This is a genomic window from Caballeronia mineralivorans PML1(12) (genome assembly GCF_001028175.1).
GTDB lineage: Bacteria > Pseudomonadota > Gammaproteobacteria > Burkholderiales > Burkholderiaceae > Caballeronia > Caballeronia mineralivorans.
Genome location: NZ_AEJF01000093.1, coordinates 57672 through 113809 on the forward strand (window position 1 = coordinate 57672; position 56138 = coordinate 113809).

The 56138-nt window shown below is 59.6% G+C and carries 51 protein-coding genes, 1 tRNA gene and 2 pseudogenes (1 of these 54 only partly in view); 31 read left to right on the top strand and 23 right to left on the bottom strand.

Annotated elements, in window-relative coordinates; all coding sequences use genetic code 11:
* From EOS_RS15225 to EOS_RS15235, 3 genes are all read left to right on the top strand, one after another.
* Positions 1-139 carry the 3' portion of a GMC family oxidoreductase gene (locus tag EOS_RS15225; protein ID WP_047847493.1) on the top strand. It extends 1463 nt beyond the left edge of the window, so the window shows 139 of its 1602 coding nt (coding positions 1464-1602); the start codon falls outside the window, past its left edge; the stop codon is at positions 137-139.
* 23 nt (positions 140-162) lie between these two features.
* Positions 163-1527 carry a cytochrome c gene (locus EOS_RS15230; protein ID WP_053063886.1) on the top strand — a complete coding sequence of 455 codons (1365 nt, stop codon included), beginning with the start codon at positions 163-165 and terminating at the stop codon, positions 1525-1527.
* Positions 1528-1682: 155 nt separating this feature from the next.
* Positions 1683-2420: a metallophosphoesterase gene (locus EOS_RS15235; RefSeq protein ID WP_053063887.1), complete on the top strand. Its 738-nt coding sequence runs from the start codon at positions 1683-1685 to the stop codon at positions 2418-2420.
* A gap of 35 nt (positions 2421-2455) precedes the next feature.
* Here EOS_RS15235 and EOS_RS15240 read toward each other — a convergent pair whose 3' ends face one another.
* The 3 genes from EOS_RS15240 to EOS_RS15250 form a co-directional block, all read right to left on the bottom strand.
* Entirely contained in the window at positions 2456-3175 is a 720-nt protein-coding gene (locus EOS_RS15240; RefSeq protein ID WP_047847544.1) for an RES family NAD+ phosphorylase, read from the bottom strand.
* A gap of 14 nt (positions 3176-3189) precedes the next feature.
* Positions 3190-3612, bottom strand: coding sequence for an MbcA/ParS/Xre antitoxin family protein (locus tag EOS_RS15245; RefSeq protein ID WP_047847494.1), 423 nt, complete (start codon positions 3610-3612; stop codon positions 3190-3192).
* 150 nt (positions 3613-3762) lie between these two features.
* Entirely contained in the window at positions 3763-4029 is a 267-nt protein-coding gene (locus EOS_RS15250) for a DUF2866 domain-containing protein (protein ID WP_047847495.1), read from the bottom strand.
* 210 nt (positions 4030-4239) lie between these two features.
* On the opposite strand from EOS_RS15250, the gene EOS_RS15255 reads away from it, so the two are divergent.
* Entirely contained in the window at positions 4240-4461 is a 222-nt protein-coding gene (locus EOS_RS15255; RefSeq protein ID WP_047847496.1) for a hypothetical protein, read from the top strand.
* Between the two features lie 19 nt (positions 4462-4480).
* Positions 4481-4843 (top strand): hypothetical protein, encoded by a 363-nt coding sequence (locus EOS_RS45945; protein WP_235442825.1) that lies wholly within the window; start codon positions 4481-4483, stop codon positions 4841-4843.
* Positions 4844-4877: 34 nt separating this feature from the next.
* On the opposite strand, the pseudogene EOS_RS48100 reads toward EOS_RS45945, so the two are convergent.
* Both EOS_RS48100 and EOS_RS15265 read right to left on the bottom strand, forming a co-directional pair.
* Positions 4878-5018: pseudogene (locus EOS_RS48100) on the bottom strand (SDR family oxidoreductase); the annotation flags it as partial.
* 237 nt (positions 5019-5255) lie between these two features.
* Positions 5256-6851 carry an inorganic phosphate transporter gene (locus EOS_RS15265; protein WP_047847498.1) on the bottom strand — a complete coding sequence of 532 codons (1596 nt, stop codon included), beginning with the start codon at positions 6849-6851 and terminating at the stop codon, positions 5256-5258.
* 200 nt (positions 6852-7051) lie between these two features.
* Between EOS_RS15265 and EOS_RS15270 the strand changes: the two genes are divergently transcribed.
* Both EOS_RS15270 and EOS_RS15275 read left to right on the top strand, forming a co-directional pair.
* A complete protein-coding gene (locus tag EOS_RS15270) occupies positions 7052-8485 on the top strand; it encodes a CHAD domain-containing protein (RefSeq protein WP_047847499.1) in 1434 nt (477 codons plus the stop codon).
* An 87-nt stretch (positions 8486-8572) separates the two neighbouring features.
* Positions 8573-9415: a TOBE domain-containing protein gene (locus tag EOS_RS15275; RefSeq protein ID WP_047847500.1), complete on the top strand. Its 843-nt coding sequence runs from the start codon at positions 8573-8575 to the stop codon at positions 9413-9415.
* On the opposite strand, the gene EOS_RS15280 is transcribed toward EOS_RS15275, so the two are convergent.
* The 4 genes from EOS_RS15280 to EOS_RS15295 all read right to left on the bottom strand — a co-directional run bounded on the left by EOS_RS15280 (position 9378) and on the right by EOS_RS15295 (position 12379).
* Positions 9378-10100 carry an ABC transporter ATP-binding protein gene (locus EOS_RS15280; protein WP_047847501.1) on the bottom strand — a complete coding sequence of 241 codons (723 nt, stop codon included), beginning with the start codon at positions 10098-10100 and terminating at the stop codon, positions 9378-9380. The two genes, EOS_RS15275 and EOS_RS15280, sit on opposite strands and share 38 nt — an antisense overlap.
* A 13-nt stretch (positions 10101-10113) precedes the next feature.
* Positions 10114-10788 carry a molybdate ABC transporter permease subunit gene (modB, locus tag EOS_RS15285; protein WP_047847502.1) on the bottom strand — a complete coding sequence of 225 codons (675 nt, stop codon included), beginning with the start codon at positions 10786-10788 and terminating at the stop codon, positions 10114-10116.
* Between the two features lie 33 nt (positions 10789-10821).
* The gene (gene modA / locus EOS_RS15290) at positions 10822-11583 is read right to left on the bottom strand and encodes a molybdate ABC transporter substrate-binding protein (RefSeq protein ID WP_235442826.1); all 762 of its coding nucleotides are present in this window, start codon (positions 11581-11583) and stop codon (positions 10822-10824) included.
* Positions 11584-11683: 100 nt separating this feature from the next.
* On the bottom strand, positions 11684-12379 hold the full coding sequence (locus EOS_RS15295) for a phosphatase PAP2 family protein (protein WP_047847504.1): 696 nt from the start codon (positions 12377-12379) through the stop codon (positions 11684-11686).
* A 270-nt stretch (positions 12380-12649) separates the two neighbouring features.
* Between EOS_RS15295 and EOS_RS15300 the strand changes: the two genes are divergently transcribed.
* Positions 12650-13786: an extracellular catalytic domain type 1 short-chain-length polyhydroxyalkanoate depolymerase gene (locus EOS_RS15300; RefSeq protein WP_047847505.1), complete on the top strand. Its 1137-nt coding sequence runs from the start codon at positions 12650-12652 to the stop codon at positions 13784-13786.
* Positions 13787-13915: 129 nt separating this feature from the next.
* The gene (locus EOS_RS44455; protein ID WP_075645337.1) at positions 13916-14089 is read left to right on the top strand and encodes a DUF3563 family protein; all 174 of its coding nucleotides are present in this window, start codon (positions 13916-13918) and stop codon (positions 14087-14089) included.
* Positions 14090-14238: 149 nt separating this feature from the next.
* Here the strand turns inward: EOS_RS44455 and EOS_RS15305 are convergent, their stop codons facing one another.
* The 5 genes from EOS_RS15305 to EOS_RS15325 form a co-directional block, all read right to left on the bottom strand.
* Positions 14239-14658: an organic hydroperoxide resistance protein gene (locus tag EOS_RS15305; RefSeq protein WP_047847506.1), complete on the bottom strand. Its 420-nt coding sequence runs from the start codon at positions 14656-14658 to the stop codon at positions 14239-14241.
* Between the two features lie 156 nt (positions 14659-14814).
* Positions 14815-15267: a MarR family winged helix-turn-helix transcriptional regulator gene (locus tag EOS_RS15310; RefSeq protein WP_047847507.1), complete on the bottom strand. Its 453-nt coding sequence runs from the start codon at positions 15265-15267 to the stop codon at positions 14815-14817.
* Between the two features lie 175 nt (positions 15268-15442).
* Complete coding sequence (locus EOS_RS15315) at positions 15443-16261, bottom strand: BPSS1780 family membrane protein (protein WP_047847508.1); 819 nt, start codon at positions 16259-16261, stop codon at positions 15443-15445.
* A 3-nt stretch (positions 16262-16264) separates the two neighbouring features.
* Positions 16265-17242 (bottom strand): homoserine kinase, encoded by a 978-nt coding sequence (locus EOS_RS15320; protein WP_047847509.1) that lies wholly within the window; start codon positions 17240-17242, stop codon positions 16265-16267.
* 129 nt (positions 17243-17371) lie between these two features.
* Positions 17372-17770 carry a hypothetical protein gene (locus tag EOS_RS15325; protein ID WP_047847510.1) on the bottom strand — a complete coding sequence of 133 codons (399 nt, stop codon included), beginning with the start codon at positions 17768-17770 and terminating at the stop codon, positions 17372-17374.
* 678 nt (positions 17771-18448) lie between these two features.
* On the opposite strand from EOS_RS15325, the gene zwf reads away from it, so the two are divergent.
* Positions 18449-19912 (top strand): glucose-6-phosphate dehydrogenase, encoded by a 1464-nt coding sequence (gene zwf / locus EOS_RS15330; RefSeq protein ID WP_047847511.1) that lies wholly within the window; start codon positions 18449-18451, stop codon positions 19910-19912.
* Positions 19913-20285: 373 nt separating this feature from the next.
* Here the strand turns inward: zwf and EOS_RS15335 are convergent, their stop codons facing one another.
* The 3 genes from EOS_RS15335 to EOS_RS15345 all read right to left on the bottom strand — a co-directional run bounded on the left by EOS_RS15335 (position 20286) and on the right by EOS_RS15345 (position 22537).
* A complete protein-coding gene (locus EOS_RS15335; RefSeq protein ID WP_047847512.1) occupies positions 20286-21032 on the bottom strand; it encodes an alpha/beta fold hydrolase in 747 nt (248 codons plus the stop codon).
* A 46-nt stretch (positions 21033-21078) separates the two neighbouring features.
* Complete coding sequence (locus EOS_RS15340) at positions 21079-21933, bottom strand: DMT family transporter (protein WP_047847513.1); 855 nt, start codon at positions 21931-21933, stop codon at positions 21079-21081.
* A gap of 67 nt (positions 21934-22000) precedes the next feature.
* The gene (locus EOS_RS15345) at positions 22001-22537 is read right to left on the bottom strand and encodes a TetR/AcrR family transcriptional regulator (RefSeq protein WP_235442827.1); all 537 of its coding nucleotides are present in this window, start codon (positions 22535-22537) and stop codon (positions 22001-22003) included.
* A 225-nt stretch (positions 22538-22762) separates the two neighbouring features.
* Between EOS_RS15345 and EOS_RS15350 the strand changes: the two are divergent.
* The 3 genes and pseudogenes from EOS_RS15350 to EOS_RS15360 all read left to right on the top strand — a co-directional run.
* Positions 22763-23686, top strand: a pseudogene (locus tag EOS_RS15350) (IS5 family transposase); the annotation flags it as partial.
* An 825-nt stretch (positions 23687-24511) separates the two neighbouring features.
* A complete protein-coding gene (locus tag EOS_RS15355) occupies positions 24512-24847 on the top strand; it encodes a helix-turn-helix domain-containing protein (protein ID WP_075645338.1) in 336 nt (111 codons plus the stop codon).
* Complete coding sequence (locus EOS_RS15360; RefSeq protein ID WP_047847516.1) at positions 24840-26087, top strand: type II toxin-antitoxin system HipA family toxin; 1248 nt, start codon at positions 24840-24842, stop codon at positions 26085-26087. Before EOS_RS15355 ends, EOS_RS15360 begins: the two co-directional genes overlap by 8 nt.
* A 580-nt stretch (positions 26088-26667) precedes the next feature.
* Here the strand turns inward: EOS_RS15360 and EOS_RS15365 are convergent.
* Complete coding sequence (locus tag EOS_RS15365) at positions 26668-27903, bottom strand: tyrosine-type recombinase/integrase (RefSeq protein ID WP_047847517.1); 1236 nt, start codon at positions 27901-27903, stop codon at positions 26668-26670.
* Between the two features lie 198 nt (positions 27904-28101).
* Between EOS_RS15365 and EOS_RS15370 the strand changes: the two genes are divergently transcribed.
* Positions 28102-29634: an AMP nucleosidase gene (locus EOS_RS15370; RefSeq protein ID WP_047847518.1), complete on the top strand. Its 1533-nt coding sequence runs from the start codon at positions 28102-28104 to the stop codon at positions 29632-29634.
* A gap of 55 nt (positions 29635-29689) precedes the next feature.
* On the opposite strand, the gene EOS_RS15375 is transcribed toward EOS_RS15370, so the two are convergent.
* Complete coding sequence (locus EOS_RS15375; protein WP_047847519.1) at positions 29690-30439, bottom strand: LOG family protein; 750 nt, start codon at positions 30437-30439, stop codon at positions 29690-29692.
* A gap of 1 nt (position 30440) precedes the next feature.
* On the opposite strand from EOS_RS15375, the gene polA reads away from it, so the two are divergent.
* The 3 genes from polA to EOS_RS15390 all read left to right on the top strand — a co-directional run bounded on the left by polA (position 30441) and on the right by EOS_RS15390 (position 35682).
* Positions 30441-33179, top strand: a complete 2739-nt coding sequence (polA, locus tag EOS_RS15380; protein WP_047847520.1) for a DNA polymerase I — start codon at positions 30441-30443, stop codon at positions 33177-33179.
* Between the two features lie 64 nt (positions 33180-33243).
* Positions 33244-34614, top strand: coding sequence for an NAD(P)/FAD-dependent oxidoreductase (locus tag EOS_RS15385; RefSeq protein ID WP_047847521.1), 1371 nt, complete (start codon positions 33244-33246; stop codon positions 34612-34614).
* Between the two features lie 192 nt (positions 34615-34806).
* A complete protein-coding gene (locus tag EOS_RS15390) occupies positions 34807-35682 on the top strand; it encodes a dienelactone hydrolase family protein (RefSeq protein WP_047847522.1) in 876 nt (291 codons plus the stop codon).
* A 101-nt stretch (positions 35683-35783) separates the two neighbouring features.
* On the opposite strand, the gene EOS_RS15395 is transcribed toward EOS_RS15390, so the two are convergent.
* Positions 35784-36653 (bottom strand): sulfurtransferase, encoded by an 870-nt coding sequence (locus EOS_RS15395; RefSeq protein ID WP_047847523.1) that lies wholly within the window; start codon positions 36651-36653, stop codon positions 35784-35786.
* Positions 36654-37036: 383 nt separating this feature from the next.
* On the opposite strand from EOS_RS15395, the gene EOS_RS15400 reads away from it, so the two are divergent.
* Entirely contained in the window at positions 37037-37981 is a 945-nt protein-coding gene (locus EOS_RS15400; protein ID WP_047847524.1) for a hypothetical protein, read from the top strand.
* A gap of 75 nt (positions 37982-38056) precedes the next feature.
* On the opposite strand, the gene EOS_RS15405 is transcribed toward EOS_RS15400, so the two are convergent.
* Positions 38057-39163, bottom strand: a complete 1107-nt coding sequence (locus EOS_RS15405; protein WP_047847525.1) for an aromatic ring-hydroxylating oxygenase subunit alpha — start codon at positions 39161-39163, stop codon at positions 38057-38059.
* Positions 39164-39460: 297 nt separating this feature from the next.
* On the opposite strand from EOS_RS15405, the gene EOS_RS15410 reads away from it, so the two are divergent.
* The 4 genes from EOS_RS15410 (at position 39461) to folE2 (ending at position 43587) form a co-directional block, all read left to right on the top strand.
* The gene (locus EOS_RS15410) at positions 39461-39772 is read left to right on the top strand and encodes an exodeoxyribonuclease VII small subunit (RefSeq protein WP_047847526.1); all 312 of its coding nucleotides are present in this window, start codon (positions 39461-39463) and stop codon (positions 39770-39772) included.
* Positions 39769-40653 (top strand): polyprenyl synthetase family protein, encoded by an 885-nt coding sequence (locus EOS_RS15415; protein ID WP_047847527.1) that lies wholly within the window; start codon positions 39769-39771, stop codon positions 40651-40653. Before EOS_RS15410 ends, EOS_RS15415 begins: the two co-directional genes overlap by 4 nt.
* 119 nt (positions 40654-40772) lie before the next feature.
* The gene (gene dxs, locus EOS_RS15420) at positions 40773-42689 is read left to right on the top strand and encodes a 1-deoxy-D-xylulose-5-phosphate synthase (RefSeq protein WP_047847528.1); all 1917 of its coding nucleotides are present in this window, start codon (positions 40773-40775) and stop codon (positions 42687-42689) included.
* Between the two features lie 91 nt (positions 42690-42780).
* Entirely contained in the window at positions 42781-43587 is an 807-nt protein-coding gene (folE2, locus tag EOS_RS15425) for a GTP cyclohydrolase FolE2 (protein WP_047847529.1), read from the top strand.
* A 36-nt stretch (positions 43588-43623) separates the two neighbouring features.
* Here folE2 and tsaD read toward each other — a convergent pair whose 3' ends face one another.
* Entirely contained in the window at positions 43624-44652 is a 1029-nt protein-coding gene (gene tsaD, locus EOS_RS15430; RefSeq protein WP_047847530.1) for a tRNA (adenosine(37)-N6)-threonylcarbamoyltransferase complex transferase subunit TsaD, read from the bottom strand.
* 216 nt (positions 44653-44868) lie between these two features.
* On the opposite strand from tsaD, the gene EOS_RS15435 reads away from it, so the two are divergent.
* The 8 genes from EOS_RS15435 (at position 44869) to EOS_RS15465 (ending at position 54705) form a co-directional block, all read left to right on the top strand.
* On the top strand, positions 44869-46080 hold the full coding sequence (locus EOS_RS15435) for a BaiN/RdsA family NAD(P)/FAD-dependent oxidoreductase (RefSeq protein ID WP_047847546.1): 1212 nt from the start codon (positions 44869-44871) through the stop codon (positions 46078-46080).
* Between the two features lie 347 nt (positions 46081-46427).
* Positions 46428-46874, top strand: a complete 447-nt coding sequence (locus EOS_RS15440; RefSeq protein WP_047847531.1) for a GatB/YqeY domain-containing protein — start codon at positions 46428-46430, stop codon at positions 46872-46874.
* A gap of 37 nt (positions 46875-46911) precedes the next feature.
* The gene (gene dnaG, locus EOS_RS15445) at positions 46912-48792 is read left to right on the top strand and encodes a DNA primase (protein ID WP_047847532.1); all 1881 of its coding nucleotides are present in this window, start codon (positions 46912-46914) and stop codon (positions 48790-48792) included.
* An 81-nt stretch (positions 48793-48873) separates the two neighbouring features.
* Positions 48874-51486 (top strand): RNA polymerase sigma factor RpoD, encoded by a 2613-nt coding sequence (gene rpoD, locus EOS_RS15450; protein ID WP_087881946.1) that lies wholly within the window; start codon positions 48874-48876, stop codon positions 51484-51486.
* A 184-nt stretch (positions 51487-51670) separates the two neighbouring features.
* Positions 51671-51747 (top strand) — tRNA-Ile (locus EOS_RS15455).
* 174 nt (positions 51748-51921) lie between these two features.
* The gene (locus EOS_RS15460) at positions 51922-53142 is read left to right on the top strand and encodes a tyrosine-type recombinase/integrase (protein ID WP_047847534.1); all 1221 of its coding nucleotides are present in this window, start codon (positions 51922-51924) and stop codon (positions 53140-53142) included.
* Positions 53143-53373: 231 nt separating this feature from the next.
* Entirely contained in the window at positions 53374-53667 is a 294-nt protein-coding gene (locus tag EOS_RS48760) for a helix-turn-helix transcriptional regulator (protein ID WP_268760327.1), read from the top strand.
* A 246-nt stretch (positions 53668-53913) separates the two neighbouring features.
* The gene (locus EOS_RS15465; RefSeq protein WP_152693124.1) at positions 53914-54705 is read left to right on the top strand and encodes a hypothetical protein; all 792 of its coding nucleotides are present in this window, start codon (positions 53914-53916) and stop codon (positions 54703-54705) included.
* Positions 54706-54936: 231 nt separating this feature from the next.
* On the opposite strand, the gene EOS_RS15470 is transcribed toward EOS_RS15465, so the two are convergent.
* Entirely contained in the window at positions 54937-55164 is a 228-nt protein-coding gene (locus EOS_RS15470; RefSeq protein WP_047847536.1) for a hypothetical protein, read from the bottom strand.
* 100 nt (positions 55165-55264) lie between these two features.
* Between EOS_RS15470 and EOS_RS15475 the strand changes: the two genes are divergently transcribed.
* Positions 55265-55864, top strand: coding sequence for a hypothetical protein (locus EOS_RS15475; protein WP_047847537.1), 600 nt, complete (start codon positions 55265-55267; stop codon positions 55862-55864).
* The last annotated feature ends 274 nt before the right edge of the window (positions 55865-56138 follow it).

Consider the following 56138-nt stretch of genomic DNA (forward strand, 5'->3'; position numbering starts at 1 on the left):
CGAATGCCGCGCGCACGACCACTCGAATCTCTTCATTGCCGGAAGTGCGGTGATGCCGACGGCGGCATCGGTGAATTGCACGCTGACGCTGTCCGCGTTGTCGCTGCGTCTCGCCGACAAACTGAAGAAAGAACTTTGATTGTGCGCCGACGGAGATCCACGATGAAGAACCACCAACCTCGCGACGCGAAGACATTCAACAAGCGCCTCGGCGGCGCGCTCGCCGTGCTTGCGCTTGCCGTAGCCGGTGTGAGTTTCCACACGCTGATTCAATCGGCGCAGGCGCAGAACGGCGCAGCTGAACCCGCGGTCGTGCAACGCGATACGCAGGCCGGCGCGGCGCTGATCAAACGAGGTGAGTACCTCGCGCGGGCAGGCGATTGCGTGGCGTGCCATACCGCCGACAAGGGCCGTCCGTTCGCGGGCGGTCTGCCGATCAACACGCCATTCGGGACTATCTATACGCCCAATATCACGAGCGATCCGGATACCGGCATCGGCCGCTGGACCGACGCGGATTTCCTGCGCGCGATGCACGAAGGTATTGGCAAGAGCGGTGAGCGCTTGTATCCGGCGTTCCCGTATGCCGAATACACAAAGGTCACGGACTCGGACGTCCTCGCGATCCGCGCTTATCTGAATACGCTCGCGCCGATCCACTACGCACCGCCACGCAACGAGCTGTCGTTTCCGTTCAACCAGCGCTGGCTGATGGTGTTCTGGAACATGTTCAATTTCAAGGAAGGCCGTTTTGTCCCCGATCCGCAGCAGAGCGCGGAATGGAATCGCGGTGCTTATCTGGTTGGCGGTCTCGCGCATTGCGAGGAATGCCATACGCCGCGCAATTTCACGCAAGGTCTGAAAACGAGTGAACGTTTCAGCGGCGCCGAGTTGTCCGGCTGGCATGCGTTCAACATCACGCCGGACAAAAACGCGGGTGTCGGTGCATGGACCGACGACGAGCTGACGCAATATCTCGCCGCTGGCGTCGCGCATGGCCGGGCGAATGCGGCCGGTCCGATGGCGGATGTGGTCCAGAACAGCACGCAATATATGACGCCTGAGGATCTGCGTTCGATGGTGGTGTACTTGCGCTCGGTGCCGGCGCAAAGCGGCGGCGACACCCGTCCACGCGATTCCTTCGGCAAGCCGACCAACGCGGACGTCACTGCGATGCGCGGCACGTCGATCAGCGGCGTGAGCGGTGCGCAATTGTTCATTGCGAACTGTGCGACGTGTCATAGCTGGACCGGCGAAGGCCGGGGCGGCAACGCGGCGGGCGCGTATCCGTCGCTGATTCATAACAGCGTGGTGGGGGCATCGGCGGCGAATAATCTGACGATGGTCATGCTGCACGGCGTGAACCGCGAGACGAAAAACTCGACGGCTTTCATGCCGGCTTTCGGGAGCGAGCTCAGCGATGAGCAGATTGCCGCCATCAGCAATTACGTGACGAAGACATTTGGCAATCCGCAATCGACGACATCCGCCGATCAGGTCGCCAAACTGCGTTCGACGCCGCAATAGGTACGCTTTGATCGAGATTCCGCGGCAATTATTGCCGTGGAATTTCGATCGCATTGCGCATCGGCGATGGCCATTTCAGAATGTGGAGGGATAAACTCGTTGGTAAGCGAGTTGGCGCGCATAACTGCGCGTTTTGTAAGATTAAAATTACTGCCATGACTGCTTCTACCTATCCTGTCGTTTGCTGGCATCCGGCGAACAAAATTGGCCGCGACCTTGTGGTTGGCGATTTGCACGGCTGCGTCGACGCCCTGCGTTATCTGCTTAGCGAAATCGGTTTCGACGGCTCACGTGATCGGCTGTTTTCCGTGGGCGATCTCGTCGATCGCGGCAGCGATTCGCTCGCGGCCATTGATCTGCTGGATAAACCCTGGTTCTACCCCGTGCTTGGCAATCACGAAGATGCGCTGTGTGCGGTTGCGGCCGGCAGGATGCAGCGCCACATGTGGTATTCGATCGGCGGTGCGTGGGCGGCGAACCTCACGAACGAGCAACTCAAGGTGATTGCCGCGAAGCTGGCGAGTGTTCCGTTGGTGCGGATTGTTGGCGATGGCCCGACGCGTTTCAACGTGCTGCACGCGGAGTTTTTCGGCAGTGACGCCGATCTGGAGGTGGCGTATTTCCCCGACGATGTCCGGCAGCAGATGCTGTGGGGGCGTTCGCTTGCGCTGGGGACGGGTAAGCCTGCGTGGCAGCGGGGGTTATCGCCGACGTATTGCGGGCACACGCCCATGAAGGCGATCAAGCAGATCGGGTCGCAGATTTTTATTGATACCGGGGCGTATACCGACGATGGACGGTTGACTATCGTGGAGGCGGGTACTGAGCAGCGCTGGTCGGTGAAACAGGGCTGGGCGAGTGCTGAGGGGGCGCGGGAGTTGGCCCTACCATAGCGGTTTTTTCACCCCCCGAGTGGGAACGGAACGCTTCATCCGACTTTGCTCATCTCAAAGACGTTGATCACCGTCTCGCCGTTCCACTCGTATTCCAGATACGCGGCGTGATGACAATCGCGCAGCAGGGTGGTGCGGAAAGCGGCGAGGCATTCACCTCCGCGATCCCGCACCGACGGATACGCGATTCCCGGTGCGCCCGCTTCCCGCGCCTCACGTCCCAATGCCTGGCCCGCGACATAACTGGAGGGCGAAAGAATCGCCGGGTCGAGCGCAGCTTGTTCCAGCCGGCCATTGCATAGATCGACAACGTCGCCTTGCGCCGACACCGTATAAAGCCGCATCTGCTGGCGCAACGGCGCTTGCTTCGTGTCCGCGAGAAACAGCGCCGAGTGATAGCGCGTTTCCTCGATAGCCGTTCGCCTTTCTCGCGCGCAATAAAACACACCGTAGGTGCCATCGGAGAAACGGCTGCCGTTCGGATTCAAATGCGTGAAGGCCGCCATGATCGGGCCATAACCCGCGCCGAACTGGCGCTCGGCAACCGGCACCAGATCCAGTTCGCCCACTTCCGTGCGCAAGCGGTCGTTGGTCATGGCCTCGAGCGCGTAAAGGGCGTCGAAATCCTGCGGCGACGCAACCCGATCGAAGAGATTGACAGCGGGGAAACGCGTGGGAATCACACGATAAGCCGGCGCCCAGTTGAGCTCGGTGTGCGGCCAGACAGCGTGCCAGTCGTTTTCAGCTTGCGGCAGATTGGATAAGTCGCTCACGCCCAACCGCCTCGCATCGCATCGAGATATTGACGAACCGCCACCAGATCGCTCACGTTGCCCGCAAGCATGCGGTCGAGCGCGCGCCGCCCGCCGAATGGCGGCGCGGCATTCGCACGCTTGATCCAGCCGTCCGCGGCTTCAGCTTGCGGCAACAGGATCTGCAAGGCCTTATAGATGCCGAGAATCAGCGAAAGGCGCTCGAGCGTGTCGCGGCCGAGACGCGCCGTTTGCGGCGCAGCTTTCCATTTGAAGAAGGTGGAGCGGCCGGGAGAACCGAGCAGGACGATCTGCTCATCGGCTGAGAGAGCCCAGTCGCGCGCGATATTAAAAAACGCCCGCAAGCCGGCCGCGGACATGTCAGCGACCGAAGGCTGTGGCGAAGGAACGGAACGCGGGACGCGTTGGGCGCGTTGCATAAAAAAGTCTCGTTAGGAACTTGATTCGTATATTAGTCCATTTGTGGACTATATCAAGTTTTAACTGAGACTGGGAGTGCGTCCGTGGTTCAGTGGCGCTAAAAAGCGCCGGCTGCGGATATTACGACGGCGCTCGGCAGGCGCCGCGCTTCAGACGCTACCATCGATATCCGTGGGACCGTAGCGCCGGCCCGACACGTGAGCGCGCAACACTTCCGCGATTTCGGACGTGGTGAACTCTGCCGGCACGACGCTCAGTTGGCTGCACGGATCGCTTTTGCGCGCCCATTCAACCATTCGATACGGCTTGCCCCACGGCCGTTCGACTGTTTCGGAAAGCCGGCATTCATGCAGCGGCAGGGCGTGCTCGGTTTTCATCGTGGACTTGATGTTCTGAAATGATGCGCTGGCGGCCATGACGTGTCCTCGCGGTGAAAGCCTTGATTAAGAGCCGCCAACGGTGGCGGCGATAAAAGCTCGCGTTTGTAATGTGCCCTCTGACAATTAAGCCCAACTTAAAACCAGACGGGTTTACGTGCACACTTGGCATTGCCGCACGAATGCTTTTCCCTCGCGTGGCATTACTGTATATTCATACAGGTGAGTGCTTTTGCATGGACACGAAACATGAACAGTCATTCTTCTGCTGAAGCCGCCGCACTCGCGCGATACGTGCAGGCAACCCGCGCGGTATCGGCCGCATTTGAGGCCACGCGCAGCGAACCGGAACTTGACGCGGACGGCCGCGCCGTCGCGCTGGCACTACAACGGCTGGATAGCGCGTTGCTTGAACTCGACACATCGCAGCGCTCGCTGGACGCTATACTTTCGCGCGCTGGCGGACACTGAACAATCTGGAGCACTTGCTGTGAGACTTGTTTTATCCACACTTTCTTCGAACGTCGTGCTTGCGGTTTTGGCGGGATTCATGGGTTTTGGCTCGCTGGCCGCCGTGGCCGCCGAGCATTACGTCGAAGTCTGGAATCCGCCCGAATCGCAACTGCATAAAGCGAAGGTCAAACCGCGCGCCACGCTGTCGGCGCAGGCGAAGAAGAAGCGCAAGAGCGGTCCGGTCGTCAAGCAAGTCGCCGATAAAACCAACGTCGCGCCGCCGGCGTTATCTACAACACCGTCGAATCCCGGTCGCCCGAAAGCTGCGCCGAAAGCCACAGACCCAACGCCGCGCCTGCCGCCGCTGATCGGACCGGACGGACGTGTTTTGCGCGTGTGATTTTGCGTTGATAGTGCGCGGCGCCTGAGCCCAAAAAAGCCGCCCGCACAACCCCACCATCCACACGCAGCGCCGCGCCATTCGTTGCTGCCGCCGCTTCCGAACACACATACACCACCCTATTCGCCACTTCTTCCGTTGTGGCAAAACGCTTGAGCAGCGAACTCGGCCGCGCCATCGGTGGACTGGGTGATTGCGGGGCCGATACCCTCGCGATTGCCGCTTTCATTCAGCAAAATTCAGCAAACGGTGTGCCATCGGCGGGGAAGGGTATGGCGTCAGGAGGGTGGCTGGAGGGCAGACAAAAACAGGTCGGCTATCGGCACGTTCTGCAAGCGCGAGCGGTTTGAAAAAACCGCTCGCGCTTTAAGGGGTAACGGGCTTAAAAGCACGTTTAGAAGGGAAAGCCCGCTTAGAAAAGTCCGCGGAACACCCAGAACAAGCCCGCTGCGAGCGCGATCGAAACGGGCAAGGTCAGGATCCAGGCAAGCGCGAGGCTGCGCACGGTGCGCCATTGCAGCCCTGAACCGTTTGCGGCCATTGTCCCTGCCACACCCGAGGACAGCACGTGGGTCGTGCTGACCGGCAGGCCGTAGACGTCCGCTGCGCCAATGGTCAGCATCGCGACCAGTTCCGCCGATGCCCCTTGTCCATACGTCAAATGGGTCTTGCCGATACGTTCGCCGACCGTCACTACGATCCGCTTCCAGCCGACCATCGTGCCGAGGCCAAGCGCCACCGCCACGGCCACTTTCACCCACGTCGGAATGAACTTGGTCGAATGATCGAGCTGGCCTTTGAAGTTCTTGAGCACGGCGGCGTCGTCGGCGGCGAAGGTGGGCGCGCCCTGCTTGTCCATCAGGCGCAGCGCTTCGGAGGCCACATACATGTTGTTGCGCACGTTATTCACGATGCCTTGCGGTACGGTCGCCATCGACGACGACGGCCCGACTTGCGCATCGATGACTTCGGTGAGCTGCTTGAGCGCGACGATGGTGTCCGGCTCGACCGTCTTGGTCTGCACATAGTGCTGCACCGTAGCGCGCGGGTCGGCAACGGGCGCGGCGCCGTTGGTGTACTTGCCGAGCACTTCGGATGCGTGATGGCCGACCGACAGGAAGGTCTGTGTCTGGGCCGGCGTGACGGCCTTGTTCAGCGCGTAGGCGGTCGGCACGGTGCCGATCAGGATCAGCATGATAAGGCCCATGCCCTTTTGACCGTCGTTGGAACCGTGCGCGAACGACACGCCCGTGCAGGTCAGGATCAGCAGGCAGCGAATCCAGAACGGCGGCGGCGTGTTTTTCTTCGGCTCTTTATACAGTGCAGGAACTCGCACCACGAGCTTCATGACATACAGCAGCAAACCCGCCAGGATGAAGCCGACCAGCGGCGAGAACAGCAGCGATTTTCCTACTGCGAGCGCCTGGCCCCAGTCCACGCCCGATGTTCCCGACGGACCGTGCATCATCTGGTTCATCAGCCCGACGCCGATCACCGAGCCGATCAGCGTATGGGAGCTCGACGAAGGAATCCCAAGTGCCCAGGTGCCGAGGTTCCAGATGATCGCGGCGATCAGCAGCGCGAACACCATCGCGAAGCCCTGCGATGTACCGACGCCCAGAATCAGTTCCACCGGCAGCAGTTGCAGGATGCCGAACGCAACCGCGCCGCTTGACACCAGCACGCCGAGAAAATTCCATGCGCCCGACCAGACGACCGCGAGATTCGGCGCGAGCGAATGCGTGTAGATGACGGTGGCGACGGCATTGGCCGTATCGTGGAAGCCATTTACGAACTCGAATCCAAGCGCGATCATCAATGCAACACCGAGCAGGACGTACGGCAATATCGACGACTGTTGGACCGACTCGAGATCCTGCATCAGATGCGTCACGCAATAAATAATGCCAGCGGCGATGACGACGAGAAACAGCGGCATGCTTAGCCGGCGTCCGAGTGAGCGCGGGCCGTTGCTGTCGTTGCTGTCGGGGAGGGTCAAGTCAGGCATGGAACGTCCTTTGAGCTTGAGGCTGCGCGTGTACGGGGAGGTTTTGAGCGACAAGGCGTTGCTTCTGGCGGTGCGCTGGTCATGGTTGCACAGGCTTTATGGCGTTTTGATGACCATTCACCGCAATGAAATTTGTATGATATGAAAGAGCGGCTTGCGTCTTGCTGTCCGGCAAGGGACCTGCTCATGATGGAGAACTTATGTTGCAACTCGTCGAGTTGAGGATGGTTTCTCTTGATGTGCCGAACGGTCCGCCGGACGAAGCGCTAGCGCAATTGAGCCGGTTCGCCGGCGCGCGCCGCATGGATTTCATGCTGCGATCCCAAAAAGCCGGGGTGGGTTTACCAGAGTGGGAACTCGCAATCGAGACCCACGATGACCACCGCGTTTTCGTGGCTTTGCACCGGGACTGGCCTTTGGTCCGGCGGATTGAAACTGAGGCTGGGCCGTATGACACCCTGCATTCCTGGATCGCGTCGGAAGAAGCGCTTACTGAAGTAAAGAACCTGATCGCCGATGGCAACTTCACATTGAACGAGGCGGTCGAGGTGGCGATCGTCGAATGGGATACGCCCGGCGAGATGGATACCGGCGTTCATGTGCGTGCCACGCTGCGGCTGAACGCAGATCGCCCGGTGACGCTGACACTCACGGCCGCCCCTGACGCACGCGAAGCGTTGTTTGCCAGCGCGCATGAAATCGTGCAGACGCTGCCGTTCCTGATCGTACCGTTCGCCATCGATACCACCCTGCGTGAGCCTGTCAAAGCCGCCAAGCTGAAGTTGCCGGAAGACGCCACTCCGACCGATGCATTCGTCGAGATCGGCAAGTCGGTTGCGGCGCACTGGTTCGGCAACGACGCCGCGTCGCGCGGTGGACTCGAAGCGGAACACGTGCATCAATTGCGCGTGGCGCAGCGCCGCTTGAAGACAGCGCTCAAGCTCTTTCCTGAATGGATTGACGACACCTGGACTACGCGAGTCGCGCCCGACCTGAAATGGTTCGGCGACTTGCTGGCCGACGCGCGCGACTGGGACGTCTTCACTGACACCACGCTCGCCGCTTACGCGGCATCGGATGACGAGAAGCACAAGGGCGCGTGGCAACCGACGCAAAGCGCCGCCGAAGCAAACCGCATCGCAGCCCGGCAACGTCTGCAGGACGCAATGAACTCGCCGCGCCACGCGCAGCTCGCGCTGTTGTTTGTCGAATGGTTCAGCACGCTCGAAGCGCCGCCGGGCCACCCGGACCAGACGCTCGCGGACTACGCGCAGAAGCGCATCACCAAACATTATCGGAAGATCGAACGTGCGCCGGATCTCACCACGCTCGATGCCCAGACGCGACACAAGGTGCGGATCCACGCCAAGCGTTTGCGTTACGCACTCGAATTTTTCAGTACGCTGCTGACCCGGAAAACCCGCAAGCGCGTAGAAGAGGCGCTCGGGAATTTGCAAAGCGTCCTGGGTGAAGGCAACGACGCGGAAGTCGCTGCCCAGCGATTAGCCGATCTGGGTGAAGCCGGCGATTTTCAAAAGGGGTTGGCGAGAGGCTTCGCCGTGAACGCCCAGCGGATGAGCGCGATGGAAGGCGAGCGCATCTTGCGCAAGATAAAACGGCCGCGGGTCAAGTGAACGAATGCATCGACGAATGCATCGATATAATCGTCGCACTCGCTTATAGCTCGCCTTATAGCTTTCCTCCTACTCCGCGCTCACCCCATGACCGACGAATCCCGTAGTACACCGCACGATGCCATCGAGCTGGGCGGTTCCATCTGGCTTCGCAGCGGTGAGGTCACGCTTGGCGGGGCGGCGCGCATCGCGTTGCTCGCGGCCATCCATCAGACCGGCTCGATCACGGGCGCGGCGAAAGCCGTCGGCATGAGTTATAAGGCGGCGTGGGACGCTATCGATACGATGAACAATCTCGCCGGCACCACGCTCGTCGTGCGTGCCACGGGTGGCAAGGGCGGCGGCGGGACCACGCTGACGGCGAAGGCACTGAGACTGATAGATACCTATCGCGCCATCGAACGCGAGCATCAGCTTTTTCTCGACCGCGCGGGTGCGGCTATTGAAGGTTTCGCGCAGGACTGGCGGCTTATCGGACGGATTGGCATGAAAACAAGCGCACGCAATCAACTGTTTGGCACGGTCAGGAAAATCACGCGCGGTTCGGTCAACGATGAAATCGAACTCGCATTGCCGGGCGGTCAGTCGGTTGTCGCCGTCGTCACGCACGAAAGCACCGAGTCGCTTGGCCTGAAGGAGGGTGGCGAGGCGTTCGCGCTCGTGAAGGCGTCGTGGGTCATGCTGATGGTCGACGAGGTCAAGGGACCCCGTGCATCGGTGCGGATTTCGGCGCGCAACCAGCTACGCGGCAAGGTGTCGAGCGTGACACTGGGGGCGGTGAACGCGGAGGTATCGCTTGCCCTTGATGACGCCACGACAGTCACGGCCATCATTACCAACGAGAGCGTCGCGACGCTCGGCCTCGCGGAAGGTCAGACGGCTATTGCGGCGTTCAAGGCGTCGAGCGTGATTCTTGGCGTGACGGACTGAGCTTGTCCGGGGCATCGTGGGTTTGCACGAGACCTTCGTGCAGACTCACGACTTGATCGCCGAACATGGCGACGTCGTCGGGGTCGTGCGTGATGAGCACCATCGCAATATCCAGGCCGCTTTGAAGGTCGGCAAGTTCTTGCCGCATACGCTGGCGCAAGGCCATGTCGAGCGCTGAAAAGGGCTCATCGAGCAACAGCAATTGCGGATGCGGAACCAGCGCTCGCGCCAATGCGACGCGCTGCTTTTGCCCGCCCGACAATTGCGCCGGAAACTGCCGCGCGACTTGGGTCAGATCGAACGCGTTCAGCCAGTAGTCCACATCTGCGTGCGCGACGTGCTTCGACGGATTCCACCAGCCGCGCTTCAAACCGAAGGCAATGTTTTGCCGCACGTTCAGATGCGGGAACAGCGCGTAGTCCTGAAACAGATACGCGACGCGGCGCGCTTGCGGCGTCAGATCGATGCCGTTGGCCGTATCCAGCAGCGTGGTTCCATTCAGAACGATCTCGCCTTCGTCCGGCTCGATCAGCCCGGCGATGGTTTGCAGCGTCAAGCTTTTACCCGCGCCCGATGGCCCGAACAGCACGATGCGCTGACTGGTCGAACGGAACGCGATATCGAGCATGAAATCGCGCTCGGGCGTGATGAAATGCTTGCGCAGGCGCACGGATAGGGCGGTCATGGTCAACGTTCGCTCAGCGTACCGATGCCATCGAGCGCTGCGGCAGCAGCCGTCCGGCTGCGAGCAGAATCACCACGCACGTCACCGAGGTCACGATCACGAGAATGTTCGCGGTGCTGTCGTCGCCCGCCTGGACTGCGGCGTAGACGGCCACTGAGAGCGTCTGCGTCCTGCCTGGCAAGTTCCCCGCGATCATGAGCGTTGCGCCGAATTCGCCCAGCGCTCTTGCAAACGCGAGCAGCGCGCCGGCGAGGATGCCGCGTGCGGCGAGCGGCAGGGTGATGCGGAAGAACACGGCTGCTTCGCTGATGCCGAGCGTGCGCGCGGCACGTTCGAATTGCGGATCGACGGTTTCGAATGCGGTACGCGCCGACTTCAGCACGAGCGGGAACGCGACCACGGCGGATGCGATCACCGCTCCTTGCCACGTGAACACCAACTGGATGTCGAACTTGTCGAGCCATGCACCGATCGGGCCACGCCGGCCGAGCAGCACGAGCAGGTAATACCCGAGCACGGTGGGCGGCATGACCAGCGGCAACGTCAATAGCGAGTCGACGAGCTCACGCGCCGACGAGCGCCATCGCGACAAACCGAACGCCACCGCGACGCCGAGCACGACATCGATTGCCGTCGCCCATCCGGCTACTTTCAGCGACAGCAGCAGTGGAATCCACGCCTGGTCCATGGTCCGATGTTTTGTATGTTCTGTGCAGAAGCGTTATTTCACTGGCGGCTTGAAACCGAATTGCGCGAGCGTTTTCTGGCCATCCGGCGACAATACATACGCGATGAACTGCTGGGCATCGGCGGCGTGTTTGCTCTGCGCTACCTGGGCGATGGGGTAGGTGATCGGGCTTTGCGTCAGCACGTTCAGCGCTACTTTCACGCGATCCGGCATCACGGCGGCGTCGGTGCTGAATACGAAGCCCGCGTCCACTTCGCCGCGCGCCACGTAGTCGAGGCTCTGGCGTACGTTTGCTGCGAGCACGCCTTTTGCGCTGACGGCGTCCCACACGCCGGCTTGCTTGAGCGCGCCTTCGGTGTAGCGGCCGACGGGTACCGATGCCGGATCGCCGTAAGCCACGCGTTTCACGCTGGCCGCCGTCAGGTCTTTTACGCTGGTGGGGACGAACGTGCTGTCTTTCGGGACGATCAACACGAGCGAATTCGCGGCAAAATCGCGGCGCGAGTCTGTGGCGATGACCTTTTCGTCGACGGCTTTGTCCATTGCTTTTTGATCGGCTGAGGCGAAGACATCGGCGGGAGCGCCTTTCACGATCTGCTGCATCAACACGTCGGAGGCGCCGAAGTTCATCAGGACTTTGGTGCCGGGATGCTGTTTCTCGTACGCATCGCCGATGGCTTTGAACGCGTTGGTCAAGCTTGCGGCGGCGGAGACGACGATTTCATCGGCGTGTGCGGTGGTTTGCAGCGTGAGCGTGAGGACAGCGGCGATCAGCGAGTGTTTGAGATTGAACACAATGGACGAGGCGAGTGGAATAGAAAGCGCATCGTAATATATTTGGGGTTATAACGGTAGGGCTGTTTCGACCTGAAACCGTCCACCGGCGCGAGCAAACCTACGATTCCGAGGCCCCTGGAAACCGCACATCGATATGTTGCGACGGCGCCGCGATAGGCTTGTCATACCGTCCGGCTTTCCAGCGTGCACGAATATACGGCTGCTCACGGCCTGACAAATGCAGCGCGATATCCGTAATCCAGCGCTGCGTCGGCACGGAAATCCCGTGGAGCGTGATGGCCACCATCGCAAGGCTGACTGCAACCGGCGCCGGCGACAGCTTTCCAGATTCCGCGCGCCAAGCGAACACCACAAATACCAGCGCGGCGAGCGCGCCGAGCGCACATCCGGTCACCACCTCCGACACCGAATGCGCGTTTAACAAGATCCGCGACACGCCGACTACGATCCCGATCAGCACTCCTGTCGAGACGCCGAACGCACGCATCCATCGGCGCCCGGGCAAACACGCGACGAACAAGGCAACCGGCAACACCGCCGACGACACCATCGCGTGCCCGCTAATTCCCGTGAAATCCAGGTCGCGCACGCCCACGCCCCATCCCATGAACGCAATTTTCGTGAGCACCACCAGTAAGCTGGCGCCCCCGAGCACGGCCAGCCAGCACGCCGCATACCGCCACGGATAACCAAGCGCAAGCCACGCGGCGACCGCGAGCGCGAGCGGAATCATGACGCCGACGCTGCCGAGCGACGTAATCGAAAGCCAAAGCGAAAGCGGCAAGTCGGGCATGAAGATTGATTTTGCAGAGCAGTGGAAAGTGGACAGTATACCTGCCAGGCGTGTTCCAAAATTTTTAGAGGGAGTCTAAAAATATTCACGGATTAGCACGAAGTTCTTGCAACGTACCTGCATTGCGCACCCAGATGACTACAACGTGACGCGATGTGAAATTCTCTGGGTCGCGCACGGCCGCGCGATAAATGCTATTGTGCACTGCACAACATTCGCCATGCCCGAAAGGGTTGGCGATCCATTTTCCCCTGTGCGGACCCTAATTCGATGCCCAAAAGCCTAACCAAACTCTGGCTACGAGGCTTGAAACGCCTTGTAGCCACACAGATCGCACCGCCGAGAGCGCCAAAAGTGCGCGCTCCGGCGCGGCCTGTTCGCGCCAAAGTGGCCAAACCGGCAGTCGTGAAGCCAAAAGCCAGCGCGAAACCGCGCGTCCTTGGCGAGTCGCGGGTCCGGCCGCGCGCTTCGGCATGGGCCGAGGGGAAGTGGAGCCGTTCGTTTCACTCGGCACCTCCAACGGCGGGCCGGTTCGTCAATCATCTGGCATACGCGTTGTATCTGCCGACCGGCGCATCGCTCGCGGGTATGCCGCTGGTCGTGATGCTGCACGGCTGCCAACAATCGGCTGAAGAGTTCGCGCAGGGTACCCGCATCAATCTCCTGGCCGATCGCTTCGGATTCGCCGTGCTGTACCCCGAGCAATCGAAGACCGCGCACGTCCACCGCTGCTGGCATTGGTACGAAGATTCCGCCAATTCCGGCGGGGGCGAAGCAAGGGCGGTCGTCTCCCTGGTGCAGGAGGTTGTCGCACGGCATCGTTTCGACGCCGAACGTATTTATCTGGCAGGTATGTCGGCCGGCGCCGGACTGGCAGCAATGCTCGCCGTCAAATATCCGTCCCTGTTTGCGGCCGTCGGATTGCATTCAGGCGTGGTTTTTGGCGACGCGAATTCAGCAATCGGTGCAATGGACGCCATGCGCCGAGGCAGCCGCAGCGATCCGGTCGAGTTGATCGACGCAGCGGTCGACGTCGCGGATTATCCCGGCATGCCGGCCATGATCGTGCACGGAGAGCTGGATTCGGTCGTGTCGAAGATCAATGCCGAGCAACTGACGACGGAATTCCTGCGCCTGAATCGTTTCACCGATGCAAGCGGCGCTTGGCGTAACGGCGAACGCCGCGAGGAAACGCAAGCCGACGGCACCGTCACGGACTACGTGAAAGGCGGCCGGCGCGTGATCAGGACCTGCATCGTGCGCGGTCTGGGCCATGCCTGGAGCGGCGGCGACGACACCGTGCAGTTCCATTCGTCCAAAGGACCGGACGCATCGGCCATGCTGTGGGAGTTCTTCAAATACCAGCGCCGCGTGCAATCGGCAGTGCGCGACGAGACGCTGGTTTAGCCCTGAGTGTTGTAAAAAAGCCTTTTGTATCAACGTGATTCTTTTTGAGCGCTAGCATTTGCTTAGGGATTACCCTATACTTCGATCAAAGCACTAGGTACTTACCCTAATCATTAAGCGAGGTTCACCATGTATCTGCTCAGCCGCCTCTTCCTGTTTCTGACGAAATCCGCCGACCAGCGTGACAAGGAGCGTAACGACGCTTATCTGGCCGAAGCCACTGACATTTACGACCTCGAATACCGCATGCAGAAGCTGGATCGTCGCGCATCGTCGCGTCATCCCTCGTGGCTCGCGCAGTAATTCGTTAGTCAGTAGAAGGACAAGCAGGATTCGTCACGCCGAAATCGGCGCTGGCGAGGCAAAAAAATGCCGGCCACGAAGGCCGGCATTTTTGCGTCTGGCGGTTGGTGAGCCAAGAGGCTGGGGCGAGTTTCCCCCAGCGCTCTGGTTCAGACCAGCTTGACGCGTACGTCGACGTTGTTACGCGTCGCGTTCGAATACGGGCACACCTGATGGGCCGTATCAACCAGCTTTTGCGCTTCAGCCGCGTCCAGTCCCGGCAGCGAAACACGCAATTCGACGTCTAGCGCGAAGCCGCCCTTGTCGTTCGGGCCAACGCCTACGTCGGCGGTGACCGTGGTGTCGGCGGGAATGGCCTTCTTTTGCTGACCGGCGACAAATTTCATCGCACTCAGGAAACACGCCGAATAACCGGCGGCGAATAGTTGTTCCGGGTTCGTGCCGGCGGCTCCCGAGCCGCCCAATTCCTTCGGCGCGCTCAACTTCACATCCAGATTCTCATCCGACGATACTGCCCGGCCGTCGCGGCCACCCGTGCTCGTTGCGGTTGCTGTGTAAAGGATGCTCATGATGTTCTCCTGTTCGATGGTTGCCGCCCGGCGGCAGAAAGTGGACGTGAAGCGGTGTTCGGTAACGCTGTGCCAACGGGAATAAATATATCGCGCTAATCATTTGTGTACAAATTAAATCGACGAAAGGACGATTGTTTATTGCTATCGGGGGAATCAGGTTTGATTGTGTTCCATCAGCGACGCGCGCAATTGCACCAGATCGTCGCGCAGCTTGATCAGCCGGTCAGCGTCCGATCCGGCCGCGCAATAGATCTCGCCGGGGATATCGCGGATAGCGTGTTTCAGCGCACGGCCGGCGTCGGTGAGACGGATATGGACTTGCCGTTCGTCTTCAATACCCCGAACGCGCTTGACGTAACCTTGCGCTTCGAGACGTTTTAGCAGAGGCGTCATGGTCGCCGAATCGAGACTTAGCCGTTCAGCCATCTGCTTGACGGTCAGATCGTCGCTTTCCCACAGGACCAGCATCGTCAGATATTGCGGATAAGTCAGCCCGACTTTGTCCAGCAGCGGTTTGTACGTCTTAGTCATTGCGAGCGAGGTCGAGTACAGCGCGAAGCAAAGCTGGGCGTCGAGTTCGAGCGGGAATTGCGGTGAGGAGGTCATGGCGGTCGCGCCTTGCGTACGCTATAAAACGGGAGATAGCGATAGTGTACGCAAATATTTAGTGCACTAAGGAAGCGATGCGCGGTTCGTTTCACGGCGAGCCCCAAAAACAAAGCGCCGATGACTAAACAGTCATCGGCGCCTGATCATCGCAATCAAAAAGCGGGGAAACGACTCACGCCGGCGGTCCAGACAGGTCGGGAATATCGGGTGAATCCTCCGATTGCACACCGAAACAGCCGCGATATGTCGCGTAAAACGAGCAATACAACGCGGTCGTGACGAGGATGGACGCCGGCATCAACACCGCGAGCGCCATTTCCTGCGCGACGCCGAGCACCTGCATCAACGCGCTCAGTCCGAACGACACGGCGAGCGCGATCCCGATCCACAACACGCCGTAAATGACGAACGCGCCGCGATTGCGCCAGCAACTGACAAAGCTGAAAAACAGCGCTTTCACCGGCGGCACGTCGTGCCAGGCGACGAGAATCGGCGCGAACCAGAACAGCATAGCGACGGGAAGGTAGCAGATCATGGCTACCAGCACAGCGAGCGGATTGAAGCTCGCCGCCACGGTCTCCGGATCGCCGGACGGGCCGTTGCCGAGCATCATGTTGAGCAGCAGGCCATCATCGACCAGCGCGGACGCGGCGAAGATCAGACCCATCGCAACAACGTAGATCACGCCGAGCACGAGCAGGCGGCGCGCGACGATCTGCCCGTAAGCACGAAAGCCGTCGATGAGAACCGTCGGCCAGACCGGTTTCTTGGCGATGGTATTGCGGCAAGCCGCCATGAACCCCACTGCCACACCTGGAATCAGCAGCAGCGGCAGCACGGGGCCGATCAGCGGCAGCCGCGAAATCAGTGTCATGGCGAACAAATAGGCGAAGAACACCGTAAGAAACGCGAGCGGATTCCGGCGAAACAGCCAGATACCCTGGCGGAACCACACATAACCTGTTTTGGCGGGGACTTCGATCAATTGCATTGATTAATTACCGTGAGCGGGAGGAGGCGCAACTTTGATGCGCTCGCGCAGAATGCGTTCGAAATGGCCGGGATCGTGCGGTTTTAGCATCTCGGCTTCGCGTGGCCGGTAAAAATCATAGAGACGCGACACCCAGAAGCGCAACGCGCCCGCGCGCAACATGTCGTTCCAGTGATGCTCTTCGGCCGGCGTGAACGGCCGCACCGTCTGATAGGCGCGCAGCAACGCGTCGACCCGCGCCCTATCAAGCGCGCCGCTGGCCAGGTCGATGCACCAGTCGTTCACGCAGACGGCGACATCGAAGAGCCATTTATCGTTGCCGGCGAAGTAAAAGTCGAAGAAACCGCCAAGCCGCGTTTCATCCGCCGTTGGATGCGCGAACAGCACGTTGTCGCGGAACAGGTCGCAATGGCACGGGCCTTCGGGCAGCAAGCGGTACTCGTCCGATGCGAAAAACGCCGCCTGATGGGCGAGTTCATTCGTGATCAACCCGCGCTGGTCGTCGCTCAAATGCGACAGCACGGCCGGCACGCTCTCTTGCCACCACGCGAGGCTGCGCAAATTCGGCTGATACGCGGGAAAATTCCGGCCCGCCAGATGAAGCCGCGCCAGCATCTGTCCCACTTCAATGCAGTGCGCCGGTCCCGGCGCCAGTTCCGGCGCGCCGTCCAGCTTCGTCACGATGGCCGCGGGCTTGCCGTTCAGTTCGCCGAAAAGCGCGCCGTCGCGACGCGGCATGGGATCGGGAACAGGCACGGCGTGATGTGCCAGATGACGCATCAGATCGAGATAAAACGGCAGTTGCGGGGCCGTGAGGTTCTCGAAGATCGTCAGGACATACGCGCCGCGCGTGGTCGTCAGAAAGAAGTTGCTGTTCTCGATGCCGGACGCAATGCCACGAAAGTCGACAACTTCGCCGAGTTCGTAATGTTGCAGCCAGTCGGTGAGCTGGGAATCGGTGACAGCGGTGAAGACGGCCATGCGGGAGAGCGTCGATGAAGGTTGGAATGCGGGCGGACCGACGGGTGCGTCAGTCAGGCGCCGCGTTGCCGTGAGACGGCGACGCGGCGCTGGGATCGGTGTATGAAACTGGCAGCGGGTGGTAAGCGCTCAGTAGGTCAGATTCCACGACGGCAGGCGCGTGTTGGGCTTGCCGTTATCGCGGACGGTCGGTGACGTGTCCGCCGGCGCGCTCATTTGATAACGCGTGCCGAAGTTCGAACGCACGTCGATTTCAACCGGTTTGCCTTTGTCGCGGTATTCGGTGATTTCGGTGCCGTTCGTACTTTGTTCGTGGTAACTCGGCAGACGCGGGGGCGAAATCTCGACCTTCGAGCTGACTTGCGCAGCGGGCCGGTTGATGGCCTTCAGGTCCGGCAGCCCGGCTTTTTCTTCAGGCGACATGACGTGCGCCGGAGGTTCATCCGTCGCGGGGGCCGATTGCGCGAATGCGCCCATGCTGGCTGCGGCGAGAATGGCCGCGATGGCGACAGATTGAAGCGGCTTCATGATGTTTCTCCAGATGAGTGCCCGAATTTTAGCAAAACGCACTCGCTAAAGGGACGTTGAACCCGTCGCAAAAGTCTTATTTTGCGCTGGTTTCATCGAAAGGGTGCTGGAGCGGCGGGGCGTGTTGAAGAAACGCATCGGCGGGAGGGGTGTTCATGGGCTTGTGGTTCTTCCGTGTTAATGTCGATTTCACAAGAGGTAAACGCGTCTCTGTCACCGTTGTCTGTCAAGCCGCTGGCGCAGAAGTTTTTGGTTCGTGTACTAACGCGTGTACTTTCGCATTCCCGTGCCCTCAGACATCTTCCTTTGTCGGTTCTGGAATAAGGAAATCGCAGGGCACACTGCGTACTGTCGGAGGTGAACGCTGCGACGCGATCCCATAGTTGGCACGCTGAGTCCGCGCGTTGCCCGCGACTCCAACATCAGCCGTAGGATTGAGAGTTGACTCGCTCAGCGCCTCCCATCCACATCGGGCAAGCGCCTTTCTCATGTACTTGTTCCCCAGTTTCCCCTAGAAGATAGCCGTCGTCGTGTGCATTGACATTGGCACAAGTGTGTTCTCGGAGATTACCCCAAGGTTTGTAACGATCCCTTGAGGTACTTGCGCGAGGCAAGGTGCCGGATGCACTCTTTCGCATTCTCTTCGCCAGACTTTGACAACCCAGAAAGGATTTGCCGATGGTCAAGGTCTCTGCAGGGGTGGGTCCACAATTCCCGCAAGTCGTTGTTCTGTTCGGCGCCACCGGCGATCTGGCGCGACGCAAGCTCTTACCAGGCTTGTTTCATCTCTCGAGTGCAGGATTCATTCCGGGCTGCAGAATCATTGCCGTCGCACTCGACGACATTCACATTGACGAATTTCGCCGCACGGCGCGAGAAGCGCTCGACGAGTTTTCTTCTCGCAAGGTCGCCCAGCCGGAGTGGGACACTTTCGCCGCCAATCTCGACTATCTGCCACTGACAGCAGGCGCGGAGGCGCTCAAAGCGGCGGTGCTGAACGCCGAACTGAGCTTCGATGGCGAGTGCCGGCGGCTGCACTACCTGAGCGTTCCGCCTAACGCCGCGCTCTCAGCCGTCGGCATGCTCAAGGAAGCGGGTCTCGTGGAACGCTCACGGATCATCATGGAAAAGCCGTTCGGAACGGATCTGGCGAGTTCTGTTTCGTTGAATGCCCGGTTGCACGAAGTCTTCGAGGAAGAGCAGATTTTCCGGATCGATCATTTCCTGGGGAAGGAGCCCGCCCAGAACATTCTCGCTTTCCGCTTCGCGAACGGTCTGTTCGAGCCGATCTGGAACCGCAACTTCATCGACCACGTGCAGATCGACGTGCCTGAAACGCTGGGCCTCGGCAAGCGCGCGGGTTTCTATGAACAGACAGGTGCATTTCGCGACATGGTCGTCACGCACCTGTTTCAGATTCTCGCGTTCATGGCGATGGAGCCACCGACGTCGCTGGAACCGTCGCCCATTAGCGAGGAAAAGAATAAGGTCTTTCGCAGCATGCTGCCGATACAGCCAACGGACGTTGTCCGGGGGCAGTACACCGGTTATCGATCCGAGGACGGAGTCAGTCCGGAATCGGAAACGGAAACATTCATCGCGTTGAAATGTTCGATCGACAATTGGCGCTGGGCCGGCGTTCCATTTTATCTGCGCACAGGAAAGCGGCTTGCCGAGGGGCAACGGATCATTTCCATTGCATTTCGCGAGCCGCCGAAGAGCATGTTTCCGGCTGGATCAGGTGTCGGTTCACAAGGACCGGACCATTTGACGTTTGACTTGGCGGACGCCTCGAAAATGTCGCTTTCGTTTTATGGCAAACGCCCGGGTCCCGGGATGCGGCTGGACAAACTGAGCCTGCAGTTCGCCATGCGCGATACCGGCCTGATTGGTGAAGTACTGGAAGCCTACGAGCGATTGATCCTCGATGCCATGCGGGGCGATCGTACGCTTTTCACCACCGCTGAGGGTATCGAACGGCTGTGGGAAGTATCGACGGCCTTGCTCGAATCGCCTCCACCCGTTCGCTTCTACGCGCCGGGCTCGTGGGGGCCAAACGCCATCCATCAACTCGTTGCGCCCCGGGCGTGGCGGCTTCCATTTGAGAGGGCGTGGCGGGATCCGAACGCGTTGGGTAGTTGACTCGATCCGATGGAGATCCCTCGTACGGTTATAACTCTCCGGTGCGAGCCCTTCCGGCTGTACGCCTCGGTTGAGCGGACCGCTCCGCGAAATCCTTGTTTTGTGTGTGTGTCGGTACCTGCGTTACAAGCTCAGCCTTCCGGACCTCGTAGAAAGATGACTGAACGCGGCCTGTCGCCGTCGCACGGGTTCAGTTGTGATAAGGCCGTCTCGATGAGTTGATCTGAAATGATAAGGATTACTAAATATAATCATTGAAATGAAACTACTTGGCGACGGATGTCTTCTCACCGGTAGCACAGCGGGCCGCTTTATTGCGGCAAACCCACCGAACATCCGCGACTGCCCGCGGTCACGCCGGTATCACATCGAATCATGTGGCGGCCCTCAAACCGGCAACCGCCCCTTCTCCTTCCCCAGGTACTTCTTCCAGCAATAGCGACGTTAGCTCATCAGGACTATCGAGCATGACGTTATGGCCCGACGCCACTGTGCGCACCTTCCACCGGGGATCGTCTTTCAACCGCGCATGGGTAGAGACAAACCAATCCCCACCATTGGCTGTCGCAAAGACGTATGTACGGTTAGCGACGGGAACCGATTCCGCACCGACTCGCACGGCTTGTACAAAGGACGGTAGCGGTTGTGGCACGCACATCGCGTCAACCCTGGGAGCATCTGCGACATTCACGTTAAATACGGCAGCTGGAATCGGCGGGATCATCCCCTCGTTCCCGCTTGCCTGCTCCAGAACGGCAAGTGACATTCCCGCTCCGGTGATGCCCAGTAGGGATTGCCCCTTTGCAGGCGCGTAGGCATCGAGGTAGAAAAGCGTGCGAATACGGTTACCGATTTCTCCTGCCACCCCGGTGATCACCAATCCTCCATAGGAATGGCCGCAGAGGATCACATCGGTCAGGTCTTCGTATTTGAAAACGTTGACGATATCCTGGATGTGCGTATCCAGGTTGATCGCCTGATTCGCCAGGTGGGAACGCTCCCCTAGCCCGGTCAGTGTCGGAGTGTAAACCTCGTGACCAGCCTTTCGAAGCATGCGCGCAACCCGCGCATAGACCCAGCCGCCCTGGAAGGCTCCATGCACCAGAACAAATGTCGCCATCAGTGTTTCTCTTTTCGTTGAAGATTAAAAAAATTCGATACCCCGCTCAACCCGGTTGGGCTACCGGTCTACGTTGTGTAACAGCGACGCCGACGAGGGCGACCAGCCCCCCGACGACTAGCATCGGAGTCAGTCGATCACCGAGGAACAATACGCTCGACATTGTCGCGAACACCGGCATCAGCAGACCGAATGGCGCAACGCGGCCCATCGAGCAGCGGGCAATGAGCCAGAACCACAAACCAAACCCGCCGATCCCGCCGATCAGCACGGTATAGACGAGCGCCAGCCAACCATATGCATCTGCCGTTGCAAAGGATGCCAATTGCCCGCGTTCGAGTATGGACGAGGCGATCATTACCTGGGGCACCGTAAATAGTGACATCCATGCCACCAGCATCAATGGGTCGAACGGGCCGTAACGCTTGGTCAGGACATTGCCGAGCGCATAGGCGAACGCAGACGCAGCGACAAGCCCGGTAGCAATGGCGTTCACTGATATGCCGCCTGAAGCCGCGACAACGCCGATGAAAGCAAGCAATACGCCGGCTGCAGTGTGCAACGATGGTCGTTCTCCCAACATCGGCCATGACAGGAGAATGATGAAAGGAGTGGCAAGTTGATAAGCAACAGCCGTAACGGTTCCCGTCCCGAGCCCAAGGCCGATATAGAACAAACCGAAGTTTAGGGCACTGAGAAATACGGATATCGCCAGGATTGGGCCTAGTTGCTTACGCGTGGGTCTGGCGACGAATGGAATGAGCAGCAGTGCGATAGCCAGAAAACGTAGCCCAAGAAAGAAGAGCGGCGGAAACTCCGCAAGGCCGAGCTTGATGGCCACGAACTGATAGCCCCAGAGCAAGGGAACAAGCACTGCACAAACGATCTGGATCGGAGACATAGAGTACCTTCAAGACCATTTAGTCCATAAATGAGCGTGCTAAAACAGCTCGGTGTCGTTTAACGTCTTAGCCCGTGAGCCGGTCCAGGAGTGTTTCAACCATAGCCTGCGTCGTGGCGCGAGCCGGAGAGGTCTTGCCTACCACCCGTAGACCCTCGACAAGACAGACCAGCAAGCGCGCGGCACTCGCAGGTTCGACGCCTTCGGCCAACTCCCCAGTTTCCTGCGCGCGTGTCAACGCGGCAGTCAGTCGCGCCTCGAATGTCCGGAAGAATTTGGCGATTCGATAATTTACTTCGCTATCCTGAGCAGACAGTTCCATCGTCGTCGCCACGACCAAACAGCCGCGTTTGCCGTTGACGCCGCTCGTGCGATCGACATACCCGGCGAGACAGGCACGCAGGCCCGCCAGCGCACTCCTTGACGAATCGAGTTCGGCATCGAGTCGAGCCAGTGCGTCTTCGATATAACGGTCGAGGGCACGGAGAAAAAGCCCGTGCTTGTCTCCAAACGCGGCATAGAGGCTGCCGCGCGAAAGCCTTGTCGCCTCCAGAAGATCAGGAAGCGAGGTGCCGTGATAGCCGCTCGACCAGAAGACGTCCATCGCTCGCTTGATAGCGGCGTCAATATCGAAGCTTCGAGGGCGACCACGCGGCGAGGGGAGAGAAGTGTATTGTGCCATCCAGCAAATTATAGACCAATCGGTCTTTAAATTCAAGCCCGACTCGTGGGAAAGGACCTCACACGCGTAAGGAAAGTCTACAAAAGTCCTGGCGTTGACGTGTGCGTGGACTATCCTGGATAGCCGGATATTTTGAGGGGCGCCGTGATGACACAAATTGGTCTTGGTCTGGATTTGTCCACGAAACGCACACGCAAGCGGGAATTTCTCGAGGAGATGAGACGCGTGGTTCCGTGGTCGAAACTGATTGCGCTGATCAAGCCGCACTATCCGAAGGGTAAAACCGGACGGCCGCCATTTCCGATTGCCACGATGCTGCAGATCCATTTTATGCAACAGTGGTTTGGTCAGTCAGACCCTGCGATGGAAGAGGCGCCGTATGACGTGCCGCTATATCGCGACTTTGCTGGGCTGGACGGCGGGATGACGCGATTGCCCTACGAGAGCACGATCCTCCTATTTCGTCACCTGCTCGAAACGCACGGTCTGGCTGTGCAAATGCTCGCACTGGTCAATGAGATCCTGAGCGAGAAAGGTTTGATGCTCAAGGCAGGGTCGGTGGTCGACGCTACATTGATTTCGGCGCCCAGTTCGACGAAGAACGCCTCCAGAGCCCGGGATCCGGAAATGCACGAGACGAAGAAGGGCAATCAATGGTACTTCGGGATGGAAGCGCATATAGGCGTGGACGCGGAGTCTGGCCTGGTTCACACCGTCATTGGCACAGCGGCTAACGTTCACGACATCAACGTCGCCGAAGCGTTGCTGCACGGCGAAGAAGCGGATGTGTACGCTGATGCCGGGTATCAGGGTATTCAAACGCGTTGCGCGGCCGGTTCAGTGCACTGGCATGTCGCGATGAAGCCGTGCAGGCGTAGACAGCTGAACCTGAGCGATCGACTGGATGCGATATTCGATCAGATTGAACATCTGAAAGCCGGTATCCGTGCCAAGGTCGAGCATCCATTCCGCATCCTCAAGCAACAGTTTGGCTACACAAAGACACGATACCAGGGCTTGATAAAGAACACTGCCCAGATCACGACGCTGTTTGCGTTGGGTAACCTATGGAGGCGCGTAAGGCATTGCGCAATGTTTGAAACATGCCAGCGCAGACGCCACGAGTCCCGACAAACGCAAGTCGCCACGGCTGAAAAGCGCGGCGATCGAGGTACCAGCATGTTTCCAGCGCGGCTACAACGTGGGTCGCAAACCGTCAACGCGCAGAAAGCAGGTTGTGCAGACCTTCCCTCTTCTCGCTTTCGCAGAGGCGCAATTCGTGCAGCACAGAGAAGTTCGGAAGGCATTATGCCGATCGAACTTATCGATGCAAATCGCTTCCTTGATATGCTTGGTTCAGCCCAGTTGAAACATGCGCCAGTGCCGGAAGATTGCGGTATCACTCGAGCCGAGTCTTTGAAATTTCATTGCATCAACTACAGTCATTTAAACACGCTCTGACAACTGGCGACTACGGTAGCCCACTTAAAGACGATGGCGTTCTACGGCTAAAACATGGTCAGTCGTTGGGCTCGCAAGAGTTAACCTGTCTGTGACGGCGGTTCGTGGCAGCGAACGAGCAACGGACCGACAAGATTCATTCGTTTCTCTGGTGGGCGGCCCATTGTTTCGTGCTCTTCGCGCAGACAGTCTTGGCTGCGACAAACGAAGCGAAGACGGGCGTACCGGTGGCTTGGTAAAGGCGGTGGCTGTAGGCTCCACGTCGTTGGTCCCCGTTGACTGCACCTCGCTTGTACCTATCAAAGAGCTGATTGTGGTGGTCCGCGATTCATCTACGTAAGATGTCGAGCATTCAGGTCAATTTTGGCGAGGTAGCGGAGGAAATGTCACCTTCGTGATACATTGGGCGATATAAGGACTTACGAAGGTGGCAAAATGCCAACCCCTCACGCCCCTTCCGCAGGTGTTCGGCGGGCGCTGTGCAAGTTGGGCGCCGATATACACGATGCGCGTCGTCGTCGCCGGTTGACCATGACGGTGATTGCCGAGCGAGCCTTCACTTCGAGAGCGACTTTGCAGCGCGTCGAGGCAGGAGATCCAGGCGTGAGCATCGGCATCTACGCGGCCGTGCTACAGGCGCTTGGGCTTCTGGACCGACTGCTGCAGGTTGCCGACGCCGCCCAGGATACAGTAGGGCAGTCGCTGGCAACCGCCGCATTGCCTCTGCGCGTCCGGCTGCCCCGTGCCGGAGGGAAGGGTAACCATGACTGATGTCGAGGTATACATCGATCTCGACGGCGCGCCGCGACCGGTGGGGCTGCTCAGGCGCCATGCGTCGCGTCGGGAAGAAACGGTCACGTTCGAATATGACGAGACCTGGCTGGACAACGACGAGCGCTTTTCGATCGAGCCGGCGCTGGCGTTGACGCGAGGTGTCTTCCCACCGCTGCCCGACCAACCCATCTTTGGTTCGCTCGGCGATTCGGCACCGGATACTTGGGGGCGCCGCCTCATGCAGCGCGCGGAGCGTCGACAGGCCGAACGGGACGGACGGCGCGTCCGCACGCTCGATGAACTGGACTATCTGCTGGGCGTAGCTGATGAAACGCGTCTGGGCGCGCTGCGATTCCGCTGGAGTGGAGACGACGAATTTCAGGCGCCCGTGCCCGCCGGTGTCCCTGCGCTCATCGAATTGGGGCGGCTGCTCCAAATCACCGAGCGCATCCTGCGGGACGAGGAAACCGATGAGGATTTGCAACTGATCTTCGCGCCAGGGTCGTCACTCGGTGGCGCGCGTCCGAAGGCATCGGTCATCGATCAGTACGGCCATTTATCGATTGCCAAATTCCCGAAAGAGACCGACGAATACAGCATTGAGACCTGGGAGGAAATCGCCCTGCGATTGGCCGAACGTGCCGGCATTTCCACCCCGCGTCACACACTGCTCCAGGTAGCGGGCAAGCCTGTGGTGCTGTCACGTCGCTTTGATCGCGCTGGGAGCATTCGCATTCCCTTTCTCTCTGCGATGTCGATGACGGGGTCGCGGGACGGCCAACGCGGCAGTTATCCCGAACTGGTTGACGCACTGACAGAACACGGAGCGAAGGCGCGGGCCGATGCTGCGCAGTTGTATCGCCGGGTAACGTTCAATGTGCTGGTTTCCAATGTCGATGACCATCTGCGCAACCACGGCTTCCTGTGGGCGGGACGCGATGGGTGGGTGTTGTCACCGGCCTATGACCTCAATCCCACACCAACTGACGTCAAGGCGCGCATCCTGACGACAAACATCGATCTCGACGAGGGAACGTGTTCAGTCGGTCTTCTGGAAAATGCGGCGGAGTTTTTCGGCCTGTCGCTGAAACAGGCTCGGGCCACGATCCGGGAAGTGGCTGAGGTGACCCGGATGTGGCAAGCAGTTGCCCAGGAAGTCGGCGCCAGGCGCGCTGAGATCGCCCGCATGGCAAGCGCATTCGAGCACGATGATCTTGATGCAGCATTACGGTTGTGACGGTATCGAGGACCGCGTTCGGACGAGCCTGACGGTATCGACGACGGTATCGCGCTCACAAATCGTCCTGAGACGCCGGTGGCTGCGATTTTTTAAACAAAGCGGACGTGGATTCTCCGATGCGGTCCGACGAAAGCCATTAAGTGCTACGCAGGATTTTCGGTATCGCGGACGGTATCGACGCCGCATGACCTGGCGGAAACGCCTGCTTCCCCAAGGCTCTACTCTCGGGTTGACGATCGAGTGGGGATAGTTGAGCAACTAGCTCTCGTTCGGCTCACTCGCGTCCGACATTCAGAGTGAGCCGCAGACTTCCATCGACGGGCACTGGGTTTCGCGATCGGATAGCAACGAAACGGCATAGGGAGGTCCGAAAAGTACCTCCCGACGAACTCCACCCGCGAGGACGCTCGTCATGTCGTCGGGACGTCCGGTGCTGTTCATTCCATACACGGGCTCCTTTCCCGATGTGGGCGAGCGATCAATCGTCGCCTGGGACGAGAGCTGCGAAACCGCACGCCGTTTCCCTCCCAGTGCAATCTTCGGTTCGCACGCAAATCGGCACTCAGGTGAAGCGCATTTATGCGGACTTGCCTTCGGCCCCACGAAAATTGACCTTTGCGGGATTGGCAATCTGCGTATCCACGAAATCCGCCCATAATTGCATGATGCGTTTCCGTTCCTCGGCATAGCCAGCCCGGTTGTAGACCCCCCGCACGCCTTTGATCGAGTGCGCGAGGGCCGTTTCGATGGCATCCGACGAACACCCCATCTCATGCAGGTGAGTCGAGGCCGTGCGCCGGAAATCGTGCAACACGAAATCCGCTACATCTAGCTTCAGGACATCGACGGCAACGTTCAGCGCAGCGCGGGAGACTGGGCGCGGCTCCCGGCTTCTAGGCGAGGGGAACACGTAGCCTTCGCCTCCGGTTAGCTTCTCCAACTCCCGCAGGATCGAAACGGCTTGCGTCGGCAGATAGACCCAATGCTCTTTTGACTTTTTCATGCGGCCCGCTGGTATGCGCCAGATGGCTTCTTTCAAATCGAACTCCGTCCACAGCGCCGAGGTGAGTTCGGTTTTCCGCACCATCGTGAGCATGAGCAAGTGCAGCGCCAGTTTCAATTCATGGCGCATGTTTGAGCGATAGATCGCTCGCAGGATCGTGCCTATCTCGTCGGGAGACAGGACACGCGTGCGACTTGATTGCGTCGCCACGTACTTTGCCTCGACCGCCGCAGCCGGGTTGGTTGTCATCATTCGGCGAAACACGGCGTATGCGAACATTCTTTTAAGCAAATTGCGAACTGTTAAGGCCATCTGCGGAGCCCCCCGCGCTTTGATGCGGTCGGTGATGGCCAGCACGTCTAAGGCGGTGACTTCGGACAGCGGCTTGTCGCCGATGGCGGGGTAAATGTCCTTGTCCAGGGCTCGCGTGATGGTCCGCTGATACGCGGCTGACATATGCGCGACCCTCGCGGTGTAGTAAGCGGCTCCGAACAACCGAACGGTATCGAGGCGGACCACGGTTCCCCGGTCCTCACGGGCCGTCTCGACGGGAGACTTGCCGCTTTCCACAATCTTGGCGTACTTGCGCGCTCTTTCACGCGCTTCCGATAAACTGATGGCGGGGTAGTCGCCTATGGTTGTCATCGGCTGTTGCTTGCCGTGGAGGGAGTAGCGGTAGCGCCAGACTTTAGACCCCGAAGTTAGCACTTCGAGAACGAGACCCCCGCCGTCTGACACCAGATAGCGTGCCACCTTGGGCTTGAGGGCTTTGACGCGAGTGTCCGTAAGGGCCGTAGCGAGTTTGGGCATGGTTTTATGTACACAAGGACAACCTCGAGGGAGGTTTGTAGTCGAAACGGTGTACTAAAAAGGAGCGGAAGTCAATGGATGGTAACGGATGCGCCAAGACTTGAAAGCCTTACTTGCCTGGCCTCCAGCCGTTTCTGTGGATGCTATTGGATTCATCGTTAGTCGGGCCTACATTCCATCACAAGAGCGCAGAAGATCATGACAAACGACCGGACTCAAGCCAGCCATTCCACGCCTGCCAACAACTTCCCGACGGAGTCTTTTGACGACCCCGTGGCCGCGGTCGCGCGGGTATCGGCAATCTACGAAGCCAACACCTCTTTCCTGCGCGATGCCTTCGCGCGTTATAGGAAGCACGAACCTTTTTCACATCGCGTGCGGGCGTGTTATCCGTTCGTGCGCGTGCGTACCGAGTTGAATACGCAAATCGACTCACGTCGTTCCTATGGCTTTGTCGCGGGGCCGGGAATTTTCGAAACCACGCTGACGCGGCCGGATTTATTCGGTCATTATTATCGCGAGCAATTGCGGCTTCTTACCAAGAATCACCATGTGGGGATTGAAGTGGGTGTGTCGGCGCAGCCGGTGCCCATTCACTTTGCGTTCGCAGAAGGCATCCACCTGGAAGGTGACCTGGATCGCGACCGGCTGCTCGCCATGCGCAATATCTTCGATATGCCGGATCTCGCGCTGCTCGACGACCGTATTGTGAACGGCACCTACGAACCGGGTCCGGGCGAACCGCACCCGCTTGCATTGTTCACGGCGGCGCGCGTTGATTTTTCTTTGCATCGGCTGAAGCATTACACCGCGACTTCGCCTACGCATTTCCAGAACTACGTGCTTTATACGAACTACCAGTTTTATATCGATGAGTTCGTGAAGCTCGGGCGCCGGATCATGTCGCGCGCGGACGACGAAGAAACACGGGCATATAGAAGCGAATATATGTCGTTCGTGGAACCCGGCGACGTGATTACGGGCAACGAGAACCTTGGCGATTCGCAAGAGGAACAACAGGGCGTCGCTCCTGCGCGCCTGCCGCAAATGCCAGCCTATCATCTGAAACGCGCCGATGGCAGCGGCATCACGATGGTCAACATTGGCGTGGGCCCGTCGAACGCAAAGACCATCACGGACCATATTGCAGTACTTCGGCCGCATGCGTGGATCATGCTCGGGCATTGCGCGGGATTGAGGAATACACAACGTCTTGGCGACTATGTCCTGGCGCATGGTTATGTGCGCGAAGACCATGTGCTCGATGCCGATCTGCCGCTATGGATTCCGATCCCCGCATTGGCCGAAGTTCAGGTGGCGCTTGAAAAAGCCGTCGCGCAAGTGACGAAACTCGAAGGTGTGGATCTGAAGCACGTGATGCGCACGGGAACCGTGGCGAGCGTGGATAACCGTAACTGGGAGTTACGTGATCATCGCGAGCCGGTGCAGCGTTTGTCGCAAAGCCGGGCCATTGCGCTCGATATGGAAAGCGCCACTATTGCTGCCAATGGATTCCGCTTCCGTGTGCCTTACGGAACCCTGCTCTGCGTCTCCGATAAACCTCTGCACGGCGAATTGAAATTGCCCGGCATGGCGGACCAGTTTTATCGCGCGCAAGTGGATCAGCACTTGCAGATCGGCGTGAAGGCGATGGAGTTGCTGCGCATGAACGGGCTATCGAAACTGCATAGCCGGAAGTTGCGAGGTTTTGCGGAAGTGGCCTTCCAATAACGCAGAAAGCGGCTCCGAAAGGAGCCGCTCATCAAGCGATCACGCCATCAAACGATCAAAGATAAAACATCCGGTCTTCGTCCGACTTGCCTTCGGCCGGTTGTTCTTCGGCTGTCTCGCGGTCTTCGTAGAACTGCAGTACCGCTTCCAGCACCTGGTCCGGATCGTCGATGACCTGCATCAGGCCGAGATCCTTCTCGCTGATCACGCCGGTCGGAACCAGCGTGTTGCGGAACCACGAGAGCAGGCCTTCCCAGAATTCGGCGCCGACCAGCACAATAGGCACATGCCGCGACTTCTTGGTCTGAATCAGCGTCAGCACTTCGGCCATTTCATCCAGCGTACCAAAGCCGCCCGGCATCACGACCACGGCATCCGAGTTCTTCACGAACGTGACTTTGCGCGTGAAGAAGTGCCGGAAGCGCAGCGAGATGTCCTGCCACTGGTTGCCCGATTGCTCATGCGGCAATTCTATGTTCAGCCCTACCGACGGCGATTTGCCCGCATGCGCGCCCTTGTTGGCTGCTTCCATGATGCCGGGGCCGCCGCCGGAGATGACGGCGAAACCCGCGTCAGAGAATTTTTGCGCGATCTCTATGGTGAGCTGGTAGTACGGCGACTCCGGTTTCAGGCGCGCCGAACCATAGATGCTGATAGCAGGGCGGATCTCCGACAGGTACTCGGTCGCCTCGATAAACTCTGCCATAATCGTGAACATCTGCCACGATGCGCGGGCCTTCTTGGCCGTCGCGCGCTCTTGATCTGCGAGCGATCGCAGACTCGGAATCACTTTTCTTTTGTTCATAATGCCTGAAGAACTTAATCTTGAAGGTAAGACCCTGCTATTGGTCGACGGATCCAGCTATCTCTATCGGGCCTACCACGCCATGCCGGATTTGCGCGGCCCTGACGGCGGTCCAACGGGCGCGCTGTATGGAATGATCAACATGCTGCGGCGTCTGCGAAAGGACATCAGTGCAGAGTATAGCGCGTGCGTATTTGATGCCAAAGGCAAGACATTTCGTGACGACTGGTACGCGGATTACAAGGCCAACCGGCCATCCATGCCCGACGACCTCTCGAAACAGATAGAACCCATCCATGTGACCGTGCGCGCGCTCGGCTGGCCGCTCGTGATGATCGACGGCGTGGAGGCCGACGACGTGATCGGGACGCTTGCGGTTGCCGCCGAAAAGCGCGGCATGAAGGTGGTCGTGTCGACCGGGGACAAGGATCTGGCGCAGCTCGTGACGGATCATGTCACCCTCATCAATACGATGACCAACGAGACGCTCGATCGCGCCGGGGTGCTGAATAAGTTCGGCGTGCCGCCGGAGCGGATCGTCGACTATCTCTCGCTCATCGGCGATACGGTCGATAACGTACCGGGTGTCGAAAAGTGCGGGCCGAAGACGGCATTGAAGTGGCTCGCGCAATACGCAACCCTCGATGGCATCGTGGCACATGCGGACGAAATAAAAGGTGCGGTGGGAGACAATCTGCGCAAGGCTTTGCCCTTCCTCCCCATGGCGAAAAAGCTCGTTACCGTACATACGGAGTGCGACCTGACGGCGCAGATCGCGTCGATCGAGGAAACGCTGCCGGCGCGGCCTGAGGCGCGCGACGAACTGCGCGACCTGTTCACGCGCCACGGTTTCAAGACCTGGCTGCGGGAAGTGGAGATTGCGGACGCGGTGGAAGGTCCCGTGGACACGCCGCCTGCACCGGCCACCGAGATCGAACGGCACTACGACACCGTGCAGACGTGGGAGCAATTCGACGAATGGCTCGCGCGCATCAACGCCGCCGAGCTGACTTCCTTCGATACCGAAACCACCTCGCTCGACCCCATGGTCGCGCAACTGGTCGGGCTATCGGTGTCGGTCGAGCCGGGTCATGCCGCTTATATTCCGGTCGCGCATCGCGGACCGGACACGCCTGTGCAACTGCCGCGCGACGAAGTCCTGCAAAAGCTTAAATCGTGGCTGGAAGATCCGTCGAAGAAGAAGGTCGGCCAGCATCTGAAATACGACGAGCAAGTGCTGGCGAACTACGGCATCGAAATGAATGGTGTCCAGCACGACACGTTGTTGCAATCGTATGTGCTGGAATCGCACCGGCCGCATGACATGGACAACCTTGCGCTGCGACATTTGGGCGCGAAAACCATCAAATATGAAGAGGTGGCCGGCAAGGGCGCATCGCAGATCGGCTTCGACGAAGTCGCGCTGGATCAGGCCGCGCCCTACGCCGCGGAAGACGCCGACATTACTTTGCGGCTGCATCAGGCGCTGTATCCCCAACTCGCCGATGAAGCACAATTGCTGTATGTGTATCGCGATATCGAAATGCCGACCTCACGCGTGCTGCGCAAGATGGAGCGCAATGGCGTGCTGATCGACGGCGAGTTGCTGCGGGTGCAAAGCGGTCAGATTGCCACGCGGTTGATTCAGCTCGAAGCCGAGGCGTACATGCTCGCGGGCGGCGAATTCAACCTGGGTTCGCCGAAGCAGATTGGCCAGATTTTCTTCGAGAAGCTGCAATTGCCGGTGGTCAAGAAGACACCGAGCGGCGCGCCTTCCACCGACGAAGAAGTGCTGCAGAAGCTGGCTGAAGACTATCCGCTGCCGAAGATCCTGCTGGAACATCGCGGGTTGTCGAAGCTGAAGTCGACTTATACGGACAAGCTGCCGCGCATGGTCAATGCGAAAACCGGCCGCGTGCATACGAACTATGCGCAGGCCGTGGCGGTGACGGGGCGGTTGTCGTCGAATGAGCCGAACCTGCAGAACATCCCTGTGCGGACCGCCGAAGGCCGGCGGATTCGCGAGGCGTTTATCGCGCCGCCGGGTAGCAAGATTGTTTCGGCGGATTACTCGCAGATCGAGTTGCGGATCATGGCGCATATTTCTGGCGACCCATCGCTCATGCGCTCGTTCGCCGAGGGCGAAGATGTGCATCGGGCGACCGCCTCGGAGATTTTCGGCGTTACGCCGATCGAGGTATCGAGCGACCAGCGACGCATCGCGAAGGTCATCAACTTTGGGTTGATCTACGGCATGAGCGCGTTTGGGCTGGCATCGAATATCGGCATCTCGCGCGATGCGGCGAAGCTTTATATCGACCGGTATTTCCAGCGTTATCCGGGTGTCGCCAACTATATGGATGAAACCCGCTCGAAAGCAAAGCGCGATGGGTTTGTCGAGACGGTGTTCGGGCGGCGCTTGTGGTTGCCCGAGATCAACGGCGGCAGCGGACCGCGCCGGCAAGGCGCCGAACGCGCCGCGATCAACGCGCCGATGCAAGGCACCGCGGCCGACCTGATCAAGCTTTCAATGATCGCTGTGCAGGACTGGCTGGAGGCCTCGAAGATAGAGGCCAAGATGATCATGCAGGTCCACGACGAACTTGTGCTCGAAGTGCCCGAAGCCGAGTTGCCGGAAGTCCGCAAGCGCTTGCCCGAACTGATGTGCGGCGTCGCGAAGCTGAAGGTTCCGCTGGTGGCGGAAGTGGGCGTGGGTAATAACTGGGAAGAAGCACACTGAGGGCGCATTGAGCGTGATGAGCGGCCTGCCCAGCGAGTTTTAATGATGTCATAGGGGAGTTTTAATGCATCGCTTCATCATCGTCGGCGGCGGCGCGGGGGGGCTTGAACTGGCCACGCGGCTCGGCGACAAGTTCGGCAACGCCGGCGGCAAGCGCACGCCGCGTGCGCAGGTCACGCTCATCGACCGGAATTCCACGCATATCTGGAAGCCTCTGCTGCATGAAGTCGCAGCCGGCAGCCTGGACCCGTTCTCGCAGGAATTGCCGTACGCGGCGCAGGCGCGCTGGCATGGTTTCGAGTTCCAGCAGGGTGATTTGCTGGGCATCGACCGGACTGCAAAACGGGTGACGCTCGGTCCTCTTCTCGACGACGAAGCCGGCGAGTTGATGCCGCAACGCGATCTGGAATACGACACGCTGATCGTTGCAATCGGCAGCACGACGGCCTTTTTCGGTGTTCAAGGGGCGCAAGAAAATTCGCTCGCCCTCGATACCGTCGCTCAAGCCGAACTGTTCCGCAAACGGCTGATCGCAGCGTGTATTCGCGCTGAATACCGCACGCCGGAACCGGGCGCGCCGAGCACCGATGCTGATGCCGATGCCGTTAGTCAAAGGCAGCCGCGGATTCAGGTCGCCATCGTCGGCGGCGGGGCGACTGGCGTGGAGTTATCGGCGGAATTGCGCAACACGGCGCAAGTGCTGCACGCTTACGGATTGCACAAGCTGGATCCGAAACACGACATAGGCATTGTGCTGATCGAAGCAGGGCCGCGGATTCTGCCGGCGTTGCCCGAGCGCGTGTCTACCGCGACCGCCGAGTTGCTGGGCAAGCTCGGCGTCAAGCTAATGACCAGCGAGACGGTGGCTGAAGTGTCGCGCGGTTCGATCCGCACGGCGAGCGGCAAGACCGTTGCGGCGGATTTGACGGTGTGGGCGGCAGGCATTCGCGCGCCTGCCGTGCTGTCCAAACTCGATGGGCTCACCACCAACCGGCTCGGCCAACTGATCGTACGTCGCACGCTGCAAACCGAAATCGACGACAACATCTTCGCCCTCGGCGATTGCGCTGCATGCGCGTGGCCGGGCGGCGAGAAAGAAGGGCGCAACGTGCCGCCGCGCGCGCAAGCCGCGCACCAGCAGGCAAGTTTCCTGCTGAATTCGCTCGAACGGCGGCTTGAAGACAAACCGTTACCCGACTATACGTATCGCGATTTCGGATCGCTCGTGTCGCTCGGGCACTTCAGCGCGGTCGGGAGCCTGATGGGCGGGTTGATCGGCGGGAATATGCTGATCGAAGGGCTGTTCGCGCGCTTCATGTACCAGTCGCTGTACCGCATGCACATCGCGGCGCTGCACGGCTGGGCACGGATGGCGCTCGATACCGTCGCGCACTGGCTGCGGCGCTCCACCGCGCCACGCGTCAAGCTGCATTAAAGCTGTTTAGAATGGGCGGTCGGTTTTGGAGCGCAGTAAGCGCTTCAATGCCGTCATCGTGTAGCCGTTGCTGCGCTTTTTGGTTGGTCGGCCTTTGTCAGCCGGAAGGCGCGGCTTATCCGTATCGGATCGTCTGGTTCGCCAACACCGTGCGCCGGTGATCCTTCGCGGCCCATGCCGCTGGAGCTTTGCATGCTTACGCCTGAAATCGATAGCCTCGTTCCGCATGTCCCGTTCAACCGGCGCACGTTTATCAAAGCGGCGGTCGGCAGCGGTTTTGCCGCCTGCGTGATGCCGGTGTCCGCGCAAACCATCATCACCGATAGCGAAGGTCTCGAAGCCGGTCCGGTCGGTTTCAAGGCCGCCGACGGCACGCTCGTGCCCGCGTATCGCGCGCAGCCCAAGGGCAAGACGAACTTGCCGGTGATCATCGTGATTCACGAGATTTTCGGCGTGCACGAACATATTGCCGATGTCTGCCGGCGCTTCGCCAAACTCGGTTATCTGGCCGTTGCGCCGGATCTGTATGTGCGCGAAGGCGATGCCTCGAAATTCCCGTCGATGCAGCAATTGAACGACCAGATCGTTTCCAAAGTGCCCGACGACCAGGTTCTCTCGGATATTGATTCCACCGTCGCGTGGGCGGGCGAGCATGGCGGCGATTTGCTCCGGCTGGGGATTACGGGGTTTTGCTGGGGCGGCCGGATCACGTGGCTGTATGCCGAGCGCAATCCTCACCTCAGAGCCGCGGTAGTGTGGTACGGACGCGTGGTGGGGGCCAAGACGCCTAACAATCCCGCGAATCCACTCGACCTCGCGGCCAATCTGAAGGCACCGGTGCTTGGACTGTTCGGCAAGCTCGATCAAAGCATTCCGCAGGATTCGCTCGAGCAGATGAAGCAAGCAATTGCGACGGGTCCCGCGGTCGCGCGCGGCTCGCAAATCGTGGTCTACGACGACGCGCCGCATGCGTTTTTCGCGGATTATCGGCCGAGTTACCGGAAGGCCGATGCGGAAGATGGCTGGAAGCGCACGCTGGCGTGGTTCAGGGAGCACGGCGTGAAGTGAATGAGGCGTGGCGTAACGCACTCGCTATGGGCGGCTTTGGTAGTACCGCCCATTTGCATTACGTCGTTTAAGCGTATTTCCATGCTAAGCCAGGCAAACCCTCAAGCCGCCGCGCCCGTTGCCACCGGTCGCGATGCGTCCGAGCACCATTCGCTCCACGATCCTCCATAAAGCGCGGCTCCGTGCAGCCCGGCGATTTCCATCGCCAGTGCGTTATGGCAGGCCGTCACGCCCGAGCCGCATTGCAGCACCACCCGATCCGGCGACGTCGACCCAAGCAGCGCGCCGAACGTCTCGCGCAATTCATGCGCGGTCTTGAAGCGGCCGTCGGCGTTCAGGTTGTCCTTGAAAAAGCGGTTCAGCGCGCCCGGAATGTGGCCGCCGACCGGATCGAGCGTCTCGTTCTCTCCGCGATACCGGTCCGCTGCGCGGGCATCGATCAGCACGCGCTCGTGCGTCGTCAGATTGCGCATGACGGCATCGACATCAACCGTGACGGCCAGCGGCGCACCTGCTTTGAACGTGCCCTGGGACTCGGGCAGTGCCGCTGCATCGAGGGGCTGGCCGGCCGCTTGCCATGCCTGCAGGCCGCCGTCGAGCAGCGCGACGGAATCGTGTCCGAGCCATCGCAACAGCCACCACAGACGTGCGGCGTACATGCCGCCTTGGGCATCGTAAGCAACGACTTGCTGGCCTTCGTTCATGCCCAGGCGCTTGAGCGCGGCGACCAGCGTCGCGCGTTCCGGCAACGGATGGCGGCCGTTCTTGCCGGTCTTGGCACCCGATAAATCGCGGTCGAGATGCAGATAATGCGCGCCCGGAATATGTCCCGATGCGTAAGCGGCTTGCCCGGCTTCGGGCGCGGCGAGATCGAAACGGCAATCGACGATAAGCACGCTGCCGGGCGCGGCGGCGAGCCGTTCGACAAGATTGGTCGCGGAGATAAGCGTGGTGTAGTGCGTGTGCGGCATGACAGCTCCCGGAGCGAACGCGCGGCTTGGTTTGCCGATGGACGGCGCGTTGCAGTAGTTGAGATTCAAGTCTAAACAAAAAAGACGGAAGGATTGAGCGTATCGGAGATCTTTGTCGCTGCAGATCGAGCGGGAAGGCTCGCCCCTGATGCTATTTCCCGCCTGACATGCCTTGGGGTAGTTGGAAAAGTCGTCCCTGAAAAAATCGTCCCTGAATTAGGACATTTCGCGTATCTGCGACTGTTCCTCGTCGCCAGTATGAGTCGCCGCTCAACTTTTCCGGGGCGGGCAATCCATGCGCTTTATTCGCTTGCCTTCAGGCTTGGCACGAGTCCAGCGAGTCACCACGCATTGAGCAACTAGTCAAAAACCAAGGATTGCGAATGGCGACAAAATCACCCAATCCTCCCGGCGCGCCCGTTATAAACTCCGGCTCAATCAGCAACCATGAACAATTCCACGTCGTCTACGATGGCCCGGCGCTCGACGAGCACCGGATGAATATCCGCGACCTTGCGCCCGCGCTGGTCGCGATTGCCGATTTGTTCTCCGCGGCCAATACCGAACTGAACGGCAACTCGGCGGATGTACGCGTCGAGGTCAAGGGCAACTTCAAGTCGGGTTCATTCCAGATCGAATTGATCTTCACGCAGGCACTGCTCGTTCAGTTGCGTGACATGTTTGCCAGTTCGACCGCGACCGCAGTGTCCGATGCTTCGGCGATCCTGGCGGTAGTCGGTCTTGTCGGTGGCGGCGGGCTGATCGGTTTTCTCCGGCAATTGCGCGGACGTCGGCCCGAGCATGTTGAAGACAACGGCCCATCCTGCTGTGTCTGGATGACGGAAACCGAAGTGATCGAGGTAATCAAGCCTGTTTTTCGGCTTTATAAAACGAGGGCAGTGCGCGTTTTCTTGCAAAAGGCGCTGTCTCCGCTCGAACTCGAGGGCATTACAAGCTTCGGTGTGGTTCGGGGGAACGATATCGATCTGGATATCGACAAAATGGAGCTGGAGGCGTTCGCCTTTTTCGATGAGCAAGAGGACGTGGTCTCCGATTCCACCGCACGAAAAATGCTGCTGATCGAGTCAGTAACCTTTGAAGACCAGAACAAGTGGCGCGTGCATGATGGCCAGTCAGCCTTCTTTTGCTCCATGGATGACAGCGATTTCCTGAAGGAAGTCAACGCAGGCGAGCGCTTCGGAAAAGGCGACGTGCTAGTAGTGGACCTTCAGCAAATCCAGACCGTCTCCAACGGCACCTTACGAACAGAGTTCCGTATCCTCAAAGTCCACGAGCATCGTGCACCCTTGCAGGTCGCATTGATCTAAGCGCTGCTCAAAAAAAATGCCCATCGTTTCCAATGGGCATTTTTCATCTACTTCTGTTATCCGAGCTTATCACCCTCAAATCTCGCCCAATTGCCGCCGCAAGAACTCATGAAAATGCTGCATGCCTGACTCCATCGGGCTCTGATACGGCCCGACTTGCGACTCGCCGCGATTCATCAGCGCGCGCCTTCCGGCGTCCATGCGCTCGGCGATCTCGTCGTCCTCGCGCGCCGTTTCCATATACGCCGCCCGTTCCGCCTCGATGAATTCACGCTCGAACAGCGCGATTTCCTCCGGGTAATAGAACTCGACAATATTCGTGGTCTTCTGCGGACCCTGCGGAATCAGCCACGACACCACGAGCACATGCGGATACCACTCGATCATGATGCCCGGGTAATACACCATCCAGATCGCGCCGAACTCGGGCGGTTTGCCGTCGCGGAACCGCAGCACTTCGTCGTGCCACTTGCGGTACGTCGGGCTACCCGGTTTTTCCAGATTCTTGTGCACACCCACTGTCTGAACGCTATACCAGTCGCCGAATTCCCAGGTCAGGTCGTCGCAGGACACAAAACTGCCCAGACCCGGGTGGAACGGCGCGACGTGGTAATCCTCGAGATACACCTCGACGAAGCTCTTCCAGTTGTAATTGCACTCGTGTACTTCGACGTGATCGAACATGAAGCCCGAGAAGTCGAAATGTTTTGCCGGGCCAAGTCGGGCCAGATCCGCGGCAACGTCGCGGCCGCTCGCCTCGAACAGCAGCCCCTGCCAATTCTGTAGAGGCGACCTGCCGAGGTTGAGGCAGGGTTTGTCCGCGAAATGCGGCGCGCCGAGCAACTGGCCGTCGAGGTCATAGGTCCAGCGGTGCAGCGGACACACGATGTTTTCCGCCGTGCCGCGGCCGTTGAGCATGATGGCCTGGCGGTGACGGCACACGTTCGAGAGCAACTCGATTTCGTCCTGCCGGTTACGGACGAGCAGACGCCCTTCGCCTTCGCCGGGCAAAGCAAAATAACTTCCCGCCTCGGGCACCATGAGTTCGTGCCCGATATAGCCTGGACCGCGTTTGAACAGCGTGTCGATTTCGCGCTTGAGAAGCGCTTCGTCAAAGTAAGCCGTGACTGGCAACTGACTGTGAATGGCGTTCAGTTGCAATGCATTGCTCAGATTGGACATTCCCACTCCCGTGAAGACGTGAAAGCAGTGAACAACCCAACCATCGAAAATTCGATTTAGGGAGCCCGCGATTATACCGAAAACCCTCTCATCGGGGCACTTAAGGCCTTGATTTGGGTCAATTCCGGGTGAGGAGTTCCGCGTGGCGACGCCGTTTTGCGGACTTTTCAGAGATAGGCTGTAACGCTCTGAGACAGGCCACAGGCATGGGTGAGAGCACGGTTGAGGTCGGAAAAGCAGCTTTTGCCGTAGAATGTCCGACTTGTTTCCCAAAATCCGACATTACACCCACGATTCATGGCGAAGACCGCAACGCAGGAAGGCTCGGCAAGCGCGGAAAACGCACCGCTCCCGGAGAATTACGAGACGGCGCTGGCCGAACTGGAGGGGCTCGTGGCGCGCATGGAGGGCGGCGCGCTGAGCCTCGAAGAATCGCTCGCGGCGTACCGGCGCGGCGCGGCGCTCGTTGGCTTTTGCCAACAACAACTAGAGAAGGTCGAGCAGCAGGTTCGTGTGCTCGACGGCGACACACTAAAACCGCTGCCCGCCGAGGTCCAGCGTGCCACTCAAGGCACAGGAACCGCGGCAGATAACGGGGATGACTTATGACTTTCGATCAATGGATGCGCGCGAGTCTCGACCGCGTGGAAACGGCGCTGGAGCATTATTTGCCGGGTACGGACGTCGCGCCCGCCAAACTGCACGAAGCCATGCGCTACGCGGTGCTCGGCGGCGGCAAGCGGGTTCGCCCGCTGTTGTGTCACGCGGCCGGTGAGCTGACAGGCGCGGGCTCGCAACAGCTCGAGGCGGCGAGTGCGGCGCTCGAGATGATTCACGTGTATTCGCTGGTGCATGACGACATGCCGGCCATGGACGACGACGCCTTGCGTCGCGGAAAACCAACGGTACACGTGCAATATGACGAAGCGACGGCATTATTGGTCGGTGACGCATTGCAGTCCCAGGCTTTCGTTGCGCTGACGGCGGACAACGGTTTGAGCGTGGCGCAGCAGGCAGCGCTGACGCGCGAACTGGCGTTGGCAAGCGGTTCGGTCGGCATGGCGGGTGGCCAAGCGATCGATCTGGAGAGCGTGGGCCGTAAGCTCTCGCGCCCGGAACTGGAAACCATGCACCGCAAGAAAACCGGCGCCTTGCTGCGCGCGTCCGTGCGAATGGGTGCACTCTGTGGTGAAGCGCCGGACGCGGCCGCCATGAGCGCGCTGGACGCCTACGCGGCAGCGGTCGGCCTCGCGTTCCAGGTCGTGGACGACATTCTTGACGTCACAGCCGACTCGGCCACGCTGGGCAAAACGGCGGGCAAGGACGCGAAGGACGACAAGCCGACCTACGTGTCGATCATCGGACTCGATGCATCGCGCGAACTGGCAGCACAACTGGGCCGCGATGCGCACGCCGCGCTCGCGCCTTTTGGCCCGCGGGCCGGTCGGCTCGGGGAATTAGCCGACCTGGTTGTAAACCGGGTGCACTGAAACATACGATAAAACGCGGGACCGGCGGGCGTGCCTTATGTGCCTTATGCATGCTGCGTTAAGCAACACCGGGCAAAAAACCGAACGGCTTCCGCCAGTTTTCCTAAAATGGGACGACGATGTACGACTTGCTGAAAACCATCGACGATCCGGCCGCCTTGCGCGCCCTGGACCGCCACCAACTAAAACCGCTGGCCGAAGAGCTGCGTGCCTACGTGCTCGACAGCGTGTCGCAGACTGGCGGGCATTTGTCGTCGAATCTCGGGACGGTCGAGCTGACGATCGCGCTCCATTACGTCTTCGATACCCCTCACGACCGCATTGTCTGGGACGTCGGTCATCAGACTTATCCGCACAAGATCCTGACGGGTCGCCGCGATCAGATGAAGACGCTGCGCCAGGCCGGTGGCATTTCCGGCTTCCCCCGCCGCAGCGAATCGAAATACGACACCTTCGGCACCGCGCATTCCAGCACGTCCATTTCGGCGGCGCTCGGTATGGCGATTGCCAGCAAATTGCAGGGCGACAACCGCTATTCGATCGCCGTGATCGGCGACGGCGCGATGACCGCCGGCATGGCCTTCGAAGCCATGAACAACGCGGGCGTGGCCGACGACGTGCCTCTGCTCGTGATCCTGAACGACAACGACATGTCGATCTCGCCGCCGGTCGGCGCGCTGAATCGCCATCTCGCGCGGTTGATGTCGGGGCGTTTCTATGCAGCGGCGCGTGCCGGTGTCGAACGGGTGCTGCGCGTCGCTCCTCCCATGCTCGATCTCGCTCGCAAGCTCGAGGAGCATGCGAAGGGCATGATCGTGCCGGCCACGCTGTTCGAGGAGTTCGGTTTTAACTACATCGGACCCATCGATGGTCACGATCTCGAATCGCTGATCCCGACGCTGCAGAACATCAAGGAATTGCGTGGCCCGCAGTTCCTGCATGTGGTGACGAAGAAGGGGCAGGGTTACAAGCTCGCCGAAGCCGATCCGGTCCTCTATCACGGCCCTGGCAAGTTCAATCCGGCGGAAGGCATCAAGCCGTCGACGGCGCCATCGAAGAAAACCTACACGCAGGTATTCGGCGAATGGCTGTGCGACGCCGCCGAGCAGGATTCGCGAGTGGTCGGCATCACGCCGGCCATGCGCGAAGGCTCGGGCATGGTGGAGTTCGAAAAGCGTTTCCCGGACCGTTATTTCGACGTGGGCATCGCGGAACAACACGCTGTGACGTTCGCGGGCGGTCTCGCCGCCGACGGTATGCGTCCGGTTGTCGCAATCTATTCCACGTTCTTGCAGCGCGCCTACGACCAACTGATCCACGACGTCGCGTTGCAGAACCTGCCGGTGGTTTTCGCCATCGACCGCGCTGGTCTGGTTGGCGCGGATGGTGCGACGCACGCAGGTAATTACGATCTCGCGTTCCTGCGCTGCATCCCGAATATGACGGTGATGGCGGCTTCAGACGAAAACGAATGCCGTCAGATGCTTTACACCGCTTTGCAGCAGCCGAATCCGTCCGCCGTGCGTTATCCGCGCGGCGCGGGCACGGGCGTGAAGATCGTCAAGAAGATGACGGCGATTCCGCTCGGCAAGGGCGAGATCCGGCGCGAGTCGTCGCAGAAAGCGGGTTCGGGCAAGCGCATCGCGATCCTTGCGTTCGGCACCATGGTTGCCCCCGCGCTGGCGGCGGCCGAGGAAATCGACGCCACCGTCGCGAACATGCGCTTCGTGAAACCGGTCGATGCCGATCTGCTGCGTGAACTCGCCGCCACCCACGACGCGCTCGTAACCGTTGAAGAGGGCGCGATCATGGGCGGTGCGGGCTCGGCGTGCGTGGAAAGCCTGTTGGCGAGCGCGGTCATCAAGCCCGTGTTGCAACTCGGCTTGCCTGACCTGTTTATCGATCACGGGGACCCGGTCAAGCTGCTTGCGTCGTGCGGACTGGATGGCGAGGGCATCGCCAAGTCGATTCGCGAGCGCTTTCTCAATAATGCTGTCGAAAGCGATGCGGGCAAGCTGACAAAACGCGTCGCCTGATCGAAGGGCGTGTGGTGAAGGCGGGCGTCGAGGATGCCCGCCGGGTCTCATCCGTGCGCGGCAAAATTCGCGCGACGGACAAGGAAAAAGAATGAATCAGATGAATCCCGCCTTTGCGATGCCCGACGTTCAGAGTTCGCTCGACGTCCGGCAGATCCCAATCCAGCGCGTGGGCGTAAAAGCGGTCCGATATCCGTTGACCATCCGGACCTCCAGCGGCGAATTGCAGCCGGGCGTTGGTCTCTGGAATCTCGACGTTCATCTTCCCGCCGATCAAAAAGGCACGCACATGTCGAGGTTCGTCGCGTTACTCGACGAACACCGCGCGCCGCTCGATCAAGCTGCTTTTCGCACCATGCTCGTCGCGATGCTGGCGAAGCTCGAAGCGCATTCCGGGCGTATCGAGGTGTCGTTTCCGTACTTCGTCATGAAGACCGCGCCGGTGTCGGGCGTGCAAAGCCTGATGGATTACGAGGTCACGCTGACCGGCGAAATGCGTGGTGGCGAGACGCGGATCTCGCTGAGAGTGCTCGTGCCGGTGACGAGTTTGTGCCCGTGCTCGAAGCAGATCTCGCAGTACGGCGCGCACAACCAGCGCTCGCATGTGACGATCGCGGCCGAGTTCAAGGGCGATGTCGCGATTGAAGACTTGATCCGGATTGCAGAAGAAGAGGCGTCGTGCGAGTTGTGGGGCTTGCTGAAGCGGCCCGACGAGAAGTTCGTGACCGAGCGTGCTTACGAGAACCCGAAATTCGTTGAGGACCTGGTCCGCGATGTGGCCACGCGCCTGAATGCGGACGAACGGATTGTGTCGTATGTGCTGGAAGCCGAGAACTTCGAGTCGATCCACAATCACAGCGCCTACGCCGTCATCGAGCATGACAAGCGGGTTTCGTAAGTCCAGGTAGTCTGAAGAACGGGACGCTTTGGAAACTTACGCGGCCGCCAGGGATGTCAGATCCCAGCGTGGCTTCACCGTGAACGCGTAGTCCCGCAGTGCCTGATCGGGCCAGCGCGCCAGCCTCAAAGCACCCGCAAGCGCTATCATTGCGCCGTTATCGGTACATAGCGATAAATCGGGGTAATGCACTTCGAAGTGGCGCTTTTTCGCCGCTGCGGACAGCGCCTCACGCAATTGCCGGTTCGCTCCCACGCCACCCGCCACGACCAGCCGCTTCAGTCCCGTCTGCTTCAACGCTGCGATGGACTTTGTGGTCAGCACGTCGACGGCCGCATCCACAAAACCACGCGCCAGATCTGCTTTCGATTGCTCGCAGACGTTCGCGCCAAGCTTGCGGCTGTGAGTGAGTACTGCGGTTTTTAACCCGCTGAAGCTGAAATCCAGGTCGCCGGAATGCAGCATCGGGCGCGGCAGTTTAACTGCGCCGGGCGTACCGAATTCGGCGAGCCGTGAGACTTCCGGGCCGCCCGGATAACCGAGACCGAGGAGTTTTGCGGTTTTATCGAAGGCTTCGCCGGCGGCGTCGTCCAGCGTCTCGCCGAGCGTTTCGTACTCGCCCACGTCCGTGACACGCATCAATTGCGTATGGCCGCCCGACACCAGCAACGCGACGAACGGAAACGGCGGAGGCTCGCTCACCAGCAGGGGCGAGAGCAGATGCCCTTCCAGATGATGAATCCCGACGGTCGGCAGGTCCCACGCCATGGCGAGCGCATTCGCAATGCTTGCGCCCACCAGCAGCGCACCGGCGAGGCCGGGGCCTTGGGTGAAAGCGATAGCGTCGATGTCCGTTGGCGCTGTCCCGGCTTCCGCCATCACTTGCTCGAGGAGAGGCAATGCCCGGCGGATATGGTCGCGGGAGGCCAGTTCCGGCACTACGCCGCCGTATTCCCGATGCATCGCGATTTGCGAATGCAGTGCGTGCGAAAGCAGGCCGCGCTCGGTGTCGTAGAGTGCAAGGCCGGTTTCGTCGCAGGAGCTTTCGATGCCTAGAACGAGCATGGGGCGGAGGTGTTTAGAGTAACGGATAAGTATAGCAGTGGGCGGGTTCGGGTTCGTTCGTCCAGAGGCGTTGTTCTTGGGCGGTTTGGCAGCGGCCAATGTGGGTCAAGGACGGACCGCTGCGGCCGGAAGCAGCAACGCGAGACTCACGTTGGCTGCCAGTCGAACCCCGTCTAACCCCGGAACGCGAGCAAGCCACCCGTTACAATGCGCGCCATGGAAACCTACGATATTGCAGTCATCGGCGCGGGCGCGGCCGGCATGATGTGCGCCGCGGTGGCCGCGCAAAACGGCCGGCGCGTGGTGCTGATCGACCACGCGGAACGGCTCGCGGAAAAAATCCGCATCTCGGGCGGCGGCCGCTGCAACTTCACGAACATCAACGCTGGACCGGCGAACTTTTTATCGGCGAATCCGCATTTTTGCCGTTCCGCGCTCGCCCGCTATACGCCGCAGGATTTTCTCGCGCTGCTCAAGCGTCATCGCGTGGCGTGGCACGAGAAACACAAAGGCCAGCTTTTCTGCGATGACTCCAGCGAGTCGATCATCCAGCTCCTGAAAAGCGAATGCGACGCGGGCGGCGTGACCTGGCGCCGGCCAGTCACCGTCGACGCGGTCCGCCACGACGGGACCCGCTTTTTCCTCGACAGCACCGCCGGTACGATCTCGAGCGCCGCGCTCGTCGTAGCAACGGGCGGCTTGTCGATCCCTAAAATCGGCGCGACGGATTTTGCGTATCGGCTGGCCAAGCAATTCGGCCACAAGCTCATCGATACCCGTCCCGCCCTGGTACCGTTGACCTTCGCTCCGGTCGACTGGGAGCCGTTCGCGGCGTTGTCCGGGTTATCCGTGCCAGTGGAGCTCAGCGCGGGCGCGGGTCGCGGCCGGGGAGAATTCGCGGAGGATCTGTTGCTGACGCATCGCGGTTTATCGGGCCCAGGCGTGCTGCAGATTTCCAGCTACTGGAATCCATCCGAGCCAATTTGCATTGACTTGTTGCCAGGCGTCGATGCCACCAGCGAGCTGGTCGCGGCCAAGCGGGAAACCCGCAAACAAGTCGGCACGTTTCTCGCCGAACGCGTGCCCGCCCGCCTTGCGCAAACCTGGCTCGACGTGCAGCGCGTCCCCGCGGATGCAAGGCTAGCCGATCTCCCCGATAAAACCCTGCGCCAGATCGGCGAATCGCTGTCGCGCTGGACGCTCACGCCGAACGGCACGGAAGGGTACCGGAAGGCCGAGGTCACTCGCGGCGGCGTGGACACACGCGAGCTTTCATCCACGACCATGATGAGCTCGCGCGTCGCTGGTTTGTATTTCATCGGCGAAGCAGTCGATGTCACCGGCTGGCTCGGTGGATACAACTTCCAGTGGGCGTGGGCATCGGGCGTCGCGGCGGGCAAAGCAGCGGCTGAACTGGCCCGCACCTAGAACTGCAAAGGCATGACCAGTATGGCTTTCACCGATAACAGCCGGTATCCGCGGTGCGCGCTTTCCCCTGGGAAATCCTGTTTTCGACCTGCTATACTGTTTCGTTCGTAGCGGCAATCGGCGCGAGCGCAAATGAGTGACAACCGGGCGGTGATCCATGCAAAAAAGAGGTCGATCCCTGCCGCGAGCAAGCACTTGGCATCGTGCCTGCCGGCTTCAAAAGGTCCCGAATCACCCCTGTTCATGATCCCGCTTGAGGAAACGTCCCAAGCGGGTTTTTGCTTTAGCGCCTTGAACGGCCAGACGTTCGCATTCTCTCAACACAGCACCAGCAGAGTTCCCAAGCGATGAGCCTCAAAGACCAGATCACCGACGACATGAAAACCGCGATGCGCGCACGTGAAACCGAGCGCCTCGGCACCATCCGGCTGCTGCTCGCGGCGATCAAGCAGCGCGAAGTCGACGAGCGTGTGACGCTGGACGACGCAGCCATCACGGCGGTCATCGACAAAATGATCAAGCAGCGCAAGGATTCGATCAGCCAGTTCCAGACGGCGGGACGCGACGACCTCGTGGCGAAGGAACAGGCCGAACTGGGCGTTCTGGCGGCCTACATGCCCGAGCAATTGTCAGATGAAGCCATCAACGCCGAGATCCAGGCGGCGGTGGCGGCAACCGGCGCCGCCGGGCCGCAGGACATGGGCAAGGTGATGGGCGTGCTGAAACCGAAGCTGGCGGGCCGGGCGGATATGACGGCAGTGTCGGGCCTGGTAAAAGCTGCGCTCGCCAAATAAGCTCCCTAGTAAAAGCCAGACAAGAAAACTCAATTTAGTGATTCCGCATTCGTTTCTTCAGGACTTGCTGAACCGCGTCGATATCGTCGACGTGGTGGGCCGGTTCGTCCAGTTGAAGAAGGGCGGCGCGAACTTCATGGGCTTGTGCCCGTTCCATAACGAAAAGAGCCCGTCGTTCACGGTTAGCCCGACGAAGCAGTTCTATCACTGCTTCGGCTGCGGCGCGCACGGCACGGCGATCAGCTTCCTCATGGAGCACACCGGGCTCACGTTCCCCGAAGCAGTCAAGGAACTCGCCCAGTCGTGCGGCCTGACTGTGCCGCAGGAACCGTCCATGCGCGGCGGCGGATCGGGCGGCGAGGGTTACGCGCCCGCACCGAGCAAGGCCGTCAGCGTCGCGTTGACCGAAGTGATGCAGGCCGCCTGCGAGTTCTATCGAAAGCAATTGCGCGGGGCGCCTAACGCTATCGAATACCTGAAAAAGCGCGGGCTCACGGGTGAAATCGCGTTGCGCTTCGGGCTCGGCTATGCGCCGGACGGCTGGCAGAGTCTGGAAGCGGCGTTCCCCGAATACAAGAACGACAACCTGGTGGAAGCAGGGCTTGTGATCGTCAGCGAGAAAAGCGACAACCAGGGCCAATCCCGTCGATACGACCGCTTTCGCGAACGGGTCATGTTCCCCATCCGCAACGTGAAGGGCAACGTGATCGGCTTTGGCGGGCGCGTGCTCGACGGCGGCGAGCCGAAGTACCTGAATTCGCCGGAAACACCGTTGTTCAGCAAAGGCAGCGAGTTATACGGCCTCTTCGAAGCGCGGCTGGCCATTCGTGAACTCGGCTATGCGCTGGTCGTCGAAGGCTACATGGACGTTGTCGCGCTGGCGCAATTGGGTTTTGCGAACGCGGTCGCCACGCTCGGCACAGCGTGCACGCCGATCCACGTTCAAAAGCTGTTTCGTCAGACGGATACCGTCGTATTCAGTTTCGATGGCGATTCGGCCGGCCGCCGCGCGGCGCGCCGTGCGTTGGACGCGTGCCTGCCGCACGCCGCCGACAACCGCACGATTCGCTTCCTGTTCCTGCCAAAGGAGCACGATCCGGACAGCTACGTGCGTGAATTCGGCACGGATGGTTTCGGCGAGCAGGTCGATCACGCGATGCCGCTGTCGCAATTCCTGCTGAACGAAATCCTGAACGACAAGGAGCTGGACCAGCCGGAAGGCCGGGCCAAGGCGCTCTTCGACGCAAAGCCGTTGCTCCAGGCGTTGCCGGCCAACGCGCTGCGCGTGCAGATCCTGCACATGCTGGCCGATCGGCTGAATACACCGTTCGGTGAAATCGCGGCATTGTGTGACATCGATTCGCGTGCAGCGGCCGTCGCTCGCGCCGCGTTGCCGAAGAGCGAGCGTCGTCGCGTAAAGGGACATGAACAGCGCGCGCTGCGCAACCTCGTGATGTATCCGGCCATTTACGCAACGCTCGACCACGAAAGCGAGCAGACGCTCGTCACCATGACCGAGCATGGCGAGTTGTTCAGCGAGGTGATCGGGCACGCGCGGGAACTGGGCGAGACGGCGGAATTCCAGATGTTGTCGGATCTCTTGCGCAACGCCGCAAACGCGCCAACGTACGAGGATATCTTCCAGGAAATTCTCGCCTATGATGAAAATGTACGGGATCTGTTGATGCGCGATCCAGCGGACGAAAGCGCCAACGAACGCGTGCAGGAGCAGAAAAAGCTGCTCGCGGAAGAGCTGCATGCCACGGTTGTCAAGCTGCGTCACGACAGCTATAGGAATCGGCTGGATCAACTGGCGCAGCAATCGAGCTTGACTGCGGAAGAAATTGCCGAATTTTCGGATTTATCGGCTAAAGCTGCTCAAATTAAGGCCTTGCGTGGGGTGAGCCGGGACATTTAAGACGCGCATGCTACAATTAAAGGTTTTCAGCAAGTTGTTTTTTTGACATTTGTGCTCATTTGCGAGAGAGGTGAGGCACGCATGGTTAAGACTACTAGCGGGAAGAAAGCGACGGTACGCGGCTCGAACGAGTCGAAACGGGCGGTGGCCCACAGCCGGTCAGTTCCTTCCCCCGGAGTGTCCAAAACCAGGGCGATCGCCGTTCCCTCTCCGCCATCGGGTGCGAAGAAAAAAAACTCGGTTGCTTCGGCAGTGAGTGCGGGGTCGGCCAGGACGGCGAAAGTCGTCAGGCCGGCAGGCAAGAAGACGCCGGGTCAGTCGAAGGTTCAGGCCAGCCTGACGGCGGGCGAGACTGGCAGGATTGGCAAGGCCGGAATTTCGGCCGGCAAGCAAGCGAGTGCAACGGAAGCGGCTGCTAATGCGGGCCGGAAACGCAACACGAAGCAGGGGTCGAAGCTGGCTCGCGTACGCGTCGTGAAGCGGGGGCCGGCGCAGGACTCGGGGCGGCGCAGTGCCCCGGGTTCGCAGGACAAGGCAGCGCGCGCATATTCTGTATCCACGGTTCCATCGGCTGTCGTCCAGCAGCCGCGAGTCGAGACTAATGCCGGTACGGCGAACTCCATGACGAAAAAGCTGAACGAAGTACCCGTCGATGACGACGCAACGCAAAACGTGCAGGCCGACCCGGCCGCGGCCACCGCTGCTGATGCCGTAGCCGCTCCCCCGGCCAAGGTCGAGAAGGTCAAGGCACGCGACCGCCGCGCGAAGGAAAAAGCGCTGTTGAAGGACGCCTTCGCCTCGACCGCGCCCGGTACGGTTGAAGAGCTTGAAGAGCGGCGTGCGAAGCTGCGCGCGCTGATCAAGCTCGGCAAGGAACGCGGCTTCCTGACCTACGCTGAAATCAACGATCACCTGCCCGACAACTTCACGGAAACGGAAGCTATCGAAGGGATCATCAGCACGTTCAACGACATGGGCGTGGCGGTCTATGAGCAAGCGCCGGACGCTGAAACGCTGCTGCTCAACGACAACGCGCCGGCGGCTTCGTCGGACGATGAAGTCGAAGAGGAAGCCGAAGTTGCGCTCTCTACCGTTGATTCCGAATTCGGCCGCACGACCGATCCGGTCCGCATGTACATGCGTGAAATGGGCACGGTCGAACTGCTGACGCGCGAAGGCGAAATCGAGATCGCGAAGCGGATCGAAGACGGCCTCAAGCACATGGTCATGGCCATTTCCGCCTGCCCGACGACCATCGCGGACATTCTTGCGATGGCCGAGCGTGTGCAGAACGAAGAAACCCGCGTGGACGAACTGGTGGATGGCCTGATCGACCCGAACGCCGCCGACGCCGACGGTTTCTCCGAGCAGGAAGCGGAGGCTATCGAAAGCGAAGAGGAAGAAGAGGAAGAGGCGAGCGAGGATGAGGAAGAAGTCGACGAAACCACCGCTCAGGCCAATGCCAACGCCGCTCAGCTCGAAGCGCTCAAGCGTGCTTCGCTCGAGAAGTTCTCGCTGATCAGCGAGTGGTTCGACAAGATGCGCCGCGCGTATGAGAAGGAAGGCTACAAGTCGAAGGCCTATCTGAAGGCGCAGGAAGCCATTCAGAGCGAACTGATGACTATTCGCTTCACCGCGCGGACCGTCGAGCGTTTGTGCGACACGTTGCGCGCGCAGGTGGACGAAGTGCGTCAGGTTGAACGTCAGATCCTGCATACCGTTGTCGATAAATGCGGCATGCCGCGTGCCGAGTTCATCGCGCGTTTCCCGGGCAGCGAAACGGATCTGGAGTGGTCGGAGAAAGTTGTGGCCGAGAATCATGGCTACAGCGTGGTCCTGGCGCGGAACATTCCCGCGATTCGCGAACAGCAGCAACGTCTGCTCGACTTGCAGGCGCGGGTTGTGTTGCCGCTCAAGGACCTGAAGGAAACCAACCGTCAGATGGCGGCCGGCGAACTGAAGGCGCGCCAGGCGAAGCGCGAGATGACGGAAGCGAACTTGCGTCTCGTGATTTCGATCGCCAAGAAGTACACGAACCGCGGCTTGCAGTTCCTGGATCTGATCCAGGAAGGCAACATCGGTTTGATGAAGGCGGTGGACAAGTTCGAATATCGTCGCGGTTATAAGTTTTCGACGTACGCCACGTGGTGGATTCGCCAGGCCATCACGCGCTCGATTGCCGACCAGGCCCGCACCATCCGGATTCCGGTTCACATGATCGAAACGATCAACAAGATGAACCGTATTTCGCGGCAGATCCTGCAGGAAACCGGCCTCGAGCCGGATCCGGCAACGCTCGCTGAGAAGATGGAAATGCCGGAAGACAAGATCCGCAAGATCATGAAGATTGCGAAGGAACCGATCTCCATGGAAACGCCGATCGGTGACGACGACGATTCGCATCTTGGCGACTTCATCGAAGATACGAACACGGTGGCTCCGGCCGACGCCGCGCTGCACGCCAGCATGCGCGACGTGGTGAAGGACGTGCTCGACTCGCTGACGCCGCGTGAGGCGAAGGTGTTGCGGATGCGCTTCGGTATCGAGATGAGCACGGATCACACGCTCGAGGAAGTGGGTAAGCAGTTCGACGTGACGCGTGAGCGGATTCGTCAGATCGAGGCGAAGGCGCTGCGCAAGCTTCGCCATCCGAGCCGTTCAGACAAGCTGAAGTCGTTCCTGGAAGGGAATTGATGTTTGGTTCGTGACTGAAGGACTAAAGCGCGGCGGGCTGAGTTGGTCCGCCGCGCTTGTTTTATAGGCCGTTTCAAGGCAAACTCGCAGACCTTCGCGAGTGCAGTCGAATCGAATTCGATGCATGCCGGAAGCGTCGCCCGGCGCCTTTCCTTCACTCGCGGCAGGGCGTTTTCCTGCAAAAGGGCCGGAAGCTTAATTGGTATAAGCTGTCGACTCATAATCGACCGATAGTGGGTTCGAATCCCACCCGGCCCACCATTCGCTGTTCCAGCGAGATCCCAAGCATTCTGCAGAGGCTCTTAAAACCCTTGCAAGACGGGCTTCACAGGACTCTCCGACTTCCCAAATACTCCATATCGTCCCGTTGACATCTCTAGGATTCTGGGGGTAGTTTTGGGGGTATCCCGCGATCAACGTGATGCGATACCCCCAATGGCTCTTTCCGACGCTTCAATTCGCAACGCGAAGGCTGGTTCCAAGCCTGTGAAACTATCCGACGGTGGTGGCCTCTTTTTATTGCTGAATCCAAACGGCTCACGTCTTTGGCGACTGAAGTACCGCTTTGCGGGCAAAGAGAAACTGTTGGCATTCGGAGCTTATCCTGACGTGTCACTCAAGAATGCCCGTGAAAGCCGCGACAACGCCCGCAGACAGCTTGCGGCGGGAAACGATCCTGGACAGGCTAGGAAGGCCTCTAAGGCAGCTGCGATGACACGAGCAGGCAACAGCTTCGAAGTCATAGCACGCGAGTGGTTCGAGCTAACAAAAGCGAAGTGGGAAAGCGAATACGCGAACCTCGTTCTTCGTCGGCTTGAGAGCGACATTTTTCCGCAGCTAGGCGGTCGGCCCATCGCCGAGATCACGCCGCTGGAGGTACTGACGGTTCTGCGGCGGATCGAACAACGGGGAGCCAATGATCTGACGCGGCGAGTGCTGCAGAAATGTGGGCAGGTTTTCAGGTATGCGGTAGTTACTGGTCGAGCGCCAAGAGACCCGGCGACCGATCTGCGCGACGCGCTCAAACCTGTCCAGAAGCAGCACTACGCGTCGATCCAAGATCCCAAAGCGGTCGGAGAGCTGATGCGCGCAATGCGGGATTACTTAGGAGCATTTGAGACAAAATGTGCCTTGCTACTTGGCATTTTGACGTTCGTTCGACCAGGCGAATTGAGGAAGGCCGAATGGTCAGAATTTGACCGTGAACAAGCTGAATGGAGGATTCCAGCGTCTCGGATGAAGATGAAGGAACAACATATCGTGCCGCTTTCCACGCAGGCGCTTGCTGTTCTGAATGACCTTCACGTGGCGACAGGACGGGGGCGTTATCTATTCCCCAGCATCCGAACGAGCTCGCGGCCGATGAGCGAGAACACTGTAAACGCGGCTCTCCGACGACTTGGATACACACGTGAGGAGATGACCGGTCATGGATTTCGAAGTACGGCCTCAACTTTGTTGAATGAGCTGGGTTGGCCCGCCGACGCTATCGAGAGACAGCTTTCTCACGGTGAGCGCGACGAAGTGAGGGGCGCGTATAACTTTGCCGAATACCTTCCGGTGCGGAGAACGATGATGCAGGCTTGGGCCGATCATCTAGACACATTGGAGCGTGGCGCGAGAATCGTTCGAACACAATTTCCGAAAGCAAGTTAATCTCAATAAGACTTATAAGTAATGCTTATTTTTTGGTTCGCTTCGGATCTGATTAACCTACGCCGTGCCGTGCCGTGCGCTGACTCGACGACTACTAGAGTCGTCCGTTAAACGGCTGGGTCGATACCCAAAGTCCGCTACTGCAACGTGTCGAGTTCCACCGTCCTTCTACCGACGTGTCAGTAGGGGATGAGTCGCCTCACCTAGCATATTAGTCTCGACATAGCCGATGTGTTTAGATCAATCTCAGCAAATCACATAACAACTTCGCGCGACCACTATAACTACTTCGAGACATCAAACTGTCCCAGTTATGGACCCTGCCGGAACGCATGGGAAGTTCCCGGAAGCCGTGGCCGGAATCGAAAGTCGATAAGGGAACGGAACTTTCCGCAGCCGCGCATGCTCTCCGGGCGCCGGGTTGGCTGGCTTCTGCGAGAGGTGGAAGCGTGGGCAGAGGCGAGGCCTGTTTTGGACCTTCCGCCTCCGCCCGATAGCGGCAAGCGGAGACCTAAGGACATGTAAAGATGATCTCTGCGCCAGATCCCGCCCGTCAAACGGCGAGATGGTGCGCCTGTGATAGCCTGATTGCGCAGCGCGAACAGCCGGCGGCCGACGGGCGTGGAAGCATCCTCAGCGTTCGACGGCGCCGGTGCTGCACATGGCAGGCTAGATGGTGGGAGCTGCGAGACGGTCGGCCGGAAAGCCGCGCTGCATGGGGCTGAATAGCGGACAAGGGGTCCGCCTATGTCTTTAAGAAAGAGAGTATTCGTGAACGAAGGCCAACTAAAACATCCGTTGGGTTGGGGTGACGATGCGTTGTCTCACTTTTTCAAAGCGTCTACACAAAACGAATTCGCGACTTTTGTTCATACGCCAGGATGGCACAAGGCGTTTAGCGCGATTGCGGAAGACCTTGCTAGCTGTACGCAATACGCGATCAATTCGTTGTTGAGCGCGAAAGATCCTGCCGCCCGTTCGTTGTTTATGGTGGCGCATAATCAGTATTTGGCAGCGGCACGGCTAGCTTCCTCGGGACAGTGCTTGACGGTCTACCCACTCGGCCGAGCGGTTGTCGAGTCTGCCCTTTATGGTTGGTACCTCTCCGCGGATGAGACCGCCGCGGCCAGATGGCACGACAAACCCACGGACAAAAAGCGCCGGAGCGACTGGGGAAGAGAGTTCACGTTTTCTTTTCTCGCCACTAAGTTAGAACTTGCAAACGCCGACCGTGCTAAATGGGCGCGGTGGTTGCACCAAACCGCTATCGACTTTGGGGCGCATCCAAACAAGGAAGCGCTGTATGCCAACATGGACCACGTCCGAGATCCGGAGGGTAAGTCCATGCTCCAAGTTAAATTCTTGCAATCGTGGAACCAAGCCGCGCTGCTTGCGAACAAATTTGTAATCGAAACTGGGATCTTTGCGCTCGGCCAGTTCGCGCTCAGTTTCCCCGAGACTGAACCCGCGCTGAAAATCTCAGGCGCCGCAGCAAAGCATGCGATGACTCTTCATGCATTGATTCAGAAAGCCAGTTCGATCATGGGCAAGCGCGTAGACTGATCAGCGTTTCGGTGGCCAAGCCATGAGAGCGTCCGCATCTGTCCAGAAATTTGCTGGCCGAAACTTTTATCACGCACTGCGAGCGTCCACAAGCATATCGACCTCAACGGTTGCAACCTCTGGCCGCTATGTTTTCACATGTGCTACTCGAGTTGGGCGTTGCAATGGCAAGCAGCGATCTCGCAAATTTGGCGCGCTTGCTGCGGGCCATTCAGCGACAAGCTCAGCCGCTTAATCAGTTTCTTGGATAAATACGTTGTCACCCAGTTGATTAAGAAGTCTCACGAGAGTTTGCGCGTCGTCCATCGAGCTCTCCGGCTTCAAATGGAACACAACTTCGTCGCCCTTCAACCCCTGAATCTCTTCGTGCAACTCAATGTGGATCGCGTGGCCAACGCCATTCGGCGAGCGCATATCCGCTGGCTCTTTAACTGTCGCAACGAAATTTCGTTTATTCATGCCATCTCCATTTAAAGATAGTCATCCTAGCGCACGCCGACAGGCATCGGCCGTATCTGCGAGTACACTGCCCGATCATTACAACATCGTGGGGAAAACGATGATCGATGGTCAGCTGATCTCATTGATTTTAACTTTGACCGTCGCTGGCGGTGGCGCCTATCTTGGCTCGTACCTTCGAGAGAAAGGAAAGAGCCTCGCAACGAAGGAAGACATCGGCAAAATCACGGCGATTGTCGAAGAAGTCAAAACCGAAATAGGCCAGCGAGACTGGGCCCAGCGAGAGTGGACGCAACTGCGCCGGGCCAAGCTCGAAGAGCTGCTAAACCATGTGCACGGGGTTGGTCGATACATCTCATCGCAATCGCAAAAGGCGAAACACGGCGAACCGCCTAGCGATGATGATCCTTCAGCGGAGGTTCAGACACTGATGGCCCTCTATTTTCCAGAGCTACAGCCGGAAGTTTTTCAGTTTCTAGAACAGAGCTCAGGGGTCTTGTTAGCGATCGCTAACCTCGGGCAACAATTCGCATCTGCCGGTGGTGATCCGAAAGCGCGTGCGATATTTTTTGACTCTTACCTGGCAAACAAGGACCACGTCTCGTACATGCGGGCGACAGACGCGCTTCGTGCACGAGCCAGGTCCTTGCTAGTCGAAATCATGCCGCTTGCTGCGCAGCCCTCGGATTTCAAAGAATAACCGCGGCACCGTTGCTCGTTACCTCGCTACTGCGGTTTCCTCTTCGTCGTGAACGACCTTCGTTAGAAGGCTGCGCCGATAGGCACAAGGACCCGGCAGCGCGTCTCCCACTCACACACGAGACATTCTCGACCATGCGTGCAAGCGCCGGAGCGGCTGGCGTTACGTCGGTTGCGGTTTCTATGTGTGCTTTCTCCTGGGAGCCTGTTTTGAGTCGGAAGTGCAGGATTGGATTACGGAGCGAATCGAGCACAGTCGGCCAACCAAAGATACT

Excerpts from the sequence above, each read along its gene's own strand:
- EOS_RS15315 (WP_047847508.1), bottom strand. The coding sequence starts at position 16,261 with ATGCAATTGATCGAAGTCCCCGCCAAAACAGGTTATGTGTGGTTCCGC.
- EOS_RS15325 (WP_047847510.1), bottom strand. The coding sequence starts at position 17,770 with ATGAAGCCGCTTCAATCTGTCGCCATCGCGGCCATTCTCGCCGCAGCC.
- EOS_RS15360 (WP_047847516.1), top strand. The coding sequence starts at position 24,840 with ATGACTGATGTCGAGGTATACATCGATCTCGACGGCGCGCCGCGACCG.
- EOS_RS15365 (WP_047847517.1), bottom strand. The coding sequence starts at position 27,903 with ATGCCCAAACTCGCTACGGCCCTTACGGACACTCGCGTCAAAGCCCTC.
- EOS_RS15300 (WP_047847505.1), top strand. The coding sequence starts at position 12,650 with ATGCCCAAAAGCCTAACCAAACTCTGGCTACGAGGCTTGAAACGCCTT.
- EOS_RS15435 (WP_047847546.1), top strand. The coding sequence starts at position 44,869 with ATGGAAACCTACGATATTGCAGTCATCGGCGCGGGCGCGGCCGGCATG.
- EOS_RS15440 (WP_047847531.1), top strand. The coding sequence starts at position 46,428 with ATGAGCCTCAAAGACCAGATCACCGACGACATGAAAACCGCGATGCGC.
- EOS_RS15370 (WP_047847518.1), top strand. The coding sequence starts at position 28,102 with ATGACAAACGACCGGACTCAAGCCAGCCATTCCACGCCTGCCAACAAC.
- zwf (WP_047847511.1), top strand. The coding sequence starts at position 18,449 with ATGGTCAAGGTCTCTGCAGGGGTGGGTCCACAATTCCCGCAAGTCGTT.
- EOS_RS15305 (WP_047847506.1), bottom strand. The coding sequence starts at position 14,658 with ATGAGCATCCTTTACACAGCAACCGCAACGAGCACGGGTGGCCGCGAC.
- modB (WP_047847502.1), bottom strand. The coding sequence starts at position 10,788 with ATGGACCAGGCGTGGATTCCACTGCTGCTGTCGCTGAAAGTAGCCGGA.
- EOS_RS15265 (WP_047847498.1), bottom strand. The coding sequence starts at position 6,851 with ATGCCTGACTTGACCCTCCCCGACAGCAACGACAGCAACGGCCCGCGC.
- EOS_RS15275 (WP_047847500.1), top strand. The coding sequence starts at position 8,573 with ATGACCGACGAATCCCGTAGTACACCGCACGATGCCATCGAGCTGGGC.
- rpoD (WP_087881946.1), top strand. The coding sequence starts at position 48,874 with ATGGTTAAGACTACTAGCGGGAAGAAAGCGACGGTACGCGGCTCGAAC.
- dxs (WP_047847528.1), top strand. The coding sequence starts at position 40,773 with ATGTACGACTTGCTGAAAACCATCGACGATCCGGCCGCCTTGCGCGCC.
- EOS_RS15340 (WP_047847513.1), bottom strand. The coding sequence starts at position 21,933 with ATGTCTCCGATCCAGATCGTTTGTGCAGTGCTTGTTCCCTTGCTCTGG.
- EOS_RS15390 (WP_047847522.1), top strand. The coding sequence starts at position 34,807 with ATGCTTACGCCTGAAATCGATAGCCTCGTTCCGCATGTCCCGTTCAAC.
- EOS_RS15310 (WP_047847507.1), bottom strand. The coding sequence starts at position 15,267 with ATGACCTCCTCACCGCAATTCCCGCTCGAACTCGACGCCCAGCTTTGC.
- EOS_RS15245 (WP_047847494.1), bottom strand. The coding sequence starts at position 3,612 with ATGCAACGCGCCCAACGCGTCCCGCGTTCCGTTCCTTCGCCACAGCCT.
- EOS_RS15255 (WP_047847496.1), top strand. The coding sequence starts at position 4,240 with ATGAACAGTCATTCTTCTGCTGAAGCCGCCGCACTCGCGCGATACGTG.
- EOS_RS15280 (WP_047847501.1), bottom strand. The coding sequence starts at position 10,100 with ATGACCGCCCTATCCGTGCGCCTGCGCAAGCATTTCATCACGCCCGAG.
- polA (WP_047847520.1), top strand. The coding sequence starts at position 30,441 with ATGCCTGAAGAACTTAATCTTGAAGGTAAGACCCTGCTATTGGTCGAC.
- EOS_RS15250 (WP_047847495.1), bottom strand. The coding sequence starts at position 4,029 with ATGGCCGCCAGCGCATCATTTCAGAACATCAAGTCCACGATGAAAACC.
- EOS_RS15405 (WP_047847525.1), bottom strand. The coding sequence starts at position 39,163 with ATGTCCAATCTGAGCAATGCATTGCAACTGAACGCCATTCACAGTCAG.
- EOS_RS15460 (WP_047847534.1), top strand. The coding sequence starts at position 51,922 with ATGGCTCTTTCCGACGCTTCAATTCGCAACGCGAAGGCTGGTTCCAAG.
- EOS_RS44455 (WP_075645337.1), top strand. The coding sequence starts at position 13,916 with ATGTATCTGCTCAGCCGCCTCTTCCTGTTTCTGACGAAATCCGCCGAC.
- EOS_RS15385 (WP_047847521.1), top strand. The coding sequence starts at position 33,244 with ATGCATCGCTTCATCATCGTCGGCGGCGGCGCGGGGGGGCTTGAACTG.
- EOS_RS15375 (WP_047847519.1), bottom strand. The coding sequence starts at position 30,439 with ATGAACAAAAGAAAAGTGATTCCGAGTCTGCGATCGCTCGCAGATCAA.
- EOS_RS15335 (WP_047847512.1), bottom strand. The coding sequence starts at position 21,032 with ATGGCGACATTTGTTCTGGTGCATGGAGCCTTCCAGGGCGGCTGGGTC.
- EOS_RS15270 (WP_047847499.1), top strand. The coding sequence starts at position 7,052 with ATGTTGCAACTCGTCGAGTTGAGGATGGTTTCTCTTGATGTGCCGAAC.
- EOS_RS15355 (WP_075645338.1), top strand. The coding sequence starts at position 24,512 with ATGCCAACCCCTCACGCCCCTTCCGCAGGTGTTCGGCGGGCGCTGTGC.
- EOS_RS15345 (WP_235442827.1), bottom strand. The coding sequence starts at position 22,537 with ATGGACGTCTTCTGGTCGAGCGGCTATCACGGCACCTCGCTTCCTGAT.
- EOS_RS15400 (WP_047847524.1), top strand. The coding sequence starts at position 37,037 with ATGGCGACAAAATCACCCAATCCTCCCGGCGCGCCCGTTATAAACTCC.
- EOS_RS15295 (WP_047847504.1), bottom strand. The coding sequence starts at position 12,379 with ATGCCCGACTTGCCGCTTTCGCTTTGGCTTTCGATTACGTCGCTCGGC.
- EOS_RS15410 (WP_047847526.1), top strand. The coding sequence starts at position 39,461 with ATGGCGAAGACCGCAACGCAGGAAGGCTCGGCAAGCGCGGAAAACGCA.
- EOS_RS15415 (WP_047847527.1), top strand. The coding sequence starts at position 39,769 with ATGACTTTCGATCAATGGATGCGCGCGAGTCTCGACCGCGTGGAAACG.
- EOS_RS15470 (WP_047847536.1), bottom strand. The coding sequence starts at position 55,164 with ATGAATAAACGAAATTTCGTTGCGACAGTTAAAGAGCCAGCGGATATG.
- EOS_RS15235 (WP_053063887.1), top strand. The coding sequence starts at position 1,683 with ATGACTGCTTCTACCTATCCTGTCGTTTGCTGGCATCCGGCGAACAAA.
- folE2 (WP_047847529.1), top strand. The coding sequence starts at position 42,781 with ATGAATCAGATGAATCCCGCCTTTGCGATGCCCGACGTTCAGAGTTCG.
- EOS_RS15230 (WP_053063886.1), top strand. The coding sequence starts at position 163 with ATGAAGAACCACCAACCTCGCGACGCGAAGACATTCAACAAGCGCCTC.
- EOS_RS15395 (WP_047847523.1), bottom strand. The coding sequence starts at position 36,653 with ATGCCGCACACGCACTACACCACGCTTATCTCCGCGACCAATCTTGTC.
- EOS_RS15475 (WP_047847537.1), top strand. The coding sequence starts at position 55,265 with ATGATCGATGGTCAGCTGATCTCATTGATTTTAACTTTGACCGTCGCT.
- EOS_RS15320 (WP_047847509.1), bottom strand. The coding sequence starts at position 17,242 with ATGGCCGTCTTCACCGCTGTCACCGATTCCCAGCTCACCGACTGGCTG.
- tsaD (WP_047847530.1), bottom strand. The coding sequence starts at position 44,652 with ATGCTCGTTCTAGGCATCGAAAGCTCCTGCGACGAAACCGGCCTTGCA.